This is a genomic window from Pseudoalteromonas rubra (assembly GCF_000238295.3).
Classification (GTDB): Bacteria; Pseudomonadota; Gammaproteobacteria; order Enterobacterales; family Alteromonadaceae; genus Pseudoalteromonas; species Pseudoalteromonas rubra.
The window spans coordinates 1-57671 of the sequence record NZ_AHCD03000040.1; the positions used below are offsets into that span (position 1 = coordinate 1).

The 57671-nt window shown below is 46.5% G+C and carries 39 protein-coding genes, 23 tRNA genes and 1 pseudogene (1 of these 63 running past the window's edge); 36 read left to right on the plus strand and 27 right to left on the minus strand.

The window, feature by feature from the left end; genetic code table 11:
* From rsxC to PRUB_RS19335, 15 genes are all read right to left on the minus strand, one after another.
* On the minus strand, window positions 1-2612 hold a 2612-nt coding region (gene rsxC, locus PRUB_RS19265; RefSeq protein ID WP_242065262.1), incomplete at its 3' end, for an electron transport complex subunit RsxC.
* Between the two features lie 9 nt (window positions 2613-2621).
* On the minus strand, window positions 2622-3179 hold the full coding sequence (gene rsxB, locus PRUB_RS19270; protein WP_010386489.1) for an electron transport complex subunit RsxB: 558 nt from the start codon (window positions 3177-3179) through the stop codon (window positions 2622-2624).
* Window position 3180: 1 nt separating this feature from the next.
* On the minus strand, window positions 3181-3762 hold the full coding sequence (rsxA, locus tag PRUB_RS19275; RefSeq protein ID WP_010386487.1) for an electron transport complex subunit RsxA: 582 nt from the start codon (window positions 3760-3762) through the stop codon (window positions 3181-3183).
* 172 nt (window positions 3763-3934) lie between these two features.
* Window positions 3935-5878: an EAL domain-containing protein gene (locus PRUB_RS19280; RefSeq protein WP_010386485.1), complete on the minus strand. Its 1944-nt coding sequence runs from the start codon at window positions 5876-5878 to the stop codon at window positions 3935-3937.
* A 195-nt stretch (window positions 5879-6073) separates the two neighbouring features.
* Window positions 6074-6150 (minus strand) — tRNA-Asn (locus PRUB_RS19285).
* 19 nt (window positions 6151-6169) lie between these two features.
* A tRNA-Asn gene (locus tag PRUB_RS19290) sits at window positions 6170-6246 on the minus strand.
* Between the two features lie 19 nt (window positions 6247-6265).
* A tRNA-Asn gene (locus tag PRUB_RS19295) sits at window positions 6266-6342 on the minus strand.
* Between the two features lie 19 nt (window positions 6343-6361).
* Window positions 6362-6438, minus strand: a tRNA-Asn gene (locus PRUB_RS19300).
* 19 nt (window positions 6439-6457) lie between these two features.
* Window positions 6458-6534, minus strand: a tRNA-Asn gene (locus tag PRUB_RS19305).
* 19 nt (window positions 6535-6553) lie between these two features.
* A tRNA-Asn gene (locus tag PRUB_RS19310) sits at window positions 6554-6630 on the minus strand.
* A gap of 19 nt (window positions 6631-6649) precedes the next feature.
* Window positions 6650-6726 (minus strand) — tRNA-Asn (locus tag PRUB_RS19315).
* Window positions 6727-6745: 19 nt separating this feature from the next.
* Window positions 6746-6822, minus strand: a tRNA-Asn gene (locus tag PRUB_RS19320).
* A gap of 22 nt (window positions 6823-6844) precedes the next feature.
* Window positions 6845-6921, minus strand: a tRNA-Asn gene (locus PRUB_RS19325).
* A 34-nt stretch (window positions 6922-6955) separates the two neighbouring features.
* Window positions 6956-7032: transfer RNA gene (locus PRUB_RS19330), tRNA-Asn, on the minus strand.
* Between the two features lie 19 nt (window positions 7033-7051).
* Window positions 7052-7128: transfer RNA gene (locus PRUB_RS19335), tRNA-Asn, on the minus strand.
* 1138 nt (window positions 7129-8266) lie between these two features.
* Between PRUB_RS19335 and PRUB_RS19340 the strand changes: the two are divergent.
* From PRUB_RS19340 to uvrB, 3 genes and pseudogenes are all read left to right on the plus strand, one after another.
* Window positions 8267-8674 (plus strand): annotated as a pseudogene (locus PRUB_RS19340) (MATE family efflux transporter); the annotation flags it as partial.
* A gap of 1138 nt (window positions 8675-9812) precedes the next feature.
* Window positions 9813-11192 carry an MATE family efflux transporter gene (locus PRUB_RS19345; protein ID WP_040645576.1) on the plus strand — a complete coding sequence of 460 codons (1380 nt, stop codon included), beginning with the start codon at window positions 9813-9815 and terminating at the stop codon, window positions 11190-11192.
* The gene (gene uvrB / locus PRUB_RS19350; protein WP_010386482.1) at window positions 11189-13201 is read left to right on the plus strand and encodes an excinuclease ABC subunit UvrB; all 2013 of its coding nucleotides are present in this window, start codon (window positions 11189-11191) and stop codon (window positions 13199-13201) included. The genes PRUB_RS19345 and uvrB overlap by 4 nt, the downstream gene beginning before the upstream one ends.
* A 42-nt stretch (window positions 13202-13243) precedes the next feature.
* Here uvrB and PRUB_RS19355 read toward each other — a convergent pair whose 3' ends face one another.
* Both PRUB_RS19355 and PRUB_RS19360 read right to left on the minus strand, forming a co-directional pair.
* Window positions 13244-13840 (minus strand): porin family protein, encoded by a 597-nt coding sequence (locus PRUB_RS19355; protein ID WP_010386480.1) that lies wholly within the window; start codon window positions 13838-13840, stop codon window positions 13244-13246.
* Window positions 13841-13961: 121 nt separating this feature from the next.
* Window positions 13962-14798 carry a LysR substrate-binding domain-containing protein gene (locus PRUB_RS19360; protein WP_010386479.1) on the minus strand — a complete coding sequence of 279 codons (837 nt, stop codon included), beginning with the start codon at window positions 14796-14798 and terminating at the stop codon, window positions 13962-13964.
* Window positions 14799-14902: 104 nt separating this feature from the next.
* Between PRUB_RS19360 and PRUB_RS19365 the strand changes: the two genes are divergently transcribed.
* Window positions 14903-15559 carry a glutathione S-transferase family protein gene (locus PRUB_RS19365; RefSeq protein ID WP_040645585.1) on the plus strand — a complete coding sequence of 219 codons (657 nt, stop codon included), beginning with the start codon at window positions 14903-14905 and terminating at the stop codon, window positions 15557-15559.
* 97 nt (window positions 15560-15656) lie between these two features.
* On the plus strand, window positions 15657-16133 hold the full coding sequence (locus PRUB_RS19370; protein WP_010386476.1) for a GNAT family N-acetyltransferase: 477 nt from the start codon (window positions 15657-15659) through the stop codon (window positions 16131-16133).
* Between the two features lie 11 nt (window positions 16134-16144).
* On the opposite strand, the gene PRUB_RS19375 is transcribed toward PRUB_RS19370, so the two are convergent.
* The 5 genes from PRUB_RS19375 to PRUB_RS19395 all read right to left on the minus strand — a co-directional run bounded on the left by PRUB_RS19375 (window position 16145) and on the right by PRUB_RS19395 (window position 22664).
* Entirely contained in the window at window positions 16145-17341 is a 1197-nt protein-coding gene (locus PRUB_RS19375) for an iron-containing alcohol dehydrogenase (protein WP_010386475.1), read from the minus strand.
* A 145-nt stretch (window positions 17342-17486) separates the two neighbouring features.
* Window positions 17487-17846 (minus strand): hypothetical protein, encoded by a 360-nt coding sequence (locus PRUB_RS19380; protein WP_010386474.1) that lies wholly within the window; start codon window positions 17844-17846, stop codon window positions 17487-17489.
* 158 nt (window positions 17847-18004) lie between these two features.
* Window positions 18005-18769, minus strand: coding sequence for a YdcF family protein (locus PRUB_RS19385; RefSeq protein WP_010386473.1), 765 nt, complete (start codon window positions 18767-18769; stop codon window positions 18005-18007).
* Between the two features lie 82 nt (window positions 18770-18851).
* A complete protein-coding gene (locus PRUB_RS19390) occupies window positions 18852-19739 on the minus strand; it encodes a LysR family transcriptional regulator (protein ID WP_040645583.1) in 888 nt (295 codons plus the stop codon).
* Between the two features lie 525 nt (window positions 19740-20264).
* Entirely contained in the window at window positions 20265-22664 is a 2400-nt protein-coding gene (locus PRUB_RS19395) for an EAL domain-containing protein (protein ID WP_010386471.1), read from the minus strand.
* A 193-nt stretch (window positions 22665-22857) separates the two neighbouring features.
* Here PRUB_RS19395 and pyrC point away from each other — a divergent pair, with 193 nt between their 5' ends.
* Window positions 22858-23895: a dihydroorotase gene (gene pyrC, locus PRUB_RS19400; RefSeq protein WP_010386470.1), complete on the plus strand. Its 1038-nt coding sequence runs from the start codon at window positions 22858-22860 to the stop codon at window positions 23893-23895.
* Between the two features lie 182 nt (window positions 23896-24077).
* On the opposite strand, the gene PRUB_RS19405 is transcribed toward pyrC, so the two are convergent.
* Window positions 24078-24908, minus strand: a complete 831-nt coding sequence (locus tag PRUB_RS19405; protein ID WP_010386469.1) for a substrate-binding periplasmic protein — start codon at window positions 24906-24908, stop codon at window positions 24078-24080.
* A gap of 234 nt (window positions 24909-25142) precedes the next feature.
* Here PRUB_RS19405 and PRUB_RS19410 point away from each other — a divergent pair, with 234 nt between their 5' ends.
* On the plus strand, window positions 25143-25448 hold the full coding sequence (locus PRUB_RS19410; RefSeq protein ID WP_010386468.1) for an FHA domain-containing protein: 306 nt from the start codon (window positions 25143-25145) through the stop codon (window positions 25446-25448).
* A 69-nt stretch (window positions 25449-25517) separates the two neighbouring features.
* Here PRUB_RS19410 and folD read toward each other — a convergent pair whose 3' ends face one another.
* Complete coding sequence (folD, locus tag PRUB_RS19415) at window positions 25518-26372, minus strand: bifunctional methylenetetrahydrofolate dehydrogenase/methenyltetrahydrofolate cyclohydrolase FolD (protein ID WP_010386467.1); 855 nt, start codon at window positions 26370-26372, stop codon at window positions 25518-25520.
* A gap of 395 nt (window positions 26373-26767) precedes the next feature.
* On the opposite strand from folD, the gene PRUB_RS19420 reads away from it, so the two are divergent.
* From PRUB_RS19420 to PRUB_RS19515, 20 genes are all read left to right on the plus strand, one after another.
* Window positions 26768-26844 (plus strand) — tRNA-Pro (locus PRUB_RS19420).
* Window positions 26845-26864: 20 nt separating this feature from the next.
* Window positions 26865-26941, plus strand: a tRNA-Pro gene (locus PRUB_RS19425).
* A gap of 20 nt (window positions 26942-26961) precedes the next feature.
* Window positions 26962-27038, plus strand: a tRNA-Pro gene (locus tag PRUB_RS19430).
* Window positions 27039-27058: 20 nt separating this feature from the next.
* A tRNA-Pro gene (locus PRUB_RS19435) sits at window positions 27059-27135 on the plus strand.
* A gap of 20 nt (window positions 27136-27155) precedes the next feature.
* Window positions 27156-27232, plus strand: a tRNA-Pro gene (locus tag PRUB_RS19440).
* A gap of 20 nt (window positions 27233-27252) precedes the next feature.
* Window positions 27253-27329 (plus strand) — tRNA-Pro (locus tag PRUB_RS19445).
* Window positions 27330-27349: 20 nt separating this feature from the next.
* Window positions 27350-27426 (plus strand) — tRNA-Pro (locus tag PRUB_RS19450).
* A 20-nt stretch (window positions 27427-27446) separates the two neighbouring features.
* Window positions 27447-27523, plus strand: a tRNA-Pro gene (locus PRUB_RS19455).
* A gap of 73 nt (window positions 27524-27596) precedes the next feature.
* Window positions 27597-27673, plus strand: a tRNA-Arg gene (locus tag PRUB_RS19460).
* 22 nt (window positions 27674-27695) lie between these two features.
* Window positions 27696-27771, plus strand: a tRNA-His gene (locus tag PRUB_RS19465).
* Window positions 27772-27790: 19 nt separating this feature from the next.
* Window positions 27791-27867: transfer RNA gene (locus PRUB_RS19470), tRNA-Pro, on the plus strand.
* A 20-nt stretch (window positions 27868-27887) separates the two neighbouring features.
* Window positions 27888-27964: transfer RNA gene (locus PRUB_RS19475), tRNA-Pro, on the plus strand.
* 331 nt (window positions 27965-28295) lie between these two features.
* Window positions 28296-29603, plus strand: a complete 1308-nt coding sequence (tig, locus tag PRUB_RS19480) for a trigger factor (protein WP_010386466.1) — start codon at window positions 28296-28298, stop codon at window positions 29601-29603.
* A 279-nt stretch (window positions 29604-29882) separates the two neighbouring features.
* The gene (clpP, locus tag PRUB_RS19485; protein ID WP_010386465.1) at window positions 29883-30500 is read left to right on the plus strand and encodes an ATP-dependent Clp endopeptidase proteolytic subunit ClpP; all 618 of its coding nucleotides are present in this window, start codon (window positions 29883-29885) and stop codon (window positions 30498-30500) included.
* Between the two features lie 143 nt (window positions 30501-30643).
* Window positions 30644-31927: an ATP-dependent protease ATP-binding subunit ClpX gene (gene clpX, locus PRUB_RS19490; protein ID WP_010386464.1), complete on the plus strand. Its 1284-nt coding sequence runs from the start codon at window positions 30644-30646 to the stop codon at window positions 31925-31927.
* A 346-nt stretch (window positions 31928-32273) separates the two neighbouring features.
* Window positions 32274-34637, plus strand: a complete 2364-nt coding sequence (lon, locus tag PRUB_RS19495; RefSeq protein ID WP_010386463.1) for an endopeptidase La — start codon at window positions 32274-32276, stop codon at window positions 34635-34637.
* Window positions 34638-34861: 224 nt separating this feature from the next.
* Window positions 34862-35134, plus strand: coding sequence for a nucleoid-associated protein HU-beta (gene hupB / locus PRUB_RS19500; protein ID WP_010386462.1), 273 nt, complete (start codon window positions 34862-34864; stop codon window positions 35132-35134).
* A 331-nt stretch (window positions 35135-35465) separates the two neighbouring features.
* Window positions 35466-37379 (plus strand): SurA N-terminal domain-containing protein, encoded by a 1914-nt coding sequence (locus PRUB_RS19505; protein ID WP_010386461.1) that lies wholly within the window; start codon window positions 35466-35468, stop codon window positions 37377-37379.
* 648 nt (window positions 37380-38027) lie between these two features.
* Window positions 38028-38174, plus strand: coding sequence for a hypothetical protein (locus PRUB_RS19510; protein ID WP_155946403.1), 147 nt, complete (start codon window positions 38028-38030; stop codon window positions 38172-38174).
* 453 nt (window positions 38175-38627) lie between these two features.
* Window positions 38628-39668, plus strand: coding sequence for an IS481 family transposase (locus PRUB_RS19515; protein WP_198452353.1), 1041 nt, complete (start codon window positions 38628-38630; stop codon window positions 39666-39668).
* A 33-nt stretch (window positions 39669-39701) separates the two neighbouring features.
* Here PRUB_RS19515 and PRUB_RS19520 read toward each other — a convergent pair whose 3' ends face one another.
* Window positions 39702-40073 carry a hypothetical protein gene (locus PRUB_RS19520; RefSeq protein ID WP_010386121.1) on the minus strand — a complete coding sequence of 124 codons (372 nt, stop codon included), beginning with the start codon at window positions 40071-40073 and terminating at the stop codon, window positions 39702-39704.
* Between the two features lie 1325 nt (window positions 40074-41398).
* Here PRUB_RS19520 and PRUB_RS19525 point away from each other — a divergent pair.
* From PRUB_RS19525 to PRUB_RS26630, 4 genes are all read left to right on the plus strand, one after another.
* Window positions 41399-41545 carry a hypothetical protein gene (locus PRUB_RS19525; protein WP_155946429.1) on the plus strand — a complete coding sequence of 49 codons (147 nt, stop codon included), beginning with the start codon at window positions 41399-41401 and terminating at the stop codon, window positions 41543-41545.
* 35 nt (window positions 41546-41580) lie between these two features.
* Complete coding sequence (locus PRUB_RS19530; protein ID WP_010387361.1) at window positions 41581-42135, plus strand: hypothetical protein; 555 nt, start codon at window positions 41581-41583, stop codon at window positions 42133-42135.
* A 1474-nt stretch (window positions 42136-43609) separates the two neighbouring features.
* Window positions 43610-43957, plus strand: coding sequence for a hypothetical protein (locus PRUB_RS19535; protein ID WP_198452382.1), 348 nt, complete (start codon window positions 43610-43612; stop codon window positions 43955-43957).
* Window positions 43958-44499: 542 nt separating this feature from the next.
* Window positions 44500-45177, plus strand: a complete 678-nt coding sequence (locus PRUB_RS26630; RefSeq protein WP_010387365.1) for a helix-turn-helix transcriptional regulator — start codon at window positions 44500-44502, stop codon at window positions 45175-45177.
* Window positions 45178-45254: 77 nt separating this feature from the next.
* Here the strand turns inward: PRUB_RS26630 and PRUB_RS19545 are convergent, their stop codons facing one another.
* The gene (locus PRUB_RS19545) at window positions 45255-47390 is read right to left on the minus strand and encodes a winged helix-turn-helix domain-containing protein (protein WP_010387367.1); all 2136 of its coding nucleotides are present in this window, start codon (window positions 47388-47390) and stop codon (window positions 45255-45257) included.
* 408 nt (window positions 47391-47798) lie between these two features.
* Window positions 47799-48893 (minus strand): hypothetical protein, encoded by a 1095-nt coding sequence (locus PRUB_RS19550; protein ID WP_010387369.1) that lies wholly within the window; start codon window positions 48891-48893, stop codon window positions 47799-47801.
* 196 nt (window positions 48894-49089) lie between these two features.
* On the opposite strand from PRUB_RS19550, the gene PRUB_RS19555 reads away from it, so the two are divergent.
* From PRUB_RS19555 to PRUB_RS19575, 5 genes are all read left to right on the plus strand, one after another.
* A complete protein-coding gene (locus PRUB_RS19555) occupies window positions 49090-49284 on the plus strand; it encodes a hypothetical protein (protein ID WP_010387371.1) in 195 nt (64 codons plus the stop codon).
* A gap of 127 nt (window positions 49285-49411) precedes the next feature.
* The gene (locus PRUB_RS19560; protein ID WP_021032953.1) at window positions 49412-51832 is read left to right on the plus strand and encodes a penicillin acylase family protein; all 2421 of its coding nucleotides are present in this window, start codon (window positions 49412-49414) and stop codon (window positions 51830-51832) included.
* A 3-nt stretch (window positions 51833-51835) separates the two neighbouring features.
* Window positions 51836-53569: a cyclic peptide export ABC transporter gene (locus PRUB_RS19565; RefSeq protein WP_010387375.1), complete on the plus strand. Its 1734-nt coding sequence runs from the start codon at window positions 51836-51838 to the stop codon at window positions 53567-53569.
* 1 nt (window position 53570) lies between these two features.
* Window positions 53571-56585 carry a non-ribosomal peptide synthetase gene (locus tag PRUB_RS19570; protein WP_198452383.1) on the plus strand — a complete coding sequence of 1005 codons (3015 nt, stop codon included), beginning with the start codon at window positions 53571-53573 and terminating at the stop codon, window positions 56583-56585.
* A protein-coding gene (locus PRUB_RS19575) for a non-ribosomal peptide synthetase (RefSeq protein ID WP_198452384.1) crosses the window boundary here: on the plus strand, window positions 56503-57671 show its beginning. 4573 nt of this gene lie beyond the right edge of the window; 1169 of the gene's 5742 nt are visible here — the first part of the coding sequence; its start codon is at window positions 56503-56505; its stop codon lies off the right edge, out of view. The genes PRUB_RS19570 and PRUB_RS19575 overlap by 83 nt, the downstream gene beginning before the upstream one ends.

Sequence of the window (57671 nt, forward strand, 5' to 3'; positions counted from 1 at the left end):
GGATCTTCCGGTTCAGCGTCAGTCTCTGCAGGCTCTGCGTCTGCTTGTTGCTCTGTCTCTTTGGCGGCTTTCTTGGCCTTGGCGCGGGCAATGGCAGCTGCGACGGCGGCTTTGCGCGGATCCTCCGGCTCAGCGTCAGTCTCTGCAGGCTCTGCGTCTGCTTGTTGCTCTGTCTCTTTGGCGGCTTTCTTGGCCTTGGCGCGGGCAATGGCAGCTGCGACGGCGGCTTTGCGCGGATCTTCCGGTTCAGCGTCAGTCTCTGCAGGCTCTGCGTCTGCTTGTTGCTCGGCCTCTTTGGCGGCTTTCTTCGCCTTAGCGCGGGCAATGGCAGCTGCAACAGCGGCCTTGCGAGGATCTTCCGGTTCAGCGTCAGTCTCTGTAGGCTCTGCGTCTGCTTGTTGCTCGGCCTCTTTGGCGGCTTTCTTCGCCTTAGCACGGGCAATGGCAGCTGCAACGGCGGCCTTGCGCGGATCTTCCGGTTCAGAGTCAGTCTCTGCGTTTGCTTGTTGCTCTGTCTCTTTGGCGGCTTTCTTGGCCTTGGCGCGGGCAATGGCAGCTGCGACGGCGGCTTTGCGCGGATCCTCCGGCTCAGCGTCAGTCTCTGCAGGCTCTGCGTCTGCTTGTTGCTCTGTCTCTTTGGCGGCTTTCTTCGCCTTAGCACGGGCAATGGCAGCTGCAACGGCGGCTTTGCGCGGATCGCTGTCTGCCTCGTCGCTTTGTTGTTGCGCTGGCTGATCATCCTGTTGCGCCGCTTTTTTGGCTTTAGCACGTGCTATTGCGGCAGCGACAGCTGCTTTACGCGGGTCGTCGGTTGCTGTTTGCGGTTCAGCTGTTTCATTTTGTTGGGCCGCTTTCTTGGCCTTGGCGCGTGCTATCGCGGCAGCAACGGCGTCTTTGCGCGATCCTTCTCCACCGGCATGCATCTCAGGTGAAGCCTGGGCGTCTTTGTCTGCTTTATACTGGCGCGCTTTTTCTTTTCGTTTAGCGCGCTCCAGCGCGACCTCTGAATTGTCTGGTTCCAGTGTGCCATCGGCGGCTTTTTTAGCCTTTGCTCTTTCGATGGCGGCCTGCACTGCCGACTGACTGTCTTTTTTCTGTTTAACGCGTTCCATTGCCGCACTGACTTTGTCTTGTTGCTCGGCATTGCGAGGGGTGCTGCGTGCTGGCCGTTTATGACGATTCTGGCGCTCTTCTTGATCGCGTTCGAGTCGCTCTTTACGTGCCTCAAAGCGTTCTTTAGCCCGCTCAGCCTTTACTTTTTCGAGCTTCTGTTCGCGGATTTCGGCTTTGGCTACGCGATAATATTGTACCAGTGGAATTTCACTTGGGCAGACATAGGCACAGGCACCACATTCGATACAGTCGAACAGGTTATGCTCTTCGAGTTTGTCGTACTCTTTACCTTTGGCAAACCATTGTAACTGCTGTGGCAGCAGCGTTTGTGGGCAGGCGTCGGCACAGGCACTACAGCGAATACAAGCTTGCTCGGGGCCGGCAACAGCCAGCTCCTGGTTATCCGGAGCCAGAATACAGTTGGTGGTTTTTACCACCGGGATCCGTACCGTTGGCAGAGTAAAGCCCATCATAGGTCCACCCATGATGACGCGTTGGTCAGTAACGGGTTCAAAGCCCTGGCAGGTAAGTAAGTGCTTAATTTCAGTGCCCAGCAAGGCCCAGACATTTTGTGGTGTCTGGATGGTGTTACCGGTTATGGTCACCACACGTTCAATCAGAGGTTTGCCTTTAGACACGGCTTCGCTAACAGCGAACAAAGTGCCGACATTCTGCACCAGAACACCGACATCTGCTGGGATCCCGCCACTGGGGACTTCTTTCGAAGTAAGCACTTGTATTAGCTGCTTTTCACCACCCGAGGGGTATTTGACGGGCAGGCTGCGGATGAGAATCTTACTGTTATGTGCCGCAGCGGCTGTCATGGCCTCAATGGCTTCGGGTTTATTGGTTTCGATACCCACCAGGACATATTCAGGATTAAGCAGATGCTGCATAATCTCGATGCCCTGCACAATTTGCTCGGCATGTTCGCGCATCAACAGATCATCTGCAGTGATATACGGCTCACATTCCACGCCATTGACCACTAAAAACTCGATGGGCTTATGCTTAGCGCTGTCGGCCTTTACATAGGTTGGGAAACCGGCACCACCCATTCCGGCAATACCGGCATGATGAATAATGTCGATCAAGGCCTGATTGTCTAACTGCTTATAGTCTGCCACCGGGTTAAGCTTACACCAGCGGTCCTCGCCATCTGGGGTGAGGACGATACTTAGCTCAGGTAGCGCAGAAGGGTGCGCAGAAGGCATTGGCTTGATATCACTGATCACACCGGACGTCGGGGCATGTACCGGTAATGACCAGTTTGCGCCCGGGCGGGTTAATGCCTGGCCTTTATGTACGGTATCTCCCTTATTGACCAGCAGCTGGCCGTTGGCACCTATGTGTTGCTTCAGGGGGAGCACCAGATAATCGGGCAGGGGAATACGACCAATACTCGCCTGGTTTGACACAGATTTTTGCTCCGGTGGATGAATACCACCGGGAAACTGCCACAATTTACCGTGTTCAATTTGTTCAAGTAAAGTTTCCACTTAACCCTCTTAGTCGATTTGCTTTACAGGAATAGCATCTATCTGCCATTTCCAGGTTTGTACGGTTTGTGCCACCGGGATCATATCAATACAATCGACAGGGCAGGGGTCAACACACAGGTCACAGCCGGTACATTCATCGGCAATGACAGTGTGCATCTGGCGAGTCGCACCAACAATGGCATCAACCGGGCAGGCCTGAATACATTTCGTGCAGCCAATGCATTCATCTTCGCGTATATAGGCGACTTTTTTAATGGGCTCTGCCTCTTCACCACCTGCCAGCGGTTTGGCTTCAACCCCCATTAAGTCGGCGAGTTTTTTGACCGTCGCTTCACCACCCGGTGGGCATTTATTGACGTCGTCACCGTTAGCAATGGCTTCTGCATAAGGACGACACCCCGGATAGCCACATTGACCACATTGTGTTTGGGGTAGAATGGCATCTACTTGGTCAACAATGGGGTTGCTTTCAACCCGATACTTTACGGCTGCGTAGCCGAGAATAAGGCCAAATACCAGCGCCAGCGCGCCGATGGCGATAAGTGCGTAAAAAAATAGTGTCATCTCAGAACTTCACCAATCCAGAAAAACCCATAAAGGCCAGTGACATCAGTCCGGCAGTGATCATGGCTATCGATGCGCCTTTAAATGGTGCGGGCACATCTGCGACTGCCAGGCGTTCTCGTAACGCGGCAAATAAAACCAGCACTAATGAAAAGCCCACAGCGGCACCGAAACCGTACACTGCGGAGCCGATAAATGTGTGGTCATTTTTGATGTTAAGTAGTGCGACCCCTAATACTGCGCAGTTGGTGGTGATCAGAGGTAAAAAGATACCAAGCAATCGGTACAAAGTTGGGCTGGTCTTGCGAACGACCATCTCTGTGAATTGCACTACTACAGCAATCACTAAAATAAAGCTCATTGTGCGCAGGAAGGTAAGATCCAGGGGAAGCAAAATGTACTGATTAACCAGATAACTTGTGACGGATGCCAGTGTCAGTACAAAGGTTGTCGCAAGTGACATGCCGATGGCAGTCTCCAGTTTGCCCGACACACCCATAAATGGGCATAAACCCAGGAATTGCACCAATACAAAGTTATTTACCAACACTGTGCCAATAAGCAACAGAATATACTCTGTCATGCTTGCCCCTTAGTGTGAATGAATTTACAGAGAACCAGAATAGACTGAGAATTCTAACAATTTCGGGCCAGAGATCACAGTATTTAGCCAGGTGAGAGGAGGGAAAGTTTGTTAAAAATGGCTATTAAAGTTGACAATAGGGCAATAAACTTGCCCTGTTGTCATCAGAGTGTCAAACTTCTTTTGGCTTTTCGATGTAGTAGCCCTGAACACCGTCAAGGCATAAGGTCTCAACAATGTGCTTTTCTTCCTGGCTTTCGACCCCTTCGGCAAACACACTGACTCCAATGCGATGCGCAAGGTCGACCATCAGACGCATGAAGTACTGGTTATTTTTATCTTCTTCCAGGCCGCGGGTGTAGCTCGCATCCATCTTAATAAAGTCAGGTTTCAGGTCGCGGAAGAACTTAAAGGAGGTGAGCCCAACACCGAAACGTTCAACTGTGATACGGGCACCAACCCGGTGTACCATATCGATAAAGCGTTTACTGGCTTTAATATTCTGTTGCAAGCCAAATTCGCTGACTTCAAAAATAAGCTTAGATGCCAGGTTGGCTTCTTTTAACAGCCGGCGCTCAAGCCAGATAACAAACTGATCACTGTGGGCACTGGATGCTGTGACATTGATACCGAAGAACTTTTCATTGAAATTGCGAGATTTAATCATCTCAATCGAGGTATCAATGATGAGCTGATCAATTTCTACAGCCATTTCTAACTTTTCTGCCATCGCCAGGAAAGACGCGGTAGGCAGCATTTGCCCATCCTCGGTTTTAAAGCGTGCCTGTATTTCGGCATACGCTTTAACATTTTTTCCGATCGGCATGATGTTTTGCATCATCAGCATAACCCGACGGCTTTCAATGACTTCGCGGATAACGCGTCGCCAGTTTTGATTACCAAATCCGGCACCAACATTATTAACCAGGTCCGTTTCTCGCTGCAGGTGCCAGGCATTGGCTTGCTTGCTCTGTGCCATACTCATGGCGTTATCCACAACAGATAGTAATTCACCTAACGGCTTACCTGATTCGTAAGGCACAATACCTGTGTTGGCAACGGAGCTTAATTCCTGGTTTTGCTGATACTGAGTAAATCTGGCTTGCAGGGTTTCGCCAAAACGTTCGGCTTCTTTCGACGGAATATTCGGTAAAATAACGGCAAAGTCGGAGCTGTTGAGGCGGAACACCTGACTGCCCGTGTAGGTACCACTAACATGCTTAACAATGTCAGCAATCCCTTTAATATATAAATCGCCTTTTTGATAACCCCGGGTCTGGTTAATCATTTGCAGCTCGCTACAACGCACCATGGCCAGTGAACCAAAGCTCTTATCGCTGGCAGATTCGATCTGGTGTTCGTAGTACTCAACAAACATATTACGGTTACCAAGACCGGTCACCACATCTTTATAGGCTTCTTGCTTGATTGTCTGGGCAGCTGATTTAATGTCTTCCTGTTTGCTCTTCAGAAAGTGAGCAAGCCGGTTGAATGAAGGGGCCAGCTCAGCGCCCAATTCAGCCACTTTATTAGTATTGAAATCCTGATCTATGCTTTCAGACACTTGGTTTTGGGTAATATAGATGTCAACCGCATCGGCAACGGTCATACTGACATTACGATTTAGCTTGCGATAAATGGTCTTCATATAAAAGATAGGGAAAAAGGCCATCAGAGCTGAGATAATGATCATAAAAATCATAGCTTGTTGCAGCAATTCTGCCTGACTCTCTACATTGATCAGGAATTCTATTTTAATGTCTTTACTCTTATTGACCGCAAATTGTGGCCGGATAGAGTTCATAGTATCTGCGATGATACCTGCCAGTACTGGCATTTCACTCTGAGTATTGATATTCAAAACGGTTTGTCCGGCAAAATCGCGGACAATAAAAGAAGAAAATACGTTGCCACTGCCTAAAGATAAGCGTATGTGCTCAGGCGTGACATCCGCCATGGTTTTTTCCTGAATATAGTTACTCACCATGCTTTGTGCATTTTGCTGGGCTCTGCTGACGGCGTTATCAAAGCTGCTTGCGATCAAGAAGCTACCAAGCGCAGAAAAAACAATCCAGGAAATGAGCTGGAGAAATATGAGTTTTTTAAAACCTGCCATTGTTATTCATCTACCTGAAATTGGGATTAAATTCCATTCGTCGACTGACTTGCATCAGCAGCTTTTTTGAGGAGTGAAATAGCCGCCTAGAATGCCTGTAGGGTAGAGCATTCATTAGAAAAAGTCTAATATATTCGAACAATTGCCAAAAAGATGTAAAAGAAAAATAAGAACAATTAGAAGAGAGTAGTAGGTTGGCTCCCCCTCCCCGACTCGAACGGGGGACCTGCGGATTAACAGTCCGTCGCTCTAACCAACTGAGCTAAGGGGGAATCGTTTACATTGAAAGATTGGCTCCCCCTCCCCGACTCGAACGGGGGACCTGCGGATTAACAGTCCGTCGCTCTAACCAACTGAGCTAAGGGGGAATCGTTTACATTGAAAGATTGGCTCCCCCTCCCCGACTCGAACGGGGGACCTGCGGATTAACAGTCCGTCGCTCTAACCAACTGAGCTAAGGGGGAATCGTTTACATTGAAAGATTGGCTCCCCCTCCCCGACTCGAACGGGGGACCTGCGGATTAACAGTCCGTCGCTCTAACCAACTGAGCTAAGGGGGAATCGTTTACATTGAAAGATTGGCTCCCCCTCCCCGACTCGAACGGGGGACCTGCGGATTAACAGTCCGTCGCTCTAACCAACTGAGCTAAGGGGGAATCGTTTACATTGAAAGATTGGCTCCCCCTCCCCGACTCGAACGGGGGACCTGCGGATTAACAGTCCGTCGCTCTAACCAACTGAGCTAAGGGGGAATCGTTTACATTGAAAGATTGGCTCCCCCTCCCCGACTCGAACGGGGGACCTGCGGATTAACAGTCCGTCGCTCTAACCAACTGAGCTAAGGGGGAATCGTTTACATTGAAAGATTGGCTCCCCCTCCCCGACTCGAACGGGGGACCTGCGGATTAACAGTCCGTCGCTCTAACCAACTGAGCTAAGGGGGAACAAATATGAACTTACTCTAAATGGCTCCCCCTCCCCGACTCGAACGGGGGACCTGCGGATTAACAGTCCGTCGCTCTAACCAACTGAGCTAAGGGGGAACTTCTAGAGTATAAACGATAGGCCAATAAAAAGTGGCTCCCCCTCCCCGACTCGAACGGGGGACCTGCGGATTAACAGTCCGTCGCTCTAACCAACTGAGCTAAGGGGGAATCGTTTACATTGAAAGATTGGCTCCCCCTCCCCGACTCGAACGGGGGACCTGCGGATTAACAGTCCGTCGCTCTAACCAACTGAGCTAAGGGGGAAGCATGTCTCTCAACGGGGCGAAATATTAATGACCGCTAGGCAAGGTGTCAACAATAAAAATCATTGAATTGTAAAAAAGCAGTCCGTTCGCTGAATTAATGCGCGATTTACCCCTTTTTTAGCTGCCTGATAAGCTATCTTGATGGTATTAGCTGTAACTGTGGACGTCGAGCAGAGGATTCGGCCCAGTCACGAAATGTATAATTTTTGGTGTTTATGTCTTATTTTTGTTCGAAGAGAGTTTTTTTTACACTTTAGTTGGGATCAATAATGCTTGCCTTGCGCGATCCGGGAAAGATCTCGGAAATGATCGAATAACAATCCAGTATAATTGGAATTTATTGCACAAAAATTACTCAATATATACAGAATTATTGCATATAAATGTTGTGAAATATTAAAAGTTATTGTAAGTCAATGGTTTATGTTGGTTTTGCGTGTTTTGCCTCAAATTTGCAATATTCTAATATTGGTCTAATAGGCTGTGATCTTGCTCTGAATTGTGGCCTGATCCCCGCCTGGCAGTGATAGGATCATCGCATGTGTCACGATCCTTTGTCTGGATCGTAGGCTAGGCCTTTATTTTTAAAGGCTGCGATAAGTTATCCACGGAATCTGTGGATAACATTGTTTATTAAACTTTAAAAAGTCTTACAAAGCCAGTTATTCCGGGGCATAGCGACGATGCAAGGGTTTTGGTGAAAAATATTTTGTTGTTATTATTCAATATCTTATTTAATTTGCACCAATCTGGAATGAGAAATGCACAATATGACGGATTTATTTCCTGCCAGCACCAACAATGTGCAAAAAGTAACCCGAATCAAGTTCTGATACGATAAAAAACCGACTTTTTCCTAAATATGTTTGAGTTGGAGTGAAATACCCCAATAAAACAATTTTATTGCCCTATCCGGGCGGGGTGAGCATCGTGGCATAACTTGTTTGCTGTGTTACGGGTTCGTGTATGGCCAATTTAGCACAAGCACATTGAGGCCCAGGCAAAATGCAATAAAGTGCGACATCTATATAGACAGGTTGTACGTATAGTATCTACCTATAAATGGCTGTTTAATTGAGTGCATCACAGAGGGTGATCCATTAGAATACCCGCTTCTACATGAGGTAAAGCAAACTATGTCCGCAGTTCGTCAATCAAGTCCAGGTAGTGATATTCTCAACGGGTCAATCGCCCTAACGCTCAGACGTATGACCGTCCCTATGATATTTGGCATGATCACTCTGATGAGTTTTAACTTAATTGATACCTTTTTCATTAGTTTGCTAGGTACTGAGCCGCTGGCAGCAGTCAGCTTTACTTTCCCTGTCACCTTTACTGTCATCAGTCTTGCAATCGGACTTGGTATTGGTACCTCGGCGGTCATTGCTAAAGCTTTGGGCGCTAATAACATGGATGAAGCTAAGTTTGATGGGTTTGTCGCTTTATTAGTCTCCGCGGTGATGGTGGCTGTTTTGTCGGTCATAGGCTTCGTGTTGATTGAGCCTATATTCACGTTACTGGGCGCAAGTCCGCAAACCATGCCTTGCATGTCTCTCAACGGGGCGAAATATTAATGACCGCTAGGCAAGGTGTCAACAATAAAAATCATTGAATTGTAAAAAAGCAGTCCGTTCGCTGAATTAATGCGCGATTTACCCCTTTTTTAGCTGCCTGATAAGCTATCTTGATGGTATTAGCTGTAACTGTGGACGTCGAGCAGAGGATTCGGCCCAGTCACGAAATGTATAATTTTTGGTGTTTATGTCTTATTTTTGTTCGAAGAGAGTTTTTTTTACACTTTAGTTGGGATCAATAATGCTTGCCTTGCGCGATCCGGGAAAGATCTCGGAAATGATCGAATAACAATCCAGTATAATTGGAATTTATTGCACAAAAATTACTCAATATATACAGAATTATTGCATATAAATGTTGTGAAATATTAAAAGTTATTGTAAGTCAATGGTTTATGTTGGTTTTGCGTGTTTTGCCTCAAATTTGCAATATTCTAATATTGGTCTAATAGGCTGTGATCTTGCTCTGAATTGTGGCCTGATCCCCGCCTGGCAGTGATAGGATCATCGCATGTGTCACGATCCTTTGTCTGGATCGTAGGCTAGGCCTTTATTTTTAAAGGCTGCGATAAGTTATCCACGGAATCTGTGGATAACATTGTTTATTAAACTTTAAAAAGTCTTACAAAGCCAGTTATTCCGGGGCATAGCGACGATGCAAGGGTTTTGGTGAAAAATATTTTGTTGTTATTATTCAATATCTTATTTAATTTGCACCAATCTGGAATGAGAAATGCACAATATGACGGATTTATTTCCTGCCAGCACCAACAATGTGCAAAAAGTAACCCGAATCAAGTTCTGATACGATAAAAAACCGACTTTTTCCTAAATATGTTTGAGTTGGAGTGAAATACCCCAATAAAACAATTTTATTGCCCTATCCGGGCGGGGTGAGCATCGTGGCATAACTTGTTTGCTGTGTTACGGGTTCGTGTATGGCCAATTTAGCACAAGCACATTGAGGCCCAGGCAAAATGCAATAAAGTGCGACATCTATATAGACAGGTTGTACGTATAGTATCTACCTATAAATGGCTGTTTAATTGAGTGCATCACAGAGGGTGATCCATTAGAATACCCGCTTCTACATGAGGTAAAGCAAACTATGTCCGCAGTTCGTCAATCAAGTCCAGGTAGTGATATTCTCAACGGGTCAATCGCCCTAACGCTCAGACGTATGACCGTCCCTATGATATTTGGCATGATCACTCTGATGAGTTTTAACTTAATTGATACCTTTTTCATTAGTTTGCTAGGTACTGAGCCGCTGGCAGCAGTCAGCTTTACTTTCCCTGTCACCTTTACTGTCATCAGTCTTGCAATCGGACTTGGTATTGGTACCTCGGCGGTCATTGCTAAAGCTTTGGGCGCTAATAACATGGATGAAGCTAAGTTTGATGGGTTTGTCGCTTTATTAGTCTCCGCGGTGATGGTGGCTGTTTTGTCGGTCATAGGCTTCGTGTTGATTGAGCCTATATTCACGTTACTGGGCGCAAGTCCGCAAACCATGCCTTATATCTATGACTATATTTCGATTTGGTTTGCAGGGGCTGTATTTTTAATTATGCCGATGATAGGCAACTCTATCCTCAGGGCCAGTGGAGATACGAAAACGCCAAGCCTGATTATGGGCCTGGGTGGATTGATTAATGCGATCCTGGACCCCTTGCTTATTTTTGGTTACGGTCCATTTCCTGAACTCGGCGTGAAAGGTGCTGCGATAGCCAGTGTGATAGCCTGGAGCGTTGGTGTTGTATTTATTCTCTATTTACTGGCGGTTAAGAAGCGTTTACTACAATTCTCCAGTCCCCAGCAGAGCATTTTTCAGGCGACCAGTAAAATACTCAAGATTGGCTTGCCAGCGGCCGGGGCGAATATGCTGACGCCAATTGCCATGGCAGTCATGACCGCAATCATTGCCACTTATGGCGCAGAAGCTGTGGCGGCATTTGGTGTTGGCAGTCGGATAGAATCTATTGCCAGCCTTGTGGTATTGGCGCTGTCTATGACCTTACCTCCTTTCGTGAGTCAGAATTTCGGTGCTCAGAAATATCAGCGTGTTGAAGATGCTTATCGTACTACTTTGAAATTCGTGATGGCATGGCAATTTGCAATCTACATCTTGCTTATTGCAGCTTCACACTGGATCAGTCAGGCATTTGGTGATGAGCCTCAGGTGATCGACATCATTAAACTATTTATCTATACCTTGCCTCTGAGCTATGGTTTGCAAGGGGTCATCATTCTCACTAATTCGTCGTTTAATGCATTACATAAGCCTATGCGGGCATTAGTTTTGAGCATCGTTCGTCTATTTATATTTTATGTGCCCTGTGCCTATTTGGGGTCACATTTTGCTGGTATTCAGGGACTGTTTATCGGTGCTGCAATTGGTAACCTGTTCACTGCCATGTTGGCGTATAGGTGGTTTACGAGTACCCTAAATGCGATGCAAGTGGGCCAACCTCAGGAGAAAACAGTATGAGTGATGTATTTGACCTGGTTTCCGAGTTTTCACCCAATGGCGATCAGCCTACTGCCATCGCCCAGTTGTGCGACGGATTAGAAGCTGGCCTGGCACACCAGACTTTGCTGGGGGCAACCGGTACTGGTAAAACCTTTACCATGGCCAATATTATTCATAACTTGAATCGACCAACCATTATTATGGCGCACAACAAAACACTCGCGGCGCAGTTGTATGGTGAGATGAAAGAGTTTTTCCCCAATAATGCCGTCGAGTATTTTGTCTCATATTATGATTATTATCAGCCTGAGGCCTATGTCGTTGCCAGTGATACCTTTATAGAGAAAGATGCCTCAATCAATGAACATATTGAACAAATGCGTTTGTCAGCGACAAAAGCCTTGTTGGAGCGTCGGGATACGATCATTGTTGCTTCGGTTTCTGCGATTTATGGTTTGGGCGACCCAGACTCATACATGAAAATGATGCTGTTGCTTAAAGTGGGTGAAACCATGGAGCAACGGGCTATGCTGAGACGCCTGGCGGAACTGCAATATACCCGCAACGACATGGATTTTAGTCGTGGTACATATCGGGTCAGGGGAGAAGTCATTGATATCTTCCCGGCAGAATCGGATACCTATGCGATCCGGGTGGAAATGTTCGATGAAGAAATTGAACGGATCAGTATGTTTGACCCGCTCACCGGTGCTGTTGAAAAGCACTTAGTGCGTGCCACGATTTACCCAAAAACTCACTACGTCACGCCGCGCGAGAAAATCTTAGATGCGATTGAGAAAATCAAACTGGAACTCAAAGAGCGTCGCAATAAATTGTTGACCGACAATCGGCTGGTAGAGGAGCAGCGGGTTGCCCAACGTACGCAATATGATATTGAGATGATGACCGAGCTTGGCTATTGCTCAGGCATTGAGAACTATAGCCGTTATTTATCTGGTCGAGCACCCGGCGAGCCGCCGCCAACCTTACTGGATTATTTACCTGACGACGCGCTGATGATCATTGATGAGTCTCATGTCACGGTGTCACAGATAGGCGCCATGTATAAGGGAGATCGCAGCCGTAAAGAAAACCTGGTTGAATATGGCTTCAGATTGCCCTCTGCCATGGATAACCGTCCCCTCAAATTTGAAGAGTTTGAGGCGATAGCACCGCAAACGATTTATGTATCGGCGACACCGGGTGATTATGAAATCGAGCGCTCGAGCGGGGAGGTCGCTGAGCAGGTGATCCGTCCGACAGGATTACTCGACCCTATATTGGAAGTGCGGCCTGTTGCGACTCAGGTTGATGATCTGCTCTCGGAAATCTATCGACGGGTTGAACAGCAGGAGCGGGTGCTCGTTACAACGCTGACAAAGCGCATGGCGGAAGACTTGACCGATTACCTCAATGATCATGATGTCCGGGTGCGTTATTTACACTCGGACATAGATACAGTGGAGCGTATGGAGATTATCCGTGATTTGCGCAAAGGCGTCTTTGATGTGTTAGTTGGCATTAACTTACTTCGAGAGGGTCTGGATATGCCTGAAGTGTCACTGGTGGCTATCCTGGATGCAGATAAAGAGGGCTTTTTACGCTCGACCCGATCTCTTATCCAGACAATAGGCCGGGCTGCACGACACATTAACGGTAAAGCGATTTTGTATGGTGACGTGGTAACCAAGTCTATGCGTAAGGCAATCGATGAAACGGAGAGACGTCGTGCTATTCAACATGCTTATAATGAAAAGCATGGCCTGAAACCACAAGCCCTGGTTAAAAAGATCACTGATGTGATGGACTTAGGTGAAGAAGTGTCGCCAGAAGAAGCTGCGAAGATTTCGAAAACACAGAAACAACCTATGGTTGCCAAGCAGGGTCAGAGTGTGACTGAACTCACAGAGCAGATAAAGCAATTGGAGGCTCAGATGATGCAGTATGCGCGCGAACTGGAGTTTGAGAAAGCGGCGAGTATACGGGATGAAGTGCAGCTATTGCAGCAGCAATTATTACAGAGCTAATATTAAACGCGCAGCCTGTAGCTGCGCGTTTTACTTCTTTATTTAGAAGCGATAACTGATACCTACGCCCAAACTTGAGGTATCTAGGTCGCCCATATCCATATATTGGATAGCCGCATTAACTGACAGACCACTGTCCCAGTCGTATTGCCAGCCGGCCTCTGCTAAAAAGCTGACACCATCTTCTTCGACCATGTTTTTACCTTTGTAGCCAATTTCGTAATCGTAATAGTGTGCACCGACCTTACCGTATAAGTAGTTATTCTCGGTGAGCTGATACTGGCCTTTTACTGCAAGTACAAAGTTGTCATAGTCCAGCTCGTTTGCGCCGATTTCAAATAGCGCCTTGTCATTGCGTGTACAGGTAAATTTGTCGTCGTTGTCATCTGTACATTTCCACTCATCTGCTTCCATACCTGTGTTGATACCCGCTTCCAGCGCCCAGGTAGAATCATACTGATAGTTATAATATGCATAAACATGCGTAACGCCATCCCCATCCTGATCAGAGCTTTTATAAGAAGCGCTGCCGCCGAATAGTTGTGCACCTACGCGGTGTTGTTCATCATGTTGTGCAGCCTGTGATGCAAAAGAGGCTGAAACTGCAAAAACGAGTGTGAGGAGAGATAAAGATTTCATTGCTGTCATTCCGTTTGATTAACTTGCTGACAAGTTTAAGCGGACTCCTTGTGAGAGTCTGTTTGTGGCCTGTCATAAAATGTAAGCGCATGTAGGGTGAATGTGAGCAAAGATTAATGGACTAATCAATAAGTTGGATTGCATCACAGATGGTGCGTAGATCATCTTCCTTCACCGGGTTAGCAGTCGTATTACTTCTGATTAGAACGACTTCAATGGCTGGGAGAGCAGGGAGACCTGAGTGGGTAATGATATTAAGATCCTGTGCGCTACTTCTTGCCAATGCACCTACCGCCAGGTCCGCTTTTACCAATGCGCGTAAAGCTGAAGCGCTGCCACAATTTGCGATGACTTTAAAGGCTCGTTCCTGTTTCATCAGGCCTTCCGTGGCTGCCTGATGAAAGCGGCAATCTCTCTGGAATATGGCCAGAGGCAGCGGAACTTGGGAGCTTGGTGTCCCTACCCAGACCCCTTGATCATGATAGAGGAGTAACCCTTCCTCAGAACCCGGACTGCGCGTAATGATGCCTAAATCCAATTCGCCCTGGTCCAGCGCATCTTTTATTCGGTTACTGGACATGCAGTGAATGTCCAGTTCCAGGTTTGCCCAGTGCTGATGAAGCTGGTTGACGAGTGCAGGCAAAATTGTCTCAGCGTAATCGTCAGGACATCCAAGTCTGAGCGGAGTTATGTGTTCGCTGCTACGCATGGAGGCCAGGGTATCATCGTGTAAGCGCACTAACCGTCTGGCATAGCGTATGAACGTATGTCCATCCTGAGTCAGATGCAGTTTACGACCGGACTTTTCAAATAAGGGTTTACCTACATCCTGCTGGAGCTTTTTCATCTGCATACTGATTGCTGACTGAGTTCGGTGCAACTGGCTGGCCGCCCGGGTAAAGCTGCCATTTTCGACACAGGCGATAAAGCTACGTAGAGATTCTATGTCCATATCCATAAGAGATATTGATGTTTGATATCAGAATTATCCGCTGGTTTAAGATCAATATGCAACCTAAAGTAGAGCAGCTAATAAATATATACAATGATTTGAGGATGACAATGAAACTCTATATCGGCAACAAAAACTACTCCACCTGGTCACTAAGAGCTTGGTTAATACTTGAAAGGTATAAACTAAATTTCGAGGAGGTAGCGCTTAAACTGGAGACTGAAGAATTCTACAAGGCACTGTCCGGCCTTAGCCCGACACAAAAAGTGCCAGTATTGATTGATGGTGAGCTGATTGTCTGGGAGTCGCTGGCTATTTGTGAATACATCAATGAAGCTTATTTATCAGGGGAGGCCTGGCCTGACTGCCCTAAGTTACGTGCCAGAGCACGGGCACTGAGTTCAGAAATGCACAGTGGCTTTTTAGCACTCAGAGCGGAAATGCCTATGAATATCAGGGCACAGAGGCACGTACAGTTATCGGCGGCGGCGCAAAAGGACATCGCGCGGATTGGCCAAATTTGGCAAGCGCAGCTGAGCGAATTTGACGGGTCTGGTGGTTGGCTATTTGGCAGCTGGAGTATTGCGGATGCCATGTTTGCACCTGTAGTGATGCGTTTCATAACCTATGGCGTTGACCTCGGGCCACAAGTCAAAGCTTATATGGACAAAGTGGCGGCATGTCCAGCGATGCAAAAGTGGTGTGTCGAAGCGTTGCTTGAACAGGATGTTGTGCCCGGTGATGAAGCAGGCGTACCACGTCAATAACTCAACCTGTGTCCCGTGCGCCGGAGTGTGCTGCACATTACATCCTTAATTTCATAATATACTCACTGTTGTATATCAGTTAATAATGGAGGTGCGCATGCTTATTCCGGTTGACACTCATAATCTGTCTGTTTATCTGAACTTAGCCCAGGCTTATGAGGCTGAGTTTTCAGCAATCACAAATAAAAACCCCGGCGCGGATGGCTTGTTCGCGCTAGATACTGTGCTGGAGGGGAATGTCACAGGCTATTTATGGTATGACAATGAAACGCCGGTAGGTTTGGCGGCAATCGCGCAACATCAGAAAGATGAATTTGAGGTGTGTGAGTTTTATATTGTGCCGCGATACCGTAAAGCAGGGCAGGGCGCACAATTTGCTCACACTCTTTGGGCTAATCAGCCGGGTTTATGGACTATTAAACAAATCGCTGGTGCCGAGTACGCAACGCAATTTTGGCGCAGCGCAATTGCGTCTGCCGGGATAGAGGGCATGCAAGAAGACACTTACCAGGATCCATACTGGGGTAAAGTGACGCGTCAACGGCTTCGCAACGATACTAACGAGGTAAGCTAATTTATCTCAGATCAGGCCCGGATCTGGGTTAGTATATGCTGACAATCCGGGAGTGCCATAAAGTGTGGTACTGGGTAATCCGGGTGCGCTTCGTCGAGTGCCATTCGTGCCAGTGATTGAATGTCGTCTTTGAGAACTTCTTTAAGTTGAGTCTGAATATTCAATTGTGCAAGTAAGTGAGTGATATGCGTGATGAGATCCTGTGCCTGTTGCGCTTCGGGGTAGTCCAGAGAAGTCAGACTACAGTGGCAAGCAACCTTTGCCAGCTGAGGGTGTATTCTGGCGCCATACCAGTGCAGTACAGGTAACAACAAAACGGCATTTGCTAGGCCATGTGGGGTGCCGTATCTGGCAGTAAGCTGATGTGAAATGGCATGAATATAGCCAACGGAAGTTCGGGTAAATGCCTGTCCGGCCAGAAACGAGGCATATAACAGCTTTTCTCTCGCATTTATATCCTGACCATCTTGGTAGGCCGTCGGTAAATGGGCAAATATGAGTGCACATGCCTCCAGTGCTTTGCTATCGGTGTGCTGAGTGGCATTGATACTTAATAAGGCTTCAATGGCGTGTGTGAGTGCGTCTATCGCTGTGGTGGCGGTGATCCCGGCGGGTAAACTTGTGGTGAGTTGGCTGAGTAACACTGCACGTTGAGGTACCAGGCAAAAATCGGCCGCGGCGAGTTTTCTGTTTCGTTTATCGTCATTAAATACTGCTGCAACTGTGGTTTCTGAGCCTGTGCCTGCTGTCGTCGGTATCGCGATGTTGGGTGGTAGCGTTTTAAGCACCTTAAACAGGCCAGAGAAAGCGTCGACTGAGCGATTTGGTCTGACAACACGGGCACCGATTAACTTCGCGGCATCCAATACTGATCCGCCTCCGACACTAACGATTGCCTCGCAGCGATGTTGCCGATAAGTCTGATAGCCTTTTTCAATATTCTCTATCGTGGGGTTGGCCTGAACCTGATCGTATATCACAGGACTTAAATTACGAGTGCGCAGGGCGTTGAGCACTGGGTTAATAACCTCTAACTTGTGCAGTACAGTGTCTGTGACGACCAATACCTGAGCTTTATCCGGTAAAGATAAGTCGACAATCGCATCATCCAGACCTTGTGTGCCTTGGTATAACTGAGGTGCGGGGATACCGAAAAACCTGACAATCGCTTTTAGTAAAAAATGATAGCTGCGGTAGAGAAGGTGCATGGCTTAAGCTGCTTAACTGATGTTTTATTGCACAAAAGCATAGCCGAGATTATCTGGAAATAGCAAAATTTTAGTGACAGGTGACTGAATTGTCGAAACTTTAGAAGGAAATGAGCCAGCGAGCGCTGGCCCACACAAAAGGTGCTTACACAACGCCACGTGGCAGGCGGCAGTCATGGTCCTTTTCAGCCAGCTCAATGATCCAAGCTTCTTCTGCGGTATAGCCATCATCATTGGCTTTAACAACCGTGAACGGTGCTGCTTTTTTAACAGCAGGCGCAGTGGCCTTCGTTGTTGCTTTTTTCTTTGGCGCAGCTTGTTCTGTTGCGGCTGTCCCTGAAGTTAGCTCTTCGGTCAAAGCTGCTACATCTGCCAGACGCATATTTTTGCCACCGTCAATGCTGTACCAGCCAGGCTTAGTGGTGATCTCTGGCTTTTTGCCGTTGGCGGCTTCATATGCGGCTTCAAATGCACTTAAAACTTCAGTTTTATCTAGTTTACTCATCGTAAATCCCAGTCGTGTTATACGCGGATACGCAGGTTAAGATTAAACGATATTTATACCTATTTTTGAGGTATTTTTCAATTTTTTGCGCTTTTAAGCTCTGATTCATCGCAAATCAGTGTGTGTTTAGGTGTAATGTGTCCGACTTTTGGACTAGTTCATATCGCCTGAGGGTCAATCAGACGGCGCAACGCAATCCACTGTAGCCCCAACACTTCATGTGCATAGGTGGTGACGGCTTGCAATACGGATGCACGTGCAATAAAACGTTGATAGCCAGGTGCATTCGTAAAGCTATAAAATTGTACCGGTGCAGCAATGGTATCAACGCCCTGGGCGGCGAATAAATCCTGTGCACGTGCCATATGGCTGGCAGATGTGACCAATGCCACTTCACTGTCAACTAGCCTGCTTGCAAGTAACAAAGCCTCGTCTGCCGTGTCTCTGGCCTTTGGATTTTGGATGATTTTGTTTGCAGGTGCACCTAATGCAATTGCTGTGTCAGCCATCAGGCGGCTAATAGTTGTTTTGTTGTGACCTGCGCCTGATACAATCAAAAAGGCCTTGGGGTATTGATGACTGAGCCGCAGGCCTTCTGTGAGACGAGACAAGGCACAACCAGATAGCTGTAAATTGGCTGTCAGCCTGTCATTGGCGCTAAGGCCGCAACCAAGTACAAGGATATAATCGACATCCTGATGCTGGTGAATGGGAAAAGGGCGCAATTTGGCTTCAGCGGGGCTTATCAATTTGTCTGCAACAAAAGGGGTGCTGATAGCCCAGAGGCTCAGTAAAAGCAGCCAGCTGAGCAAGTAAGATTTACGATGTGTTTTTGCAATAAATAGTAAAGCAAGCGCAAGTAATAACAGCGTTAGTGGTAAGGGCATCAAGAGTGAGCCAATGACCTTCTTCACTTCAAACATAAAATGATCCGTTTATGTAGTTTGCGCTTAGTTTACTCCTATTGTCGGACAGTTGCGTAGTGTAAATCCGATTGATTACGGATTAACGACTCACAGATTGCTTGCAGGTGTTCAGAAAGTGCCGGTATACCGGGTTATCCTTCATGTTCTTTTTCATTGCTAAGTACATAGGACGGTTCAGGCCAAGTGCACCTAAAGGAATTGATTTGATCAGACCCTGGCTTTCATAGGGCGTAACCAGCCAGTCTGGCAGCGCCGCAACACCCATACCAGCACTGACCAGCTGAAATATCAGCAACCCTTGATCGACGGTTTTTAGGGTGCCGTCAAAGCGGGCGTTCTGGATAAAGTGTTTGAAAATATCCTGGCGCTCTTTGGGAATAGGATAAGAAATAATGGTTTCGTCTTTCAGATCAAGTGCCGTGACATAGGCTTTTTTAGCAAGCTCATGATCTGGGGCGACAATAAGCTTGAGCTTAAAATCGAAGATATGTGCATACTCAACTTGATCTGGTTCGCGAATGTCTGAGGTCAGAACCAGGTCAAGCTCATCGCTGAGGAGCTCCGGAATTGCGTCATAACTAAAGCCACGCTCGTAATCGACTTTGATGTCAGGCCAGAAATTATTAAATTCTTTAATCGTTGGCAGCAACCAATGGAAACAAGCATGGCATTCGACGCTGAGTCGTAGCTGTGAAATAGGTTGGTTCAGGCTTTCTTTGAGGCGACATTTAGTCGCTTCTACTTTAGGGAGTACATCATTTGCCAGTTCCAGCAAAAGCATTCCCTGAGGTGTAAATCGCACGGGTTGAGTCTTGCGTTCAAATAACTGACAATCCAATTTGTTTTCCAGGTCTTTAATCTGGTGAGAAAGTGCTGACTGAGTGAGGAATAACTCACGCGCTGTATTGACCAATGATCCGGTTTCTTTCAGGGTCGCTATGGTTTTTAAGTGCTTTATATCTATCATCATCAACAAATCTCATTCTAAACGTGAGTAAAACTCAGATTACACCCATATTACGCTGTGAACCCTAGCTATTCAACGTCTAGACGTCTATAAATCCAGCAGCGATTGACTTAATATTTACAAAATTACTATAGCATTATTTTTGACAGCGTTGTCATTCTTTATTTGACTTTTTTTTAAAAAAATACAATTTAATTTTACTCATGTTGTTTTTCGGAAGTGCCTGATGGGAAAATAATCACTCAAGCGTGATCTCTGCGTCATCTGATGACATCACAGGACTGTGCTGAGGCCTGGTGAATATCTAAAGTGGTGTGTCTTTTTGTCTCTGGCAGTCATACGTTTATCGTCTCACCAATGGAAGGGTGATTGGCTTTTGTTTGCCAGAGGCACAGGGCACCAACGCTTAACCTGAGTGGTAGATGTTACAAATCTGGAGAAGGCGGCATCGAAAATCTCAATGGCAGGGTAATTGGGCGTAAGTTACCCTGCGTTGATCTTGTCAGCATACCGTCGCCAGTTTCACTATGTCCTGTTGGGGACATGTTTTGTAGCAAGTTTGACCTGCTCCGATTGCAAAAAAGCCAGCGCCTGGTCTGCCTGTAGGGGGTGAGAAATTAAAAAGCCTTGCCCGTACTGGCAGGCTTTAGCACTGAGTGTCTGAAGTTGCTCATGTGTTTCGATCCCTTCGGCGACGACTTCCAGATCCAAAGATTTTGCCAGCGATAAAATGGCATCAACCAGTGGGTTGTCATGATCTGTGAGTTGCTGAATAAAACTTTTATCAATCTTAAGCACGTGAATAGGCAGCTGATGCAAGTAACCTAGCGCAGAGTATCCGGTACCAAAGTCATCAAGGTAGAGTTTCACCCCAAATGGGGATAGGCCTTGGATAACTTTTGTTGCCAGGTTAAGGTTTTCAATCAAGCCTGATTCGGTGATTTCGAGGCTGAGTGCGCCCTGATGCAGGCCATAGGTGCGATATAAATTGCCAATCTGTTCGACAAATTCCAGGCTGGCGAAATGGCGTGATGAGACATTCACAGTCAGGCTGATGTCCTCGATCCCAATACTCTGCCAATGGGCCACTTGTTTTGCAGCCAATTCGAGTAAGTGCAAATCAAGCTCTATGATCTGGCCGGTTTGCTCTGCAATCGGAATAAAGTCATCAGGCGTGACCAGGCCATTTTTGGGGTGGTGCCAGCGTACCAGGGATTCAAAGCTGATAACCCTGGGCTGGGTCAGTGTGAATATGGGCTGGTAATACAGCTCAAATTCTCCATTCTTAATACCATTTTGCAGATCGTTTTCTATGTCTGCCTGCTGCTTCAGTTTTTTACGCATCTCATTATTGAAATATCGGATCTGACTGCGCCCAGCCGACTTCGCTTCATACATGGCTGCATCAGCTTGTTGTAGTAGCGTGATGGCATTGTCTGAATCACTAGAGGTGAACGCCACACCTATACTGCTGGAGGCTTGCAGCAGGTGACCATCGATTTGGATTGGTTTAGCAATGGCGTTTGTGATCCGCTCCAGTGCTAACTCAACCTGTTGTTTGTCGCCTATATTTTCCATGAAAATGGCGAACTCATCGCCGCCCAGGCGTGCAAAGGTGTCCGTTTTTCGAATACAGGTCTGGATAAGGTCAACAATGGCCACGAGAAAATGGTCGCCAACATCATGTCCCAGTGCATCGTTAATGCTTTTGAACCTGTCTAAATCAAGATACAGAAGGCAGTGCTGACGTGCCGGTTTACTTCGTCCCAGAGATAAAATGGCATGCTTTATCCGCTCCAGCATCAAATAGCGATTAGCCAGACCGGTCAGGTCATCATGCAATGCGCGGTGCTCTAAGGCTTGGCGGGCAAGGCGTCTGTCTATGGCCATACTGAGCTGACGACTAATATAGGTCAAGATGGCTTTGTGGTGGCGACTAAATGCCCGATCGTTGTCGTAGCTTTGTAGCACAACGACACCCTGATATTGGTCATTTACCACAAAGGGTACGCCTAGCCAGGAGCGTGGTGAGCGGCCAACCATTTTAAAATTCTGCTTTTCAATGTGGCTCAGAAACTGCTGGTGGTCGCACAGCAAAGACTGCTGCTGTTTGATAATATAGTAAGAGGCGGTGTATTTTATCTGCTCTTTAGATACTCTCTGATGTGCACTGCATTTGACACCGGCTTCTATCAGATAATCAATCTCGAGCACATCCTGCTGGGTATCGTAGAGTCCAATAAAGCAGTTTTCAGCGGGGAGTTGTGAACAGATGATGCTGTACAGCTCATCATAAAAAGCGTCCAGGTTACGGGATTGATAAGTGATGTTGGCGATTTTTAGCAGGCACTTTTCCAGCTGCTGTGCTTCATGCAATTGCGTTACTGTGGCGGTCAGATGGTCCAGTGTTCTAACCTGATGAATTTTAGCACTGAGTAAATGTGCTACGGTTGACAGGATCTGCAAATGTGCCTGGGTAAAGTAGTCCGCTTCCGGGTGCTCACAGTCGATAACCCCCAGTAAGGTGTTTTCATAAACTAAAGGGACACATAGCTCAGAGAGAGCAGGTCGGGTGTCGGCAATATACATAGGCTCCAGGGCAACGTTACCCGAAAGGAAGGGTTGCTTAGTCCGTGCAACATGGCCTGTGATCCCGGCGGCAACGGGGATCCTTTGCTGGCTAACCTGGTGGCTGATGTCTTTATGTGCAACACCCATACTGGCGACGACATCGAGATATTCGCCAGCCGGGTCAGTGAGGTAAATTACACAATCTACAAACCCGAGGCGGCTGACCACCTGGCTGGTCACATAGTCAAAGAGTTCATCTAGGTGGGTTATCTGAAGCAGCGACGATGAAAACTGGTTAATGATGCTTAACTGTTCGGTTTTTGATTCTAGTTTTGTTTCTGACAGTATTGGCATGGCACGGGCCTGATTACTTAATCTGCGACTATGTTAACGCTCTTAAATCATGCGTTACAGTCAATGTTGCAATTTAATTGCTATTTACTGTAAACCTGATGACACTTTTACGACGCGGACTATTAGGCGTAAAAACTTTACTAACCTGCTGGCTCAGCCTATGATCGGGCAAATTCAGTAGTGGGAAAGAGCAATGACAAGTAAACAGACCTTAACAATCACTCGTCCGGACGATTGGCATGTTCATCTTCGTGATGGCGCTGTACTCGTTGACACTGTGCGCGATATCAGTCGTTATATGGGTCGGGCAATCATCATGCCAAATTTGGTACCACCTGCAACCTGTACACAGAGTGCATTGGCTTACCGGGAACGCATTTTGGCTGCACAGCCAAGCGGGCAGTTCGAGCCTCTGATGGTATTGTATTTGACTGATAACACCAGTGCTGAAGAGATCCGAGCGGCGAAAGCCAGTGGTCATATTGTTGCTGCAAAATTATACCCGGCAGGCGCAACAACCAATTCTGATTCAGGCGTAACCGACATTGAGAATATCTATCATATTCTGGAAGTTATGCAGGAAGTCGGTATGTTGCTGCTGGTACACGGTGAAGTCACGGATTCCTCGATTGATATTTTTGACCGCGAAAAAGTGTTTATTGAGACCAAGCTCAAAAAAGTGGTGGATGCATTTCCTAAGCTAAAAATTGTACTGGAGCATATTACGACGCAAGATGCGGTTGAGTTTGTAGAATCAGCGCCAGAGAATGTTGCTGCGACGATTACAGCGCATCACCTGCTGTACAACCGCAACCATATGCTGGCAGGTGGCATTCGCCCACATTATTACTGTTTGCCTATTTTAAAGCGTAATACCCATCAACAGGCGTTACTGCGCGCAGCAACCAGTGGCAGTAAAAAGTTCTTCCTGGGTACTGACTCAGCACCTCATGCGAAAGATAAGAAAGAGGCCGCGTGTGGATGTGCAGGGGCTTACACCGCACATGCCGCAATTGAGCTTTACGCTGAAGCATTTGAAGAAGCTGGAGCGCTGGACAAACTTGAGGGCTTTGCCAGTCACTTCGGTCCAGACTTTTACGGGTTACCTCGTAATACAGACACCATTACTTTAGAAAAGAGCAGCTGGCAGGTGCCGGACTCTTACCCACTGGGTGATACCCAGGTTGTACCAATTAAAGCTGGTGCCAGTATCGACTGGCAGGTAGTTTAAGACACAGTTATGAGGGCAGCCTGGCTGCCCTTTCTTTTGCGCTGTCACTTCTTACCGAGCGAAAAATAGGCACATTAATACTCGCCGCAATACGTGGACACCTATTTTCAGACTGCGATAGCTTAATCAGCAGGGGCTCGCATTGTGCGTGACTGGCGTCAAAAAAGACTGAGTTCGCATACTCATGGCGGCGAACTTTTTTGTAGTACGGTACTTAACGCCTCATCCATTTTCTCGATAAAGTCAGATTTAAACGGATATTGGCCTTCATATCCTTTAATGTAACCAATATGGGCGCTGCGACTGAGGACCACACGGTCTTCGACAAATGATTGCGCGGTTATACCAGGTAGCTGTTCTTGCAGCTCACTGATACCTATCAAAGTTGAGAGTCTGTCATTGATGTAGCAGTCGACTCTTTTTTTATACAGTTTGATGATATTTGCACGGGTGTTTTTGTTTTCCCAGACAACAACTCGTCCGGTTTTTCGTGCTTCTTTGAGTGCATCGTCAAGGATGAGGAAACCAGCATTCAACCCGATATTAATGGGTGCCTGCAGGTCACTACGTTGAGTGATGTTTTGCAACGTGATACCTGGGTTGCAAAATGCCACGACTTCTTCTTGTTTCAGCGCGACGGAGTAAGGCCAAATAAAGGGTCGGGTGTCACGGTGGATATAAGGGGGCATCAGTGCGAATGCTTCCCCATTTTCAAGCGCGGAGACACCTCTTTTCCACGGAATTGGGCGAAGCTCCACGAGGTAATCTTCTTTGATGAGCTTCGCAGCCTCTCGGATCAGTGTTGGGTATATGCCAACTAATTTACCTTCCTGAACATAAGAGTAGGGCGGGTAACTGTCATCGGCCAGTATGGTGACGCTTACCGGGCTGGTGGCACGCACCATAAAACAAGCAAACAAGCCCAAAATACATATCAATAGCTTTACCAGGTGATCACCAGAATCGCTGCTATCTTGATTTTTGCACTGTCTTGCATTTACTACTCCTGACACTGCTGTATTTCCTGTAGGAGACCCTAGTATAACTGTAGATAAGATCTGTTCAGATGTCAGCATTGGATCCGAAGGTACACTTGTTTTGGTTAAAAAACCAGCAATGTAAGGTCGCGTAATGTCATCATTATAACCCAAGGATTACAATCTCATGCTCAGAAGTAGAGTATTTCTTCCTCCTGAGATACGCACGATAGCAAGATTCGACGTCAGGACACTCAGATAGGCACAGGCATGGCACATCTTTTATTAGCGCAAACCAATGATCACATTCTTCTTAATTCAAATCACCGCTTTGGTCGTGCAGAGGATGAGGTTGACACTCAGGTGTTAGGAGTAGAAATCTCACGCCATCATGCCGTTATTGTCTGGACGGGGGAGCAATGGACACTTCGTGATACCAGCAAAAATGGGGTGTTTGTAAACCAAAATAGAATCGTGCCAGAAACGGAAAGGGTGTTGAGTCTAGGGGATGTGATTACTTTTTCAGAGCTCCACCCACATAGCTATATTGTGAGCTCACTGACACCGCCGGAATAACGGGCTCTGCGGTTGGTATTCTAACAAGAGGGATTAAGCAGGTGTCATGAACACCTGCTTCGAACACGATTAGCTATGATAATTTTCGCATGCTTCGAGCGTGTTCTCGATGAGGCTTGCGACGGTCATTGGTCCCACACCGCCAGGTACGGGCGTAATGAAGCTAGCTCGTTGTGCAGCAACGTCATACTGTACATCACCTACCAGTTTGCCTGACTCCAACCGGTTAATGCCCACATCAATGACCATTGCGCCTTCTTTGATCCAGTCGCCAGGAATGAACTCAGGTTTGCCTACAGCAACGACCAGCAGATCGGCCCGGCGTACATGTGCTTCAAGGTCTTGGGTAAATTTATGACAAACGGTCGTCGTACAACCTGCCAGCAACAGCTCCAGTGACATTGGTCGACCAACGATGTTTGATGCGCCAACAACAACAGCATGCATGCCTTTATATCTGACACCGGTTGAGTCCAGCAACGTAATTATCCCTTTTGGCGTACAAGGGCGTAACGCGGGCATACGCTGCGCTAGTCGTCCAACATTATAGGGATGGAAACCATCAACGTCTTTGTGTGGGTGGATACGTTCCAGTACTTTCTCGGCATCCAGTCCGTCAGGCAATGGCAATTGGACCAGGATACCATCAACGTTTGGATCCTGATTGAGCGCGTCCACCAACTCCAGTAATTGCGCTTCACTTGTGTCTGCGGGTAGATCATATGACTTAGATACGAAGCCTACTTCTTCACACGCTTTGCGCTTTGAGCCTACGTATACCTGGCTGGCGGGGTCCTGGCCAACCAGCACAACTGCTAGTCCTGGCGCTCTGAGGCCCTGATTGATCCGCGTTGCAACGCGGTTGGCTACGGTATTGCGTACTTGTTTCGCAATGACTTTACCGTCGATGATGTTTGCCGTCATGACTGACCTTTAAATTTAAGGGTTAATTACTTGAACGATTATAGAGTGTATTAAAGGGGGTACTCTATTTTATAGGGGATCACTGAGTCATCTGTATCAGCGTGAGGGCTTGCTCAGGACTGAGTACTGAAAAACTTATGAAGCCGGCTACTATTTTCGCAAAAATCCCCCAAATAGCCAAGCTGGATCCGACACCGGGTAACTTTATTCTCTCAGTGAAAGGCAAAATTGCTGAAAAACCAGTCTTCTTGTTATATAAATTAAACGTTTTGGAGTAAAAATAGTCAGTTGGCATGATTTTAAAAAAAAATGTTTGACCTCATCCGGGCAAATCACTATTATGCACCCCGTTGTCAACGAGGGGCTCGCAAGAGAAACTCTGAAAATAACACACTCGGCGATTAGCGCAGCTTGGTAGCGCACTTGGTTTGGGTCCAAGGGGTCGCAGGTTCAAATCCTGCATCGCCGACCACTTTCAAAAATTTATACATTCGGCGATTAGCGCAGCTTGGTAGCGCACTTGGTTTGGGTCCAAGGGGTCGCAGGTTCAAATCCTGCATCGCCGACCACTTTCAAAAATTTATACATTCGGCGATTAGCGCAGCTTGGTAGCGCACTTGGTTTGGGTCCAAGGGGTCGCAGGTTCAAATCCTGCATCGCCGACCACTTTCAAAAATTTATACATTCGGCGATTAGCGCAGCTTGGTAGCGCACTTGGTTTGGGTCCAAGGGGTCGCAGGTTCAAATCCTGCATCGCCGACCACTTTCAAAAATTTATACATTCGGCGATTAGCGCAGCTTGGTAGCGCACTTGGTTTGGGTCCAAGGGGTCGCAGGTTCAAATCCTGCATCGCCGACCACTTTCAAAAATTTATACATTCGGCGATTAGCGCAGCTTGGTAGCGCACTTGGTTTGGGTCCAAGGGGTCGCAGGTTCAAATCCTGCATCGCCGACCACTTTCAAAAATTTATACATTCGGCGATTAGCGCAGCTTGGTAGCGCACTTGGTTTGGGTCCAAGGGGTCGCAGGTTCAAATCCTGCATCGCCGACCACTTTCAAAAATTTATACATTCGGCGATTAGCGCAGCTTGGTAGCGCACTTGGTTTGGGTCCAAGGGGTCGCAGGTTCAAATCCTGCATCGCCGACCACTTTCTTTTTATCTTAAGAAGAAAGTAAATCAACGAAAGTTGGTGGTATGCACGAAGAAGCATTCTTTGCGCCGCGCCCGTAGCTCAGTTGGATAGAGCAACGGCCTTCTAAGCCGTCGGTCGAAGGTTCGAATCCTTCCGGGTGCGCCATTTTAAAATCCACATTGTAGTGGCGGCTGTAGCTCAGTTGGTAGAGCCCCGGATTGTGATTCCGGTTGTCGCGAGTTCAAGCCTCGTCAGTCGCCCCATCTACAAAACCTATATGTTCGGCGATTAGCGCAGCTTGGTAGCGCACTTGGTTTGGGTCCAAGGGGTCGCAGGTTCAAATCCTGCATCGCCGACCACTTTCAAAAATTTATACATTCGGCGATTAGCGCAGCTTGGTAGCGCACTTGGTTTGGGTCCAAGGGGTCGCAGGTTCAAATCCTGCATCGCCGACCATCTCTTCTTTCCTTTATTTTCCTAATACTGTTTTATCTCTCTACTTTTGTCCTTAGTAACATCAATTATTTGCCGTGATTGCTCGACTCTCCCGTTTTATAGGTTATAATGCCGCGTCTATTATTTAACATAGCGCCCTGTCTGGGCAGGCAGCAAGTCAGACAGAGATCAGCACTGGTTTTTAAACACCAAATGTTGGGATGTTTTAACGGTGATATGCTTAATCGATATTGAGCAAATATGATGGTCTGCTGTCATCTGATCTGATAAAAAGTCGACTTGTTTGTAAGGAAGGCGCGTAGTCGCCAAAAATGAAAATTGAGGTTATATCATGCAAGTTTCTGTTGAGACGACTCAAGGTCTTGAGCGCCGTCTGACTATCACAGTTCCAGCTGAGAACGTTGAGACTGAAGTAAAAAAACGCTTACAACAACTGGCTAAAACACAGCGTATCGACGGCTTCCGTCCGGGTAAAGTACCAGTTTCTGTTATCAAAAAGCGCTACGGTGCTGCTGTGATGCAAGAAGTTGCTGGTGAGTTGATGCAACGCAACTACATCGAAGCAATTGTTTCTGAAAAGATCAACCCTGCTGGCGCGCCTACTTTTGCTCCTAAGTCACTGGAAGTGGGTAAGGACCTGGAGTTTGATGCGACTTTTGAAGTTTACCCAGAAGTTGAACTGAAAGATCTTGAAAAGATTTCAGTAGAGAAGCCTGTTGTTGACGTAACAGAAGATGATCTGGCAAACATGCTGGAAACTCTGCGTAAGCAACACGCTAGCTGGACTGAAAGCGATGCAGTAGCGGGTGAGAAAGACCGTGTAACAATCGACTTCCTGGGTACAGTTGAAGGCGAAGAGTTCGAAGGCGGTAAAGCAGAAGACTTCCCACTTGAACTTGGTCAAGGTCGCATGATCCCTGGTTTCGAAGATGGCATCATCGGTAAGAAAGCAGGCGAAGAAGTCGTTGCAGACGTTACTTTCCCTGAAGAATATCACGCTGAAAACCTGAAAGGTAAAGCTGCACAGTTCAAAATCACTGTGAAGAAAGTTGAAGTTCAGGAACTACCAGAGCTAACTGACGAGTTCGCAACTAAATTCGGTGTTGCTGAAGGCGGCGTTGATGCACTGAAAGAAGAAGTGAAGAAAAACATGACGCGTGAACTTGGTCAGGCTGTGAAAGCTCAGATCAAAGATCAAGCGATCAAAGGTTTGCTAGAGACTAACGAAGTAGAAGTGCCAAAAGCACTTATCGACCAAGAAATCGATGCACTTCGTCAGCAAGCAGCACAACGTTTTGGCGGCGACGCGAAGAACATGCCTGAGCTACCAGCTGAGCTGTTCCATGAGCAAGCTGTAACACGTGTTAAAACTGGCCTTCTGTTAGGTGAAGTGATCAAAGCAAATGAGATCACAGTAGATGATGCAAAAGTTGAAGAGCTAATCGAAACTGTTGCTTCTGCTTATGAAGATCCAAGCGAAGTAGTTGCATACTACAAAGGCAATGATCAGTTGATGCAGCAAATGCGCAACGTAGCAATGGAAGAGCAAGCTGTAGATGCAATTCTGGCAGCTGCTGAGGTTGCTGATGTTGAGAAGTCTTTTGACGACATCATGAACCCACAACAGGCTGCTCAGTAAGCACTTTTGATCTCGTCAAAGACGAAATCATTGACTTACTGTTAAGCTAACGTTTAAATGGCTCGTATTGCTCTGTGTTTTGCAGTGCTGCGAGCCATTTTTGTTTTATTTGCTCAAAGCAACACGGTTGTGCGTATACTTTTGTTTATCAGCATCTTTTGTATAAACTTACGTCTATAAACTTCTTGTCACTTGAGTAAACAAATCGTGCTTGTCCTTTGTATGAGACAGGCGGCCAGGTTTTGCAGTGCACTTCCCTGTTTATAAGGAATCTATAAAATGAATGACGGTATGTTTGATCCTCTAAACGCATTAGTCCCTATGGTTGTTGAACAAACAGCGAAGGGTGAGCGTTCTTATGACATCTATTCTCGTTTGCTTAAAGAGCGGATCATCTTCCTGACCGGTCAGGTTGAGGACCATATGGCAAACCTGATCGTTGCTCAGCTGCTGTTCTTGGAATCAGAAAGCCCTGAAAAAGACATTTACCTATACATCAACTCACCTGGTGGCTCGGTGACCGCGGGTATGTCTATTTACGACACGATGAACTTCATCAAACCAGACGTCAGCACTGTGTGTGTTGGTCAGGCAGCCAGTATGGGTGCCTTCTTACTTTCTGGTGGTGCTAAAGGCAAACGTTACTGCCTGCCAAACTCCCGCGTCATGATCCATCAACCTTTGGGTGGTTTCCAGGGGCAGGCGTCGGACTTTGAGATCCATGCAAAAGAAATTCTGACGATTAAAGAAAAACTGAATCGTTTGATGGCTGAACATACAGGCCAACCTTATGATGTGATCGCGAACGACACTGACCGCGACAACTTTATGAATGCAGAGCAAGCCGTGGACTACGGTTTGGTTGATGCCGTTCATAGCAGCAGAAATATCAAGTAATCTGTATTGGGCTGGCGTGTTTCTGAACTCTGTTAGATAAATGCATCTGGCCCGGCTATACCAAAGGCAAAATTCTTTGGTATAGTTAAAACATGTATTGTGTTATCGAAGTAGATAACTGACCAAATTTAAGAGGTAGCTGAATGTCAGACACTCCTACAGACGGCGACAAGAATAGTAAGCTCTTATACTGCTCATTTTGTGGTAAGAGCCAACATGAAGTACGCAAGTTGATCGCTGGACCGTCAGTGTACATTTGTGATGAATGCGTCGAACTGTGTAACGACATCATTAGAGAAGAAATCAAGGATATAGCGCCGCAACATGATTCGTCTGATAAATTGCCGGTACCAAGAGAAATCCGCAATCACCTTGATGACTACGTGATTGGCCAGGAGCACGCGAAAAAAGTGCTCTCAGTTGCTGTTTATAACCATTACAAGCGACTGAAAAATCAAGGCTTAAAAGGCGATGTTGAGCTTGGTAAGAGTAACATCCTGCTAATCGGTCCAACAGGTAGTGGTAAAACACTACTTGCAGAAACACTGGCACGCTTACTGGATGTGCCTTTTACGATGGCTGATGCAACCACATTAACTGAAGCCGGTTATGTGGGTGAGGATGTCGAGAATATTATCCAGAAGCTTTTACAGAAGTGTGACTACGACGTAGAAAAAGCTCAGCGTGGTATCGTATACATCGATGAAATCGACAAAATTTCGCGTAAGTCGGATAACCCATCCATCACGCGTGACGTGTCTGGTGAAGGCGTGCAACAGGCGCTACTAAAACTCATCGAAGGCACTGTCGCTTCGGTACCGCCACAAGGCGGACGTAAGCATCCTCAACAAGAGTTTTTGCAAGTAGACACATCGAAAATCCTGTTTATTTGTGGTGGTGCCTTTGCCGGTCTGGACAAAGTCATCGAACAACGTAGCCATACCAACACGGGTATTGGTTTTGGTGCTCAGGTTAAGTCATCCGATAGCGAACGTTCTTTAAGCGAAACATTCAAAGATGTTGAGCCTGAAGATCTGGTCAAGTATGGTCTGATCCCTGAGTTTATCGGCCGACTACCAGTTGTTGCGACCTTAGCTGAACTCGATGAAGATGCACTCATTCAAATCCTCAATGAGCCTAAAAACGCGCTGACCAAGCAATATGGTGCGTTGTTCAAAATGGAAGGGGTTGAACTTGAGTTCCGAGAAGATGCTCTGAGAGCCATCGCGCACAAGGCTATGGAAAGAAAAACGGGTGCCCGTGGACTACGCTCTATTGTTGAGGGCGTGTTGCTGGACACCATGTATGACCTGCCTTCAATAGAAGATGTAAGTAAAGTTGTGGTAGACGAAACCGTCATTAAAGGTGAGTCTGACCCAATTTTAATATACGAAAATAACAGTCAGGATAAAGCTGCGTCAGAATGACGACCCGGTTTTATCGCAAAAAGGAGCCTCAGGCTCCTTTTTTTGTCTACAGTTTAGTTGTACCAGCAATCTATAATACCAATTTCACTTAATACCTGTTCAATTTGACGGAGCAAATATGACGCTAACAGCGTTAAAAATTTCTTATTTAGAACAACTAAATAGCAAAATTTTTGCCTTGTTATCGAGCCCGTTTTCTTGCCTCAAAATGGAACACTTAATTAAGCAAATTGGTATAAACTCAAACTAGAAATTGATATGGATTGGTATATAGGTTGAACTTTTTGAAGGCAATCCCCATATACTTCCCTAATCCTTGAAACTAATGAAGTGCGAAGAGAATATAATGACGCTTGAGAGAATGGATCGAGTCGAGATACCCGTATTGGCACTGCGTGATGTGGTCGTATACCCTCATATGGTGATCCCGCTGTTTGTAGGCAGAGAAAAATCAATAAAATGCCTTGAAGCAGCGATGGAAAATGACAAGCAAATTTTTTTGGTGGCGCAAAAAGAAGCGTCAATTGATGACCCCGACACGGATGACATTTATCAGGTCGGTACTGTCGCCACTGTGCTGCAATTGCTGAAGCTGCCTGATGGTACGGTTAAAGTGCTGGTTGAAGGTACCCAGCGAGCCAAAATCGAACGATTTTTGGTGACAGATGATTACTTCCTGGCTGAAGCACAGTTTATTGCCTCTGAGAACATTGAAGGTCCTGAGCAGGATATCTTTATCCGCAGTGCCATCAGTCAGTTTGAAGGGTATGTAAAGCTCAACAAGAAGATCCCACCAGAAGTACTGACTTCTGTTTCCGGCATTGATGAAACTGCACGCCTTGCGGACACAATGGCGGCGCATATGCCGATTAAAGTACCAGAGAAACAAAAGGTACTTGAGCTGTACAACGTCACCGACCGCTTAGAATATCTCATGGCCCTGATGGAGGGTGAGATTGACCTGCTTCAGGTCGAGAAAAAGATCCGCTCGCGGGTCAAAAAGCAGATGGAAAAGTCTCAGCGCGAGTACTATCTCAATGAACAAATGAAAGCCATCCAGAAAGAGCTGGGTGAGCTGGATGATGTGCCTGATGAATTTGAAGCGCTGAAAAAGCGTATCTCGGAAGCACAGATGCCCAAAGAGGCGGAAGAAAAGGCAACCTCTGAGCTAAATAAGCTGAAGATGATGTCACCTATGTCGGCCGAGGCAACTGTGGTGCGTTCTTATATCGATACACTGATTGGCGTCCCCTGGAAAAAGCGTTCTAAAGTTAAGAAAGACTTGGCCAATGCCCAAAAGATCCTGGATGCTGACCACTATGGTCTGGAAAAAGTTAAAGAGCGCATTATCGAGTATTTGGCAGTTCAGCAACGGACAAACAAGCTGAAAGGGCCAATTTTGTGTCTTGTGGGACCGCCTGGGGTTGGTAAAACCAGTTTGGGGCAATCTATCGCACGTTCAACAGGGCGTAAATATGTACGCATGGCGTTGGGTGGCGTACGTGATGAAGCCGAGATACGGGGCCACAGACGTACTTATATCGGCTCAATGCCGGGTAAGCTTATCCAGAGTATGACCAAAGTGGGTGTTAAGAACCCGTTGTTCCTGCTAGATGAAATCGACAAGATGTCTTCGGATATGCGCGGTGATCCGGCTTCAGCTTTATTAGAAGTGCTCGATCCGGAGCAAAACAGCAGTTTTGCTGATCACTATTTGGAAGTTGAGTATGATCTATCGGATGTGATGTTTGTTGCTACGTCCAATAGCTTCAATATCCCGGGTCCATTGCTTGACCGTATGGAAGTGATCCGCTTGTCGGGTTATACCGAAGACGAAAAGCTCAACATCTCAAAGCAGCATTTGATCCCGAAGCAAATCAAGCGTAACGGATTGAAGGAGCATGAGATTGAGATTGAAGACAGTGCCATCATTGATACTATCCGCTACTACACACGAGAAGCGGGTGTCCGTAACCTTGAGCGCGAGCTGTCCAAATTGTGTCGCAAAGCCGTTAAGAGTATTTTGCTGAGCAAGTCAAAAGACAAGGTTGTGATCAATGCTGAAAATCTGGAAAGCTATCTGGGTGTGCAGCGTTTTGATTACGGTAAGGCCGAAGATGGTGACCGTGTTGGTTTGGTTACAGGATTGGCCTGGACTGAAGTAGGTGGTGACTTACTGACCATCGAATGTGCGGCAGTGCCTGGTAAGGGCAAGCTGGCGTATACAGGGTCTTTGGGTGATGTAATGCAGGAGTCGATCCAGGCGGCCATGACTGTGGTACGCAATCGCGCTGAAAAGCTGCGGATCAATGGCGATTTCTACGAAAAGCGTGATATTCATGTTCATGTGCCTGAGGGTGCAACGCCGAAAGATGGTCCAAGTGCAGGTATTGCCATGGTCACAGCGTTGGTTTCAAGCTTAACGGGTAACCCGGTGCGCAGTGATGTCGCAATGACAGGTGAAATCACCTTACGTGGCGAAGTACTGCCGATTGGTGGGCTTAAAGAGAAGTTGCTTGCAGCGCACCGTGGTGGCATCAAAACCGTCGTCATTCCGAAGAAGAATGAGCGTGACCTTAAAGAGATCCCGCAGAATGTTCTGGAAGGCCTTGAAATCCACCCTGTGAGCTGGATTGACGATGTTTTATCTCTGGCACTCGCTCATCCAGTAGACAGTTTTACGGTTGAGTCGCAAAAGTCGGTTGGCTAAAGCAGAAAAAGTATATAAAAGTGCGTAAAAAGGGTTTTCAAATCTACATGGTATGCTAACTTAAGCACTGTATTAGCCTGGTAGCCCACAACCCCCGTGGTTACTAGGCTTTGAGACATTAGATGAAATAGAGAATCGTCAGATTTCTCTGAGTTAACTACAAAAGTGATGTTAGTGGTAAGCCCTCATCGCTCTTGATAATAACAATGTAAGAGGATGATATTGTGAATAAATCTCAATTAATCGATCAAATCGCAGCTGATGCTGATATTTCTAAAGCGGCTGCTGGTCGTGCTCTGGATTCATTCATTGAGTCAGTAACTGGTGCGCTAAAAGACGGTGACTCAGTTGCCCTAGTCGGTTTTGGTACTTTCTCAGTGCGTGAGCGCGCAGCACGTACGGGTCGTAACCCACAAACTGGTGCGGCAATCGAAATCGCTGCAGCTAACATCCCATCTTTCAAAGCCGGTAAAGCTTTGAAAGACGCGGTAAACTAAGCAGATTTCGCTCAGTCTGCCCAACGACCTATGTTAAAATAGTGTGATTGGGCCAGATAAGCTTCAAGATAAAAAGCGTATCTGCTAAGATACGCTTTTTTTATATCAGCTGGATAATGCCGTATATTGGCGAGGCTAATGGAGATGAAGCTAAGCGTGATACATCACATACGCGCTTCGATAGTCTGCACATAGATGCTTGCAATCGCCGCGCTTATCCATATTAATAGGTACAGAGACAGGACGCTGGTGTGTCACATTCAGCGGTTCTGGGTACGCAGATAAACCCAAAGTACTGAGCGTGCTTTGACTTAGATAAGAGATAGAATAAATGCTAGAAAAGATTAGAGAAGGCTCACAAGGCCCGGCAGCCAAAATTATTCTTGGTGTAGTGATCTTGTCTTTTGCGTTGGCAGGGATCGGTGGTTACCTAGGTCAAACCACAGAGCAGGCCGTAGCAGAAGTAAATGGAGTCAAGATAACGCAAATGGAATTTTCCCGCGCTTATGAAAATGAGCGTGCACGTCTGGAGCGTCAGTTTGGTGAGTATTTCACACAAATTTCAGCAGATCCTGCATACATGGCTCAGATCCGCAGTGGCGTGATTGACCGTCTGGTACAACAAGAACTACAAAACCAGTTAGCCATTGAATTAGGACTGAGAGTGAGTGATGAACAGGTTAAGGAAGCGATTTTCGAGCTGCCTTACTTTCAGTTAGGTGGCGAATTTAGCAATGACAGATATTTGCAGCTGATCCGCCAGATGAACTTCCAGCCAGATAGTTTCCGTGAGTATATGCGTGAAGAAATGACTCGTAACCAGTTGGTTTCAGCGGTTGCTGGCTCAGATTTCGTTTTAGATAATGAACTGAAGCAGACACTGGCACTGCAACAGCAAACACGTGACATCGACTACATGCTGCTGAGCAAAGAGACCGTGAAAGGTGAAGTGGCTGTGACTGAAGCAGAAATTTCTGACTATTATGAGCTTAATCAGGAGCAGTTTCAGGCGCCAGAGCAAATTGCATTGCAGTACCTTGAGCTGAAGTCTGACGATGTTACTTTGGATGAGCCTGTGACAGATGAGCAAGTTCGTGCTTACTATGAAGAGAACCAGGCTCAGTATCTGGAAGAAGAGCGCCGTCGTGTAGCACATATCCTGATTGAAAGTGCTGAAGATGCCGAAGCGGCAAAACAAAAAGCGGATGCTTTATACCAGCAATTACAAGAAGGCAAAAATTTTGCTGAGCTCGCGTCAGCTGAATCTGACGATATTGCGTCTGCAGAAGTAGGTGGTGATCTGGATTGGATTGAGCGTGACATGATGGAGCCTGAGTTTGAAGAGGCCGCATTTGCACTTGCTAACGTCGGTGATTTTTCTCCAGTGGTTGAAACCGAGTTTGGTTTCCATATCATCCAGCTGACTGACTTACAAGCGCAGCAGTCAAAAGCGTTTGAAGAGTTGGCTAGTGAATTGCGTGCTGAGCTGGAAAGCACCGCAAAAGCCAATGCATTTTATGAGAAACAATCGCAAATCGCAGAGTTGGCGTTTGAAGTGGCAGATTCATTAGACGATGCAGCAGCTGTTGCAGACATCGAATTGAAGAGTACTGAACTGGTATCACGCATGGCGTTGCCAGCTCCGTTAAATGACCCAAGCATCGCGAACGCTATTTTCACACCTGAATTGATCGAAGACAGAGTGAATTCAGAAGTGCTGGAAGCGGGGAATGAGCATATTGTTGTTGTCCGTGTTCTGGATCACAAACCAGCCACCGTGAAGCCTCTGGAAGAGGTTACAGTACAGATCAAAACGCGTCTTGAGAATGAAAAAGCGTCTGAGCTAATCAAAGAGAAAGCTAACACCTTATATGCACAGCTAGAAGACGGTAAAGCACTGAGCGAAATCGCAGCGGCTGAATCAACAGAAGTACAAACGGAAGCAGCTCTAAAACGCCAGAGCTTTACCGTTGCGCCAGAAATCGTTCAACAGGCATTTAAACTGGCACACCCTGATAGTGAGCAGACGCAGTCTGCCCTGGTTGAGCTAAACAGTGGTGATGCTGCGTTATTGGTATTGAAAGCCGTGACGGTTGCAGAGGTGACCGGTGAGGTTGAGCCGCAGCAGAAGCAAAATATCACTATGTCAGTGGTGAATAAGAACTTCCTAGCCCTGTTAGGTGCGCTGGAGTCTGATGCTGAAGTTGTACGTCCAACGCTGCAATTTAGCGACGAGATGCAATAATAATGACTGTACTCGCTTGCGAGTTGTGAGTGCCTGAGCCTCTCCTGCCAGTACTCACAGACAAGCGTTGAATACTGAATAAATAATCCGATATCAGCATTCTGGTATCGGATTTTTTTATGCCTTTTGTCTCGTGCGCCTCGAGACACCTCAATCCAATGGTCCATTCACCCATAGTTGCGAAAGTAATTCAGTGAGACGGAGAAGTCCACCTCCCTGATACAGTGCTGATATTGCGCCTGCCGGGTCATTAGGCGTCACATTGTCGCTTTCCTTTACTCTATTTAAAAGCTGCAGGTATGGCATAACGAGTACAAGCGCATGGTGAAATTGCAATCACACTAACAGGCGCCTTTTTTGTTTCTGCGGCACTATGTATTGAGGAAAAAACGCGGTGGTTTCAGATTTAACCACCACCTCAACATAGGGTAAACGCTGTGAAAGAGCAGCTTTTTTGAATGTTATGTGTCTTAAAATCGGTGTTTTTATTTTTATTTCATTTTAAATCAATTGGTTGCTGGTAATTGTTATGAAAAACGATAAGGTTTGATAATTAGTGTATTTCTAAGGTATTCGCTAAGGTTAAACATGTCACCACGAAGGTGAAAACGATAGAGCTAAATAGCGATAACAACGGGAAATCTGGTCATGCTTAAGTTGAAAGCCAAAAAGTTAAAAAACCTTACTGTAAAAGAGCAGCTGGCGCTTGGTAAAACGCAGCTTGTCGCTGGCGGGGCTGCCCAACAAATAGATACACATAGCATTACACAAGTAGATACCACAACAAATCCCTAAACCTTAAGCTCATTAATGCATATGATTGGCCAGTTAGTAAAAGCCATTGCACAGTCGGTTGGCTATAAAGCCGGGTAGCCAATCGCCTCAAACGTATCCACGGTACACTTTACACGATGTAAAAAAGCAGCAATGACCTATCTGCCCTGAGGTGACACTTTAAAGTTCGATAGTCAGTCTTTGTACACTTTGGGAGGGCCGTGTGCGTGTTCTTAAAGCGTACAAGACCACCAAATTGAGTGGAAGGAACATGTCCAGATAGAGCTGTATGAATACACCAGAACCACTTCGATGGGGATCCCGAAGAGACCATGCTGTATCGGGAAGCCTAACCAAATTTACTCAGCTGAATTAGTTCCGACTAGACCTGACATTTCGATTTGAAAAATTGAGAGTTACCCGTTTTGATAAAGGTGTCGAATCTTTGTTCAAAACAACTAAGGAGTAACTCTCATGTTACATACTAACAATCCAATCATTAAACACAAAGCTGGTTTGCTCAACCTGGCTGAAGAGCTTGGAAACGTATCTAAAGCCTGCAAAATGATGGGGGTTTCGCGAGATACATTTTATCGTTATCAAGAGCTCGTTGATGAAGGCGGTATTGATGCACTCATCGATAAATCGCGTAGAGCACCAAACCTGAAGAATCGCGTAGATGAAGAAACTGAAAAAGCAGTTTGCACCTACGCGCTTGAATTTCCGGCTCACGGGCAAGTCAGAGCCAGCAATGAGTTGAGAAAACAAGGCGTGTTTGTTTCTGCCAGTGGTGTGCGGTCAATTTGGTTGCGCCATGACTTGGAAAACTTTAAAAAACGTCTGAAAGCACTAGAGGCTAAAGTCGCGCAAGAAGGTATCATTCTCACAGAGTCCCAGGTAACAGCCCTTGAGAAGAAAAAACAGGACGATGAAGCCTGCGGCGAAATTGAAACTGAGCACCCCGGATACCTTGGTTCACAAGACACTTTTTATGTCGGAAACCTAAAGGGAGTTGGCCGTATATATCAGCAAACTTTTGTTGATACATATTGTAAAGTCGCTTTTGCAAAGCTCTACACCACTAAAACACCGATCACAGCAGCAGATCTACTGAATGATAGAGTTTTACCCTACTTCGAGCAGCATGAGCTGCCCATGTTAAGGATCCTCACAGACCGGGGAACTGAGTACTGCGGTAAGGTTGAGCACCATGACTACCAGCTTTACCTAGCGATCAACGACATAGACCATACTACAACCAAAGCGATGTCGCCGCAGACAAACGGTATCTGCGAACGCTTCCACAAAACGATACTTCAAGAGTTTTACCAAGTGACATTTCGCAAAAAATTGTACAGTTCTCTGGAAGAGCTCCAAAAGGACCTGGACGAGTGGATAAATTACTACAATAATGACCGAACTCATCAAGGTAAAAAATGCTGCGGAAGAACGCCGCTTGAAACATTATTAGATGGGAAATCGATCTGGGTTGAAAAGAATTTAGCCCAAATCTAGGCTGACAGTCACCGATTGAAAAACGGGTAACTGTCAGGTCAAGTCTGAGCTAGTACAACTTAATCCATGCAGATAAGAAAGTAACTCTAAGAAAGAAGTTAAAGAAGTTGCAACTAGCTCAGGTTCCCAATATTCATTTCCATGCATTGCGGTATAAACTGGCAACGATGACTCACTTATATCTACGAAGAATGGATCTCCGACTTCAGTATCAGTCCCTATAACAACCCAACTATCCTGCCAATCCCCTTCGTTCATACCAGTTAAGTCGTTACCATCAGGGTCAATACTGTAGCCTAACTGGAGTTTATTAATCGAAGATCCATCAACAATATTAAAACCACTTGCACCAAAAAAGACTTCTTTGATACTCAGCGGTTTTAACTTACTTATTACTTCATGCACTACACTCTCCTTTGGCAGTTAATGCCATCAATTTTTTAAGTGACATATATGGACGCTCCAGACATGACTTTCTCCTGAGCTATAACGCTTTGCTATGGTGCGACTAACTCCGAGCAACATGAGCAAAGCCACGTACTCCCTGCACTTCACCGAACCAAAAGTATCAAAGCCTAACCGTCACTCTTGAGCAATTTGTTAGTTTTCAAATGTCACGTCGCCATCAACATATTTACCATACCCTTCAACCATTGCTTCTTCCATTTCAGGGATATCAAATATATCTATGAAAGGTACCAGCTATAAACCTGCATCTGGACCTGAGCCTGGACTCAAGCCAATCTCTGAACTACCCCGATATCCGCAACGGCCCGGCACCTGAATCACCTCGACATCTGAATCACCTCGACATCTGAATCACCTCGACATCTGAATCACCTCAACATCTGAATCACCTCAACATCTGAATCACCTCAACAGCTGAATCACCTCAACAGCTGAAGCACCTGGACAGCTGAATCCCCCGGCACCTGAATCCCCCGGACACAGGAACCAATCCGGCATAGGAGTCGATTCGACATAGCTAGAGCTTGTAATTACATGGGAGGGGTTGCATTAGACGTTAAGTCAGGCCCTGACCTGCCTTAAACGAAGACGGAAATTCAGCAGTTGTAAATTAATGCCAGAAGGCGAACTGAGAAGCGCACTGTAAATGTTTGTCAGGCTGGAGGTTCATTTCACATGATGGCTGTTTCATTGAGATCATTGACCCCAGTTTTCAAGCATGAGTCGAACATGCTATCTGTTCCTTTCGTTTGGTTCGAATGTGTAAATACGCACAAAGTTAACCGGTTCGGAAAGTGATGTACTTTGTCATGTGTCGCTGGGCTCGGTTATTTCCAGCGTTTTTATTTTAAAACGCCTGATTTAAGTGTGTTTATACTTTTATTATTTTGTCTCGCCTTTGATTTTGGGTGGGTTTTGTCTGGTCTGGTTTTTAAATGGTAGGCTTTACTTTGTTTTCAACTGGTTTTTCATGCTTGCTCTTTCTGTATTTTGCTTGTTTCTTTGTGTGTTGATACGTGACTTCGCTCGCTTTTTCTGCTCTTTTTTCAGTATCGGCCAATACAAAGCTTACTATGCAAAAAGGTCTGGGTAATAAGTTTTTATATGTATAAAAAACAGTGGTTTATGTTGTTTTGTTATCTCTAAGAATAATGTTTCATAACTAGGTTTTTTGGCGTCGCTGGTCAATGATAGTTGCATCACCACAACGGTGTTTAACTTTTAAAAATTAATTAGATAAACATTAAATAGAGATTGCCACGATGCTTAAACTTAAAACAAAAAAACTAAAAGAACTTACTAATAAAGAAATCAAAGATAATCGCCAGACTAAGTTTATTGCGGGTGGTACAGATACGCATAGTATTACTCAGGTAGGATTTATTAACCCTAAAAATATCACTGGTTAATTAGAGTATAAAGCGTAACAGGAGTTGATAAATTGATGGGATCCTATCTCGTATTAGCAATGGGAGCCGGATTACAGTCTGTTTCAGGTAATCTGGTATTGCAAGAGCCTGCCAGTGAGTATCATTACTCCAGGGAGAATGGGCGTGTTGTCGAGCTGGCTATTGAGGTTGGCAGTGAAGTAGCCAAAAAAAAGATGATGCTTCAATATTTCTCTGAGGACAGTAAAAAAACCAAAGCACTGATCTCTAACGAAAACGGGTACGTTGACTATATAAATCCAAATGTCGTGCCCGGTAAAGTGTTCGCACCCGGCGAGTTGTTGCTGAGAGTACAAAGTAACCGAGTTTTTGGCGCTCATTACTTCGAGCAGCAAGAAATTGAAAGTATGAAGTTTGCCCGTGAGATACAAGCAAAGACTCGTTTATGGTTGTGCTCGGATGAACGGCCTATTGAGGTCAGGGTGGACGATATTGCAAAAAACAGTCTGTTGGTCTCAATGAAGCTAAAGAAAGAAGAATATAGTCAGTTGCAGCATACCATCAGCGAGGGCAGCATTGCCCTGCATCAGTCAATACAGGCCTGTTTATAACCCTTAGGTATACTCTGTGGCAGTTAACGCATGTACTGCTGGTATGCCGTTGATAAAGCCATTTTTCACGTGCATTCGTGCTTCTCATATGGGTCCACTTTTAAGCTGTGGACCCTTTTCATTGTTGGAAAATCCATGTTGATTTAAATAGATCGAACCGACAGAGTAGCGAGAGCATGCGCAAACTCTGGAACGTTTACGCCTGTTAACTAGTTTCAGGCGCGATGAGTAACTAACTGTTTTTGTTTAGCCTGGTGTCATTTTCTGTTATCCAACCGAATCACCTACTCAACCGAATCACCTACTCAACGGAATCACCTACTCAACGGAATCACCTACTCAACGGAATCACCTACTCAACGGAATCACCTACTCAACGGAATCACCTACTCAACGGAATCACCTACTCAACGGAATCACCTACTCAACGGAATCACCTACTCAACGGAATCACCTACTCAACGGAATCACCTACTCAACGGAATCACCTACTCAACGGAATCACCTACTCAACGGAATCACCTACTCAACGGAATCACCTACTCAACGGAATCACCTACTCAACGGAATCACCTACTCAACGGAATCACCTACTCAACGGAATCACCTACTCAACGGAATCACCTACTCAACGGAATCACCTACTCAACGGAATCACCTACTCAACGGAATCACCTACTCAACGGAATCACCTACTCAACGGAATCACCTACTCAACGGAATCACCTACTCAACGGAATCACCTACTCAACGGAATCACCTACTCAACGGAATCACCTACTCAACGGAATCACCTACTCAACGGAATCGCAAACCCAATCGAATCGCAAAGCCAATCGAATCGCAAAGCCAATCGAACCACATACTCAACTGAACCACTTATCCAGCCGGATCTCCGGCTGCAAATCCATTCGATCTGCAACTTTGCGTAGTGCAATATACTTTGTTCGAATCATTATCTCGTATGTGCATGCCGCCGCCGGATTATTAATGTGGGTATGTTCGGTTGACCTAAGTTTGCAATACTCAGACTTTTCCTGAGCCAGCGCTCAGCGTTGCGACTGCTATTCACACCATCTTGATTAAGCCAGGTTTTTAATTACCACAGTTAGCGTGTTTCTCCCTCATTTCACTATGCGTATTTGGCCTGTTGATTTGACCTGCATAACAAACGCAGTTTGGCAGAATCTCGTGCTCAAAAGGTCAGAATTTATGGCGCAACTAGTGTGTATGTAAAGTGGGAAAAATTAGTAGCAAATAAGTTGTGATGGCAGACGTTACGGGACCCTCCGTAGGGTGGTATTAATCAATATATAGCCGGTATTTCGCAATAATAAACGGAGTTAAGCTTATGTTTTTATTAGTTATATTTGTTTTCTTTGTGATTTGATTGCACGCATTTGCTGAGGCAATATGAGTGCTATCAAATGAATGAACATTCTCTGCTTACTTGGCGCAAATTGAGGAGCTAACAATGCAACAAAATACGACCCTTGGCCTGTTTGACACACAACACGAAATAAAACAGATGATTGCTAAATTTGAGGAAGTAAACATCGCTGAAGAACTAACAAATACGTTGAAGTCCATTTCAAAGGAATCAGGCTATAACTGCCTGGGCTTTATCGACTTTTGTCCGGTATCTGCCTCCTCATATGAAGAGAAAGTCTATGGTGAGATTTCTGCTGAGCTGGCGAATGCAAACCCAATCGAATCGCAAAGCCAATCGAATCGCAAAGCCAATCGAACCACATACTCAACTGAACCACTTATCCAGCCGGATCTCCGGCTGCAAATCCATTCGATCTGCAACTTTGCGTAGTGCAATATACTTTGTTCGAATCATTATCTCGTATGTGCATGCCGCCGCCGGATTATTAATGTGGGTATGTTCGGTTGACCTAAGTTTGCAATACTCAGACTTTTCCTGAGCCAGCGCTCAGCGTTGCGACTGCTATTCACACCATCTTGATTAAGCCAGGTTTTTAATTACCACAGTTAGCGTGTTTCTCCCTCATTTCACTATGCGTATTTGGCCTGTTGATTTGACCTGCATAACAAACGCAGTTTGGCAGAATCTCGTGCTCAAAAGGTCAGAATTTATGGCGCAACTAGTGTGTATGTAAAGTGGGAAAAATTAGTAGCAAATAAGTTGTGATGGCAGACGTTACGGGACCCTCCGTAGGGTGGTATTAATCAATATATAGCCGGTATTTCGCAATAATAAACGGAGTTAAGCTTATGTTTTTATTAGTTATATTTGTTTTCTTTGTGATTTGATTGCACGCATTTGCTGAGGCAATATGAGTGCTATCAAATGAATGAACATTCTCTGCTTACTTGGCGCAAATTGAGGAGCTAACAATGCAACAAAATACGACCCTTGGCCTGTTTGACACACAACACGAAATAAAACAGATGATTGCTAAATTTGAGGAAGTAAACATCGCTGAAGAACTAACAAATACGTTGAAGTCCATTTCAAAGGAATCAGGCTATAACTGCCTGGGCTTTATCGACTTTTGTCCGGTATCTGCCTCCTCATATGAAGAGAAAGTCTATGGTGAGATTTCTGCTGAGCTGGCGAATGAAATGTCAGATGCTGCGATCTATGAACACTGTAAGTCAGGTATTCGCTTGCTGCCGCTACACAGTATACTTAATCATAGCAACCAGCAAGGCCAGGTGTATGTGATGCCTATGCGTGGTGTGACAGGTATTTACGGGGGCTTAGTGTTCGATATCCCTGAAAGCTTTTGCCAGCAGAAGAGTATTGAGTTTGTTGACTGGTGCTGGACGATTATTTCACCTTATTTGCTTCAGGCTGCATTGCGCTGCCGGGATAAAAAGTTACATATTACAAAACGTGAAAAAGACTGCTTGATGTGGGCTTGTGAAGGCAAGACGTCATGGGAGATCAGCCAGATACTAGGTATCTCTGAGCGCACAGTGAATTTCCATTTGTCTAATTGCATTGTAAAAACAGATAGCACAAACAGGCAACAGGCCATCGTAAAGTGCATTATCAACAACCTGATCTAATGACGATGACTGGCGAGTGTCATAATGTTGCTTATCAAAGTTCCCGGCTGGGGAGGTGTCCTCCCCGGTACGCCAGATTATTTAGTAGGGGTGATTTGTGCTTTGACCAGCTGATTTTCAACGACTTCAATAATATCCAGGTAAAGTGCATTGGTTTTTTGAGAAAAACTGATTCTGTCTATGACATAGCTGGAGCTGTCAATTTTGTATATTTCCTGCCTGGGCTCTGTATGGCCAAAATTAATCTTAAAGACGGTTTCACCGTCCGAGTGATACAAGGATCCGTTACCCGCAGCAATCGAGTGCTTATATTTGGCTTTTGACAGCTCAATTCTGTCAGTCTTTTCACCTGTATTGATATTGTATAAAGACACTTCATCATGTGATGACAAACTCGCATAAAACTGACTATCAAGTTGTCCAAACCACAGTGGCCGTTCAATCGGTAATGGAATGCTCTTATCCGAATCCAGAGAATGCATAAAAGCTTTCCCTCTCAATGTTCTTGCATCCACAACGGTATACCCGATGTTATTTTCTCCAAGGTATTCAGCCGACACTATGGTGCCATCAACCTTGATAGAGCCTGTCAGCGTCAAGGTGTTACTATCATAGATTTCGAGCCTGTCTTTGTAGTGGAGTAATAGCTCTTGTCTTTGCGCACTATAATGAATTGATTCATAAGTCGACGCCTCAAGCGCAAGCGGTTCGTGCCGGCCATCAGGCAAAGTTCGATAAATGGAGCGCAGTCCACCTTCCTGACGCAAAAAAATCACACTGTCTTCAAAGTCTGAAGCCTGCACGTCATCATATTCGCTTTTAACTAAAGGCTGCAGCTCGCCGCCCTCTGTGCTTAATTTATATATATCCTGTAAAAATGGATAGGTTACTGCAAGTAAGGCATCGTGAGATAGCGGCTGATTACTGGCATATTTAACATTATTTGGCAGTTTAACCGCTGAAGTAATGGTTTTCTTATCGAGTGAATAAGTAAACAAAATATTTTCAACATTATCTAACCAAATCAAAGAATTAATTTTCTTTTCATAAGATAAGGTCCAGATCCGATTATCGGTATCATGTAGTTTGACCTGATTACCACCGTCCAGGTCCGTCATGTATAGCTCACTGCCCTGGTAGTGATGCCTTTCAAAAATAATAACTTCCATATCAGAGATGTAAGTCAGAAACCTATCCCCATATGAATTCAAATTTGGTGATGTAATTTGAAATTCCTGGCCTGTTTCTATATCACGGCTGGCAAGCGCGGCGAGTTCATCTCTGTTACGATAACCGCTCTTTGAATAAATCAGTCTGCCATCGCTGACACCCGCACCAGTGAAGCCTTGCAAGCTACAATCAAACAAATATTTATTTGTCCCGTCAAAGCTGGTGTTGATCAGCCACACTTCGCATTGCTCATTGTTAATGGCCCGATAGAACACTTTATTAGAATCTGCTGACCAGCCGATAGGGAAGTAGTTTGTTCCTTCTTCTGCCAGGCGCTTTTCGTGACCTGTTTGCAGCGTTTTTACCACCAGGGAATAATTCTGGCTATTCTTTTGAATAATTGAGAAGGCAACGAAGTTCTTATTGGGAGAGATATTTGGCCTGGTATACCTGCCGTTGACCCAGGACAATACCGTTTCCTGTACTTGCTTTTCTATAGGGCTAACTGACACGTCGCGCTGCGCATTGTCCTGGCTAATAAATGCGAGGCTGATACTGGCTGCCAGGGTACTGGCAACAGCACCCAAAACCCATGGCGTTTTCTTCCGCTTTGTTGGTTGTTCCGCTGGTGTTGTTTTAGCTTTTAAGTCGGTTGTTACCGCAGGGCTGGGTTTAGCTTTGTCAGCTGATTCAGTTTTGTGGTACTCAACAAATGGCTCTATGGCTAAGCTGTAGCCTTTTCTATAGTGAGTTTTAACGATAATGCCCTTTTGGTTCTCTGATTTCAGGGTTTTTCTGAGTTCAGAGATGGCCCGGTTTATTGCATTATCATCAACATATTTTTGGCACCAGACGTCGTCCACCAGATTTTGTCGGGTGATGATAGTGTCTGAATTTAAGATCAAATAACTAATGATGCGAAACAGCAGCGGTTCGAGTTCTTTTTCGATGTCGCCGTCAGTGAGCACCTGCCGCTTTGGGTCAAGTTTCCAGGATCCAAGTGTGATCGATTTAACTGTTCTAGAGAAGCTGACTTCGTTCATTGTCCTGAATTTGTTGTTATTAGGAATATGTCAAGCGTTCAGACTATATCTATAGTCATTTAAAAACTCAACATAAAGATGGAAAGGCTTTTTTAATTTACAAGTGTTGTTTTCAATGTCGGCCAATGTTAAAAAAGTGCTTAGGTAAAGTGTGCTTTCTTAAGTTCTTGATTGGTATGTGATTGTTCTGCTTTATTGAATGGCCTGGTGGGCAGGTTGTGGTAGCGGTGAATATATAATTTCTTACAATATCTTGGTAGGGCAGCTTCGAAGGCCGCTAAGCGACCATCAGTATTTAACAAAGGCAGGGAGCACTATTGCGATACACGAATCATTCTTAGCCTGAAAATGATGCCAAAAGAAACGTCACGTTTCGCGCAAGATGCGTCATTGCATGTTCTGAAAGTATCAGCTTTCAGTTTTTTTACTTTTACTGTCCAGCACCTCAATGACTTTAGCCAGGGTGTCCGTTACGGCTTTTCGATTGTTCCAGTCCACAGCCTGCCAATCTACCTCATTCACTAATTCTGTTATGTTGTGGGTCAGGAGCATTTTAATTGTTTCCACATGCTGAATGGGTTTCACCCTGAACGCCTTTGTCTTAGGTTTGGTCGTCAATTTTTGCCCAGTGAGTTTGGCATGGATCCGTTTATTGATCTCGGCTTTGTCTGTCACGGTTAGCAGGGTTTTATCAAACTCGCTGTAATAGTCATTCTCAACCTGTTTAACGATTTTTTTAACGTTGATAAAAGGCAGCGTGACCAGTCCCTGTTCATATGCCTGAATCACGCATTTATAGCGGGTAAGGACGTTGTAGTTATCAAAGCTCCCCATGGAGATACCTAAGTTAGCTGCCATTTCTTTGACCGTTAGCTTTTTCTCACCGACTTTTAATCTTGCCTGACTGAGGCTTTCTAATTCTTGCATCGCGCTGAGAAAAGCCTGGAGCTTGCCATACTGAGGCAGGTCGTCTCTGCTGGCATTCTCCTGAAACTGTTTAACTTTTGATAGCAGTGGTTTGGCGTCATACACTTTAAACTGGGCGCTTGAGTCATAGCCGTTGCTGTAAACCATGGCAAAAAAACGTCGATGTCCAGTAAGTATTTGATACTGGCCGTCTTCTAATGGATAGACGGTCGGCACCTGAATCACCTCGGCAACAGAGATGTTTTCGGCGAGTTCGAGTACGGACTCCAGCGTTTGGTTCGCTTTTTTCCACTGCGCCGTGCCGTAGGCAAAGCAGTTTACAATACAGTTCTTTCCTATTAGTACATGGTCTTTCGCATCATACATTTCAACTAACTGGTTCTTGGTGAGCCAGCGTGACGTGAATTGTCTTGCATGATCATCTTCCATGAACTTGGCTGGCAGAAATCGTGCATTGTGTGGATCGGGCGTCACAGAGGATAAGAATAAAGAGGTGTACTCAAATGTTTCAGAATTCAGCCCTTTTCGACTGTTCACGTTAGCCAGCATCAGCTGATCTAATTTTAGCTTATTCATAGGGTTAGGAACCTTTTACTGCACTTAAGGTTAGTGGTGAACACCTTAGTTGGTAGATCTAACAGGTATACACTCAAGGGTTATCGATGCACCATGTGAACCATACTAAGTAATCGCTCTGGTGTGAAGTCTTAAATCGACGCACAGCACAGCAGAATAAATTTAAAGCGCAGTTTACAAGCGGTGGAGTGAAGGTATGAATATTGATTTGAGCATCATTGAATGGGCGTTTGAGAAGGGATACAACCTGGGCTCTGCAGATATGAGAGAAGGCGTTTATATCTCAGAGGAGGGCAGACGCTCGCTGTTAATGGCTGACATTAAAGCATTTGTGGAAAGCCATCAGGTGATTGCCTCTGAGCAGGAAGGCCTTGCCTCAAGCTTGAATTGACAATGACTTCACGCTGACGCACATCCGGTCGATGTCAGCGTGAGACTCATTCCGACCTTAAACCTTGTTTTAATCAGTAGCAATGATCTCATGCATGAGATCTCAAACTTCTGTTGGTAGTGAATACATGCAAATAAGAAATTGGTTTACACGACATCCTCTGTTGTGCCGGTTTGGCACCTTTATTTTGGCACCGTCGGTATTGTGTGCTTACGTGGCATATCAGCAACAGGTCATTTCAGCTTTACCGCAAGCGGGGTCAAATACGGTCTCGGCTGCTGTCCAGGAACAGGTAACGGTAACGCGCGACGCACATGGTGTGCCATATATTGAGGCGGATTCAATGGCAGATGTTTATTTTGCTATGGGTTATCTGCATGCACAAGACAGGTTGTGGCAGCTGGAGTTACAACGCCGACTCAGTGCTGGCACGTTGAGTGAGGTGTTTGGCAAAGAGAGCGTGAATTATGACGTATGGGTCCGCACGCTTGGGCTCTATGAGGTAGCTGAACAAAGCAAAACCTATTTGTCTGAGCAGGCTTTGTCGTCATTACAGTCTTATACAGCTGGAGTTAATGACTTTCTGAGTCAGCAGCCCACACTGCCGGTTGAGTTTACTCTGCTGGGGATTACGCCAGCGCCATGGCGTGTTGAAGATTCACTGGCATGGATGAAAATGTTCTCTCTCAGCATGTCGGGTAACCTGGAGGAAGAAATCCAGCGTAGTGTGGCATTAAAAACGTTACCCAAACCCTTGTTTGCTGAGTTCTTTGGGTCTGAATTGGCACCGTCAGAGTCCCTGGACGATGGGCAGGTCGCCAGCTTATCCGGGTTACACCATACGATTAAGCAATTGGAAACGGATTATAAGATTGGCGGTAAACACATAGGCAGTAACGCTTGGGTGGTTTCTGCTGAAAAAAGTGCGTCTGGCAGTGCCATCTTGGCCAATGACCCGCATCTGGGTCTGCAAATTCCCTCTTTATGGTATGCGGTATCGCAGCAATTACCAGACTCTCAGTTGCAGGGCATGAGTTTAGTCGGGTTACCTGTCATTGTGTTTGGTCAGAACAATCATATTGCCTGGGGCGGCACGAATATGGAGGCTGATCTGCAAGACCTTGTGATGGAGCAAATCCATCCGGAAGACCCCACGCTGTATCGCTACCAGCAACAGTGGCTACCTTTTACAGAGCGCACTGAATATATCAAGGTGAAAAGTGATTTTCCGAGTCTGCTTAAACCCACCTATCGGGATGTTGAACTGAAGATCAAAGAAACGCTGACCGGTCCCGTGATCAGTAAAGCTGGTTTGCCTCAGGCAGTGTCTCTGCGCTGGACGGCATTGCAGGCACAAGACACCACCTATGAAGGTTTTTTTCACATTAATCATGCCCAAAACTGGCAGCAGTTCAAGCAGGCAGCGGATAAAATCGCATCACCCAGCCTGAATCTGTTTTATGCAGATAAGCAAGATAACATCGGTTTTACCGGCGCGGGTAATATTCCGGTTCGGGAGCGTGGCACAGGTATTTTACCAACTAAACGGGGTGCTGAGGGAGATGTATGGCAAGGGTTCATTCCCAAAGATGAGATGCCTAGTGAGTTTAATCCACCACGTGGTTACATCATCAATGCCAACAATCGGAATGTCGAATCGGGTTATCCTTATCATATTTCTTCCAGCTTTGCGGATCCTGCCCGAGCAGAGCGCATTGAACAGTTACTGAATACCCAGTCACTGGATCTGGAATACATCAGACAAATGCAAATGGATGTTAAAGACCTGACGGTGAGCAAGTTAAAAGCCGTGATGGAAACGGTTGTCGCTGAAGACCTGTGGCAACAAGAAGCACTCGACCACCTGAAAGCCTGGCAAGGAGAGGCGCACAGCGACAGCATTGCCGCGACTGTATTTTATACCTGGGCTAGGCAAATTTACCGAGTCTTACTCAATGATGAGCTTATCCCGGCATGGAATGAGAAAGCGGCAACACGCCAGCTACTGGGTCTGCGTGGCAGAGTAAGTTACGACCAGCTGGCTGAGCTGCTGGCGAAAAACTCCCCGTTATGTGACGACACCAATACGATAGAAACGGAGTCCTGTGAAGAAGTATTACTCTCGGCACTGGACAGAACGCTAATCCTGAATAGTAAGTTACAGGGTGATGAAATAGATAACTGGCAATGGGGTAAGTTTCAGACGACTCGCTATGACCATATGCCGTTTGGCAAGGTGAAGCACCTCAATAAGGTGTTCTCACGAGAAATGGCGACCGGCGGTGCGACTAATACGGTCAATGTCGCGGCAGGTTTTTACGAAAAAGACAATGGCTTTATTCAGAACTATGGTGCCGGGTTCAGACAGGTGATTGATATGGGCGGGCGCTATCAGTTTATGAACTCCACCGGGCAGTCAGGCCAGGTCGCCAGCGCGCATTATGATGACATGATCACCTTGTTTGCCCAGGGACAGTATGTGTCATTTGAATCACCCACAGAGGCATCTCGTAAGCTAACGCTAACCCCGAATAAAGGGCAGGAGTAAACCGTGAATTTATTAAAACTATTTAGTGAGAGCTACCCTAACCGTGTGTTTATCTCGGTATTGCTGGGGGCCATTTCAGGGATTTTATATTCGGGGCTCATTCCCTTTGTACTGATGAGTATTGAGAGCCCGACACCCGGATTGCAGTTGGCTGAAGTACCCCATGCACGATATGGGTTGCTGGAAGTGGCAAACTATAAACTGGCGGCGTTGTTTTTCCTGGCCTGTACATTCATTCTGATCATGAGAAGCCTGTCAGAGATATTACTACAGCGGGTTGCAACGGATGTTGCCAGAAAACTCAGAGTAAGTTTTTACGATAAAATTTCCAGAACGCCTTTGTATGCCATTGAGAAAATGGGTTCGTCTAAACTGGTTGCTTCAGTGAACCTGGATGTACCAAGGATCGTTAATGGCGCACGCGCATTACCCTTATTGCTGATTAATCTGGTGACGCTGGTTGGTATGCTGGGCTTTCTGGTTTATCTCAATGATGAAGTATTTAAAATGGTGATGATCGCCATTGCGTTTGGCATCCTGGCGTATCAAGTCCCCATGTATTTTGGCAATAAGCTGCTGACGCGTTCACGAGAATACCGGGATGCAATTCAGGAGGGGGTGAATGGTTTGCTCTCTGGTGCAAAGGAGCTCAAGCTCGATGCGCAAAAGCGGGCTTATTTTCATCAGGACGCTTTGCTGAGCAACGAAAAGAACATCCTTAAAAATGAGAAAGCCGCGCAATCTGTGCTGATATCAACCATCAACTTTGGTGATTTAATTTGTTTCTTTGTTATCGGCGCGCTGTGTTTTATTTTCGTGAATTACCACTCCATCAGCAATAGTGAACTGGTCGCGGTGATCATGGCTCTATTGTACGTGACTGGCCCTATCGCAGTCTTGCTGAACGCTTTGCCTCAGATGATGATGGCGACGATTTCATATAAGAAGTTCAATACGCTGCTCAATGAACTACCAGAAGAGCAAATTGACTATCAGATTTCAGACGTACCCAGCTGGCAGACGTTGCGCTTCGATAATGTCGAATTTGCTTATCCCAGTGATCAGGATGAGGCAGGCTTCGCTGTTGGCCCAATCGACCTGACACTGAAGCGTGGCGAAATCGTCTTTATTGTTGGCTCGAATGGCTCCGGGAAATCAACCCTCAGCAAGCTGTTGACGCTGCACTATCAGGCGGTTGAAGGACACATTTATTTCGATGATACGGCACTAAACAATGCCAACATCGAAAGCTACAGACAAGGGATTAGTGCCATCTACTCCAACTACTACCTATTCGCAAAAATCCTTAAAGATCTGGATGACGCGACGATGGAGCTGATCCAGCATTATCTGAAGCTGTTGCATCTGGACCACAAGGTCACGATAGAAGACGGTTATTTTTCTACCGTGTCGTTATCCGATGGTCAGCGTAAACGTCTCGCTTTGCTGGTGGCTTTTTTAGAAGACAAACAGGTGTATTTGTTCGATGAATGGGCCGCCGATCAGGACCCAATTTTCAAAGAAGTCTTTTATAAACGTATCTTACCCAGTCTCAAAGCAAAGCAGAAATTGGTCATCGCCATTACGCACGATGATAAGTATTTCGACCTGGCTGACAGGGTCATTGTGATGGAAGGCGGCAAGGTCGTAGAGCAGACCTCATACACACAATACTTCGACAAATTACAGTTAAACCAGTCCGCCAAAAACGATTTTCTGGCAGAGGTAGGAGCTTAAGATGAAACATTCTCAATGGCAATTAACCGCTTCGCAGCGCGATATACTATTAGATCAGCTCTATTTCCCGGATAGTCCTATATACAACATTGGCGGCTATATCGTGTGCGACAACATTGATAGCACCCAACTGGCACAGGCACATCAAGCACTGATCCACAGTCATGAAGCATTTCAGATGCGTATTAGTCAGCAAGGAGAGGAATTCACTGCTTACCTGAGCCAGGACCTGGATGATAGCCTGCCAGTGATCGACTTTAGTGCCGAAGCAGACGCCGAGCGCAGTGCTAAGGCTTGGCTCGACACGCAGTTTGCTCGCACTCAGGCGGTGTTTGATACGCAACTGGCCAGAGGCTTCCTGCTTAAAATATCTCAGCAACAGCACTGGTATGTTGGCTTAAGTCATCATCTTGCAATGGATGGTTTCGGATTTGCGATCTGGGTTCAGCAGCTGGCTGATTTGTATAACGGTGAACAGACACAGGACGATGCCCGGTTATCGCTCGATGAGATAGCACAGTTGGATAATACTTATCGTGAGAGTGCTAAATATCAAAAAGACGCGGCATTTTGGCAAGCGTATCTCGACGATTATCAGGGCGAACGCCTGCCTGAACGCTACTTTAGTGATACGGAACAGCAACACAGTACCCGGGCCATTTATCCGCTCTCCAGAACGGTTTTTGATAGTTTGCATGCGCATGCAGGTTGTCATAAGTTAGGGGCCGCTCAGGTGTTGCTGGCAACACTGGCTTACTACTTTTCTTTGCATACCAATCAGGCAACCCTGTTGTTTGGTAATCCGAGCCACAACCGTAAAACGGCGCTGCAAAAACAAAAGCTGTCGGTCTTTACCAGCATTAGTCCATTGCTGATTTCAACGCAAGGGGTAGATGTTATGAGTGAGCTGGTAAAACAGGTGGCGCAGACGCAAAAAGCAACCTACAGACACCAGAAGTACCCACTGGGCCAGCTCCTCAAAGACCAGCAACACAGTGGTGAGCAGGGCAGCTTCTTTGATTTTAGTTTTAACTATCTGACGTTGAATTTTGCCGATATTCACTTTTCAAATAAGGCTGCACGTTTTCATTACCTCAATGCCAATGCCGAAAAAATCCCATTCACTCTGACGGTATGGGATAACAATGACACGGACCTGGAACTGCAAATTGATTTTAACCATCGTTACTTTGCTCAGGCTGATATTGATGCCATTGAGCAAAGATATCAGCGAGCATTGGCCTATCTGGGGGAACATGGTCTAGATTGTGCACTAACAGACTTGCCATTTTCGAGCCCGGCGGAGCAGCAATGGTTGCTGGGGCGTTCGGCCAGCCCACTTAGTTACGACACAGAACTCAGCCTACACGAACAAATCAGCCGTCAGGCCCAGCTAACACCGGATGCCATCGCCATTGATATGCCCGGCGGTCGCACGCTGAGCTATGCCCAGCTGGACGCCGGTGCCAATCGCATCGCCGCATACTTGCAGCAACACTATTCACTCAGCGCCGATAGCATGGTGGGCGTCAGTACTGAGCGACATGCCGAGATGGTGATGGCCATACTGGCCATCCTGAAAACCGGTGCCGCCTATTTGCCGCTTGACCCGGGCTATCCCAGTGCCCGACTGGCACAGATCATTGACGATGCAAAGCCGGTCGTGACCCTCACCGATAACCCGGCCATCCTGCAAGGCCTGGCCACCGACACGCTGAGTCTGGCTGCGCTGAATGATGCCGCTGTCTCCGTGGCATACCAACCGGTGGCACATCAGGGCGATAATCTGGCCTACGCCATTTATACCTCGGGGTCGACCGGTAAACCTAAGGGTGTGGCGATCAGCCACCGTAACATCAATGCATTACTGAGCTGGGCTGATACGGTCTACAGCCGCGAGGACTATGCCCGGGTGCTGTTCAGCACCTCCATCAACTTTGACCTGTCAGCGTTTGAATTGTTTTTCACCCTCACTCGCGGCGGCACCTGTGTACTGGTCGACAATGCCCTGAGCCTGCTGACGCAGCCGGTTGAGGTTTCCCTGATTAATACGGTGCCGTCGGCCATTAAAGCCCTGTTGGAGCAGGCGGGCATTCCGGCTGGCGTGCGGGTCGTGAACCTGGCCGGTGAGCCGCTGGGTCGCGACGTGGTGAATCAGTTACTGCGCGACGGGCATTGCGAGCGGGTCTATAACCTTTATGGCCCGTCGGAAGACACCACTTATTCAACCTGTGCCTGTTTTACTCAGGAAATCGATCATGCGCCGGGGATCGGCCAGGTGATCAGCAACACCCAGGCGTTTATTCTGAATGACCAGCTGGCGCTGCTGCCGTATGGCGCAACCGGTGAGTTGTACCTGGGCGGTGACGGGCTGGCACGAGGTTACCTGAACCAGCCTGAGCTGAGTGCCGAGCGCTTTATTGATAACCCCTTTTATGACCCTGAGGTGGCGGGCAGTTCAACACGCTTGTACCGCACCGGCGACTTAGTGCGCTATCAGAGCGATGGCACGCTGGCGTTTGTGGGCCGGGCAGACGACCAGGTTAAAATTCGCGGCTTCCGGGTAGAGCTGGGTGAGATAAGCGAGCAGCTGAGCTGTCAGGCGGCCATCGACAGTGCCGTAGTACTGGCGAAAAGCGGGGCCAATGGCACCTATCTGGTGGCCTATGTTCAGCCTGCAGAGGCGCTGGACGAGGCAGCTCATTCTGACTTTATCAGTGCGGCACTGAGCGAGCTGGCAGGGTGTTTACCCGACTACATGGTGCCGAAACTGGGCCGGGTGATCCCACACTGGCCACTGACCGCCAACGGTAAAATTAATAAAAAGGCGCTGCCAGAGGTGGACCCGGGGGCGCAGCAGGACCACTACGTTGCCCCGCAAACCGACCTCGAGCAGGCGGTGTGTGAGATTTGGGCTGAATTACTGCACCTTGATGCGGCGCAGATCAGCACCACAGCGAGCTTCTTCGCACTGGGCGGACATTCCCTGTTATCGGTTAAGCTGGCCGCGTCATAGCCAGGATATCGTCATCGGCACCCCGGTTGAGAACCGGCTGCAAAGCGGACTGCAATCGTTGCAGGGCTTTTTTGTCAATACCGTGCCACTGCGAGTGTCGACGGAATTTGACACTCTGACGGAGTATTTTGAGCACGTTAAAAGTATCAATCAGCAAGCGCTGGCGAATCAGGAATTACCGCTGGATCAGCTGATTGAAGGACTTCAGCTCTCACGCAGTCAGGCTCATGCGCCATTATTTCAGATCCTGCTGACGGTAGAGGGTACGCCCGCTCAGCCAGTGAGTACGCAGTTTAATGTTGCTGATGTGCAGTTAACGCAGCAAGCCTTACCTGTGACCAGCAGCAAATTCGACCTCGACATCAACCTGGTTTTTAACGAGCAGGGACTGGCGCTCAACTGGGTGTATGACAGTCACCTGTTTACCGCCGACTATATTACCAAGCTCAGTACGCATCTGAGTCAGCTTATTGCCGCTTTGGTGCCACAAAACCTGGCTTCGCTCAGTCAACAGTCGCCGCAGCAGATCGATATGTTGAGTGAGCAGGAGCGCCAACACCTGGTGTATGATGTGCAAAGCGAAACACTGGCTTATAACGCTGAGCTCAGCCTACACGAACAGATCAGCCGTCAGGCCCAGCTAACGCCGGATGCCATTGCCATTGATATGCCCGACGGTCGCACGCTGAGCTACGCCCAGCTGGATGCTGGCGCCAATCGCATCGCTGCGTACTTGCAGCAACACTATTCACTCAGCGCCGATAGTATGGTGGGCGTCAGTACTGAGCGACATGCCGAGATGGTGATGGCCATACTGGCCATCCTGAAAACCGGTGCCGCCTATTTGCCGCTCGACCCGGGCTATCCCAGTGCCCGACTGGCACAGATCATTGACGATGCAAAGCCGGTCGTGACCGTCACCGATAACCCGGCCATCCTACAAGGCCTGGCCACCGACACGCTGAGTCTGGCGACGCTGAACGATGCCGCTGTCTCCACTCCTTATCAACCGGTGGCACATCAGGGCGATAATCTGGCCTACGCCATTTATACCTCAGGGTCGACCGGTAAACCTAAGGGCGTGGC

What these genes read in the sequence shown, in the direction of transcription:
- rsxB (WP_010386489.1), bottom strand. Translation starts at nt 3,179, where the DNA reads ATGACACTATTTTTTTACGCACTTATCGCCATCGGCGCGCTGGCGCTG.
- rsxA (WP_010386487.1), bottom strand. Translation starts at nt 3,762, where the DNA reads ATGACAGAGTATATTCTGTTGCTTATTGGCACAGTGTTGGTAAATAAC.
- PRUB_RS19280 (WP_010386485.1), bottom strand. Translation starts at nt 5,878, where the DNA reads ATGGCAGGTTTTAAAAAACTCATATTTCTCCAGCTCATTTCCTGGATT.
- PRUB_RS19345 (WP_040645576.1), top strand. Translation starts at nt 9,813, where the DNA reads ATGTCCGCAGTTCGTCAATCAAGTCCAGGTAGTGATATTCTCAACGGG.
- uvrB (WP_010386482.1), top strand. Translation starts at nt 11,189, where the DNA reads ATGAGTGATGTATTTGACCTGGTTTCCGAGTTTTCACCCAATGGCGAT.
- PRUB_RS19355 (WP_010386480.1), bottom strand. Translation starts at nt 13,840, where the DNA reads ATGAAATCTTTATCTCTCCTCACACTCGTTTTTGCAGTTTCAGCCTCT.
- PRUB_RS19360 (WP_010386479.1), bottom strand. Translation starts at nt 14,798, where the DNA reads ATGGATATGGACATAGAATCTCTACGTAGCTTTATCGCCTGTGTCGAA.
- PRUB_RS19365 (WP_040645585.1), top strand. Translation starts at nt 14,903, where the DNA reads ATGAAACTCTATATCGGCAACAAAAACTACTCCACCTGGTCACTAAGA.
- PRUB_RS19370 (WP_010386476.1), top strand. Translation starts at nt 15,657, where the DNA reads ATGCTTATTCCGGTTGACACTCATAATCTGTCTGTTTATCTGAACTTA.
- PRUB_RS19375 (WP_010386475.1), bottom strand. Translation starts at nt 17,341, where the DNA reads ATGCACCTTCTCTACCGCAGCTATCATTTTTTACTAAAAGCGATTGTC.
- PRUB_RS19380 (WP_010386474.1), bottom strand. Translation starts at nt 17,846, where the DNA reads ATGAGTAAACTAGATAAAACTGAAGTTTTAAGTGCATTTGAAGCCGCA.
- PRUB_RS19385 (WP_010386473.1), bottom strand. Translation starts at nt 18,769, where the DNA reads ATGTTTGAAGTGAAGAAGGTCATTGGCTCACTCTTGATGCCCTTACCA.
- PRUB_RS19390 (WP_040645583.1), bottom strand. Translation starts at nt 19,739, where the DNA reads ATGATAGATATAAAGCACTTAAAAACCATAGCGACCCTGAAAGAAACC.
- PRUB_RS19395 (WP_010386471.1), bottom strand. Translation starts at nt 22,664, where the DNA reads ATGCCAATACTGTCAGAAACAAAACTAGAATCAAAAACCGAACAGTTA.
- pyrC (WP_010386470.1), top strand. Translation starts at nt 22,858, where the DNA reads ATGACAAGTAAACAGACCTTAACAATCACTCGTCCGGACGATTGGCAT.
- PRUB_RS19410 (WP_010386468.1), top strand. Translation starts at nt 25,143, where the DNA reads ATGGCACATCTTTTATTAGCGCAAACCAATGATCACATTCTTCTTAAT.
- folD (WP_010386467.1), bottom strand. Translation starts at nt 26,372, where the DNA reads ATGACGGCAAACATCATCGACGGTAAAGTCATTGCGAAACAAGTACGC.
- tig (WP_010386466.1), top strand. Translation starts at nt 28,296, where the DNA reads ATGCAAGTTTCTGTTGAGACGACTCAAGGTCTTGAGCGCCGTCTGACT.
- clpP (WP_010386465.1), top strand. Translation starts at nt 29,883, where the DNA reads ATGAATGACGGTATGTTTGATCCTCTAAACGCATTAGTCCCTATGGTT.
- clpX (WP_010386464.1), top strand. Translation starts at nt 30,644, where the DNA reads ATGTCAGACACTCCTACAGACGGCGACAAGAATAGTAAGCTCTTATAC.
- lon (WP_010386463.1), top strand. Translation starts at nt 32,274, where the DNA reads ATGACGCTTGAGAGAATGGATCGAGTCGAGATACCCGTATTGGCACTG.
- PRUB_RS19505 (WP_010386461.1), top strand. Translation starts at nt 35,466, where the DNA reads ATGCTAGAAAAGATTAGAGAAGGCTCACAAGGCCCGGCAGCCAAAATT.
- PRUB_RS19510 (WP_155946403.1), top strand. Translation starts at nt 38,028, where the DNA reads ATGCTTAAGTTGAAAGCCAAAAAGTTAAAAAACCTTACTGTAAAAGAG.
- PRUB_RS19515 (WP_198452353.1), top strand. Translation starts at nt 38,628, where the DNA reads ATGTTACATACTAACAATCCAATCATTAAACACAAAGCTGGTTTGCTC.
- PRUB_RS19525 (WP_155946429.1), top strand. Translation starts at nt 41,399, where the DNA reads ATGCTTAAACTTAAAACAAAAAAACTAAAAGAACTTACTAATAAAGAA.
- PRUB_RS19530 (WP_010387361.1), top strand. Translation starts at nt 41,581, where the DNA reads ATGGGATCCTATCTCGTATTAGCAATGGGAGCCGGATTACAGTCTGTT.
- PRUB_RS19535 (WP_198452382.1), top strand. Translation starts at nt 43,610, where the DNA reads ATGCAACAAAATACGACCCTTGGCCTGTTTGACACACAACACGAAATA.
- PRUB_RS26630 (WP_010387365.1), top strand. Translation starts at nt 44,500, where the DNA reads ATGCAACAAAATACGACCCTTGGCCTGTTTGACACACAACACGAAATA.
- PRUB_RS19545 (WP_010387367.1), bottom strand. Translation starts at nt 47,390, where the DNA reads ATGAACGAAGTCAGCTTCTCTAGAACAGTTAAATCGATCACACTTGGA.
- PRUB_RS19550 (WP_010387369.1), bottom strand. Translation starts at nt 48,893, where the DNA reads ATGAATAAGCTAAAATTAGATCAGCTGATGCTGGCTAACGTGAACAGT.
- PRUB_RS19555 (WP_010387371.1), top strand. Translation starts at nt 49,090, where the DNA reads ATGAATATTGATTTGAGCATCATTGAATGGGCGTTTGAGAAGGGATAC.
- PRUB_RS19560 (WP_021032953.1), top strand. Translation starts at nt 49,412, where the DNA reads ATGCAAATAAGAAATTGGTTTACACGACATCCTCTGTTGTGCCGGTTT.
- PRUB_RS19570 (WP_198452383.1), top strand. Translation starts at nt 53,571, where the DNA reads ATGAAACATTCTCAATGGCAATTAACCGCTTCGCAGCGCGATATACTA.